Source organism: Deltaproteobacteria bacterium, from assembly GCA_021737785.1.
GTDB lineage: Bacteria > Desulfobacterota > DSM-4660 > Desulfatiglandales > Desulfatiglandaceae > AUK324.
The window spans coordinates 1-57671 of record JAIPDI010000034.1 but is presented as its reverse complement, the minus strand read 5'-3'; the positions used below and the strand labels follow the sequence as shown (position 1 = coordinate 57671).

Below are 57671 nucleotides of genomic sequence, written 5' to 3'. Positions count from 1 at the left end.
CACTTTGCCGGAAGACTTTCATCAATCATGGCCAGCTCTATATCATTGTCCCGGGCAATATTCTCGGCTTCTCTGCAGCTGGAGGCCACAAAAACCTGATGCCCATCCTCGAAAAGGACCTCACGATACAAGGAAGCCAGATGGGGGTAGCTCTCTACGATTAGTATTTTTGACATGAGGGCACCACCTTTCTCTCCCGCTCAACAAGGAGGCGTTAACGCAGTATTTAAAGAACAGCTGTCGGACTCAAGCAGAAATCTTGCCAAGCTTTTCCGGAATATTTCAAGTAACAAGTTCTGTATGTGTATCTCCTCGTCTCGGTTGTAAAATCAATATAATTTCGGGTTTGCTCCAACCAGTAACCCCTTTGATCCTCTTTATCTTAAAATAATCATCACGGGAGTATTGTCTATTATCATTTAGATGGCCACAGCGTGGCTTTGGACCTTCATGGTCCTGTCGATGAGGCCATCTATTTCGATATCGCAAGCCTAATCTTTACCATAGCCTTATTTCCATTGATGAGCGGTGAAAGGCCCTCTGGTTGCGTTGGAGCAGCGATTTCCCCAATCACACCGGCATAACCTACTGTCTCATAAGGTATATCCGACTGATATTCCATAATATTTACCTTACAAACGCTGATATGGCAGATATGTCACGTTTTGGGCGGTGCTGAATCTGTGAGTTATCCAGATGGTAACTCCTGGGGGTACACAATGTTTGACCCACCTTGCCATGACCCCAGCCAGGCGCTCATAGTAATCAAACAAAGTCCTCTGCCTGTCCCGACTCAAACGGTTTGCAGTTGCCTGCGGCCTATGGTAAATTATTTACAGAATCCAATCCATATCTGATTGGTGCCTTTATGATATATTGGTTCTGCAGGCTCGTCAGATGCAATAGTTTAAGCGCCGGTTTATCTTGGGAGTTCGGGACAGACCCTTCACTCATAACTGATGTCTGGGTCGGTATCTGATAGAGGACCTCTACGAATGCGCCAAAGAACACCCCATTTGACGTGATCATCATTGGCTCCGGGCCCGGGGGCCGCGTCGGCAACTCATGAACTGAGCAGATTCGGGAAACGAATCTTGATATTAGAGAGGGGATCTGGAGATAAGATCAAACGCACTCCTCTTCAAGGCGCATCATTAGAGATGATCTCTTGGCAGGGCCTCATGGGCGTTCTGACGGCCAGTGATGAACGCCAGGAAAGGCCTATGAGCGGCATCCAGGTGAAGTCCACCACGCGATTATGATGATATGACAGACAAAATTTCCATGAAATACTCTTTGGATAAGGACTTGGCATCATGTCGGATGTTGCCTTGGTAAGGGGTGATGATCGGCGGCGGAATATCCTCAGGGCTCTTGAGCTTATAGAGGGGCAGATCCGCTTAGGGGAACGCATTGTGGTCAAACCTAACATGGTTTCGGTGACCAAGCCCCTGTCTGGGACCCATCCCGAAGCCCTCGATGCGGTGTTGGAATTTATCCGCCAGCGTACGGACAGGGAGATTGTGGTGGCTGAAGGCTCTGCCCATGCCGATTCAATAAAAGGGTTTGAGGTTTATGGACTGGCCAAGGTGGCCAAGCGTTATGGGGCGCGGTTGGTGGAGCTTAACCGGGACCGTTGGGTTGAAGTCAAAGTTGTAAATAGGGACTTGCAGCCCATAACACTGCGCTTTGCCCAAACCGTAGCGGAAAGCGATTGTCGCATCTCCCTGACCCCGATGAAGACCCACGATGCGGTAATCGTCACTTTATCGTTAAAAAATCTGGTGATGGGCAGTCTGATAAGCCGGGGGATAGCAAATCTGGATAGGCTGTCGCACAGGCTGAGCCACTGGGTTCGGCCAAAGAATGCCGTATATCCCCGAGGCATGGGCTGGGTAGTAAAATATATTCTGCGAAGCGACAAGGTAACCATGCATCAAACCTACCCCACCTTGAATTACAATCTCTTTCTCATCGCCAGAAGTTTTCCCCCTCACCTGGCAATTCTGGACGGTTTCACGGCCATGGAAGGGCCGGGGCCAACACAGGGAAAACCAGTGGATCTCCGTCTCGCAGTGGCTTCAACTGATTTCATAGCCGCTGACAGCATTGGCACTCGCATTATGGGTTTCGACCCCCTGGAAGTAGGCTATCTCCACCACGCCATCGCGGGCGGCCTGGGTGAGGGTCCATTGGATCGAATAAAGATTCTGGGGGAGCTGCTGGAAGATTGCATTCGCCCATTCGAGCCTCATCCCAACTACCGACGCCAGCGGGACTGGAAACACCCCGGGGTGGAGGAACTGCGTACCTCACTGGTGACATAGGTTCGATTCAATAAATGGATTGATGTTGTCAAGAATAAGGAGAACGCCTGATGTCTTCGAACGACTGCGAAAAATGTAGCTTTAGGGCAAAATATGACAATAATTCCAAATCAATTTTAGGCCGGTTATGGAAATGGCACATTAGTTGGTGTCCCGGATGGAAAAGGTATATGGAATCTCTTCCTGATGATGAAAGGTCTGCATTGGCTGAAAAGTATGATTTAAAAAAATACAAATAGTCAGTACGTATCCTCGCTCGATCTTGCCTATCAGGGGCTGATGCAGGGCGATACTATCAGTGTGTTGAGGATAACTTTGAGGTGCTGGAGCAGGTCTATGGCGAGCGGTTCGCTACCCAGCACGGGTTTTTCCGGCCCTATGTGAAACAGGTGATCTACCGTTTCCTGGACTGCGGCATCAACCATAACGGCTTCGCGAGGGTCAAATGCGAAGACTGCGGGCACGAATATTTATTGGGGTTTTCATGCAAGCGCCGCCATTTCTGTCCATCCCGCCACCAGAAACGGGTGGCTAGGCTTTCCGCTGCCATAGCATCGGAGAGGAATTCATATTTGTTTGACGCCGATGCGCTAAAAGCGGAACTCACCCCGCAGCATGGCGGCAAAGATGGCGGTTTCATCATTGTTTCCCAAAGGATTCATGACATACTGGAGGTCCGGGGAGATGAAGAAGTGCTTGGAGAGCCGAATCCGATAATAGGTTTCCAGGTGTATCTCCGTTCCCTGATGGGGCGTGTCCGGGTTGGCCTTGAGACCTGATATGCCGAAACCGAAAATATCGGCTTCCCGTCCCGGCAGGAGGCCGGTGACGCGGGTCCCGGCCGACCAGAACCAGGGCGTTTCATAGACGTCCCGGTTCTGATATGCCAGGCGGGCGAACACACCGAAATCGGGGGCGACGTATTGGTCGACGCTCATGCCGATTCCCCATCCTTTTTCGTATCCTGGCGCGGCGAGTCTGGGGTGATCATAGGATTTGACCCAGCCATAGAGCCGATAGTGCCCGCCGAGGCCCTGTATGCCGGGGGTGAAGGCGGCCTGTCCTGCCACAAAGGGACCTTTCAGCATCTGCTCCCACACGCTTTTTGCGGCCACGTTATCATTCATGGGATGGGAAGACGACTGGCCGAGCAACAGCAGGTGGAGGTCCTTTGACGGGGTCCCGCCGACGGCGATGAACGGGGCATATTCATCTTCATCATCCAGAACAGGGTTGTCCACCAGCGGCTGACCGATGAACTGAGTCCTCGAATCATTGGCAAAGGCATTGAGGTCTAAAAAGGTTTCGCCATCTGTTTTCCCAAAGACGACAAATGCCTGGTCCCCATCAAATGTGTGGGAATAGTAAAGCTTCTGCAGTCGGAGGCGGCCATTGTCCTTATCGCCCACATTGGTTTCCAGAAGATTGGCCAGAACAATGCCTTCCTGAGCCAGATCCACCCGGTTGTTTGTGTACCGCAGCCTCACATGAAGGGTCCCCTGGGCGGTCGGCTTCCAGACGCCGATGAGCTGGGGAGAAATGCACGCGGTAAAATTTTCTTTGTGCCCCTGATTTTCTAATGTGGCATTGGCATACTGCTGATAATAGCCGACCACGCTGCCATGAAAGGTGACGGTTTCGCTGAGATATTGCTCCAGGCTTTGAGGAAAGCATACGTCCCATTTCTCAAAACCTCGATTCTCTTCCCCGGACTGTGCAAACGATAAGGAACCGGCTGTTAAATGCAGCAATATACCGCACAGCGCCATCATAAGAAGGCGGCGTATCCTGCTCAAGCGCCGGTTGCTTATGTATGAATGGCGGGATATCAGTTGGGCGTATTCGGTGCGGCTGGATGGGTTTTGCTCTAAGAATCGTCCGACTGAGAGATTGTTCATGATAAAAAAGGGCATGATTTGAAAAAGACATAGAGAAATAACTCCGCTGAGTCAAGGAAAAAGACATAATCAGAATTTTTGGCCGGCTTACCTTCCAGAATATGCCCGCCCGATTTGACTTTGCCGGTGTTTTCACATATGGTCCGTCAACCAATCAAAAACAGACGCCGTAAATACCTTAACCGGGAGGCTGCACATGACCACGATGGCCAAAAAGTATGGTCACGGATCCATTCTGGCATGGTTTATCTGGGCAATCGCGACGGGATATTTTTTCTGGGACTATCTGCAGCAGGTGGCGCCGGGCGCCATGGGTCCCTACTGGCTGAAGGCATTTCATATCGATAATGCCACGCTGGGCGTCATCGCCGGTTTCTATTTTTATTCTTACGGAATTATGCAGATCCCGGTGGGATTGATCGGGGACCATTTCGGTCCGCATCGCCCGCTCATCGCCGCCGCATGCGTGGCGGTTGCCGGCAACATTCTCCTCGCTCTGGCCAGCGACCCTCTGTCCGCTGAAATGGCCCGCCTGATGATCGGCGCAGGGACCGCATTCTCATTTGTATCCTGTCTCAAACTCATTTCCAACTGGTTTCCACATCGATATTTCGGCACACTGGTTGGATTGACCTCTCTCATCGGCATGATCGGCGGCATCAGCGGCGAGGCCCCCCTTTCCGCTGCAGTCGGCGCATTTGGGTGGCGCATGACCATCTGGATCCTGGCGGCTGTCGGGGTCGGACTGGCGCTGCTGATCGTTTTTGTGGTGCGGGACCACCCGGCCAATGCTACCCGGTGGGAAGACCATCCTGCCAAGAGCCGTGGCGGGCACAAGACTCTCTCCGACCTCAAGCACGTATTCCTGAGCGGACAAACCTGGATGTGCGGCGCCTATGTATCCGGGATGAATGCCATCTACTTTGTATTCGGGGCCCTCTGGGGGGCGGATTTTTTTGTGCAGTATTATGATATTACCAAGGTTCAGGCCGAGGGGGCCATGTCCATGCTTTTTGTGGGCGGCATTCCAGGCAGTTTCTTTTTTGGGTGGTTTTCAGACAAGATCGGACAGCGCAAGATGCCGATGCTGGGGGCGGGCATTATTGCGGTGGCGGTCCTCTCTTTTGTCATCTACGGACCCCGCATGCCCTTATCCGTGCTCTATGCGCTGCTGATCGTTCAGGGTTTCATGTGCAGCGCCTATGTCGTGGCCTTTGCACTGGGAAATGATGTGCGGCCTCCGGGGTCGGCAGGCATTTCCGTGGGGTTCATCAACACCTGCTCGGTGGCCAGCAGCGCCATTTTTCAGCCGGGAGTGGGGACGATTCTCGATTCATTAGGCGGGGAAACGTCCGCCACTGTGGGCGAATATCAAATTGCCCTGAGCACCATGGTCGGTTTGGTGGTGATGGCCCTGCTTGTGGCCGTTTTTTCGAAGGAGACCCATTGCCGACCCCTGTATGAGAATGGGGATACGAACAGCTCTGATGCGCAATGAGTCATTGCCTTATGCTATAGTCTTTCAGAATAATAATTTCCGCGTTGTTGGGTTACTCTGGATTGAGAGCAAAGGGAAGATTTCGTCTCTGCTTGGACCGTATGTCGCAGATCGAGAACTCAAGTCTCCTAAGCCGCTCCACCCAACCTACATCGCTAGGGAAAGGTTTTCATTATCGTCCGTCTGCATCATTCCTGAAACCCGAAACCTGAAATCTGAAACCTGGCCGTCAACGGCTACAAAGAAGGAGCGTCATGGAGAAAGCGGTCCCGATATCTGAAAAAGAAACGACGCAAGCAGCGCCATTGCGAACGCATAAACATCTGCTGTATGCGCTCATGGCAGGCGCTCTGGCACTTGGTTTCCTTTTCCAACCGGTCGTCCTGGCCGGGACAGGCGGCATCGTCGTCGTTGAGAGGATTTGTTCCAGTAAATCCGATGGCCTGAATCTGGCCATTGCCAATATTCACAATGTCGTTTCCAACACCCGGAAGGGCATCGAGGCCGGGGAAAGCATTGAAAAGAACAAGACCCGCATTCTCAACCTGGTGGACATGGCCAAAGCAAAAGGGGCCAACATGATCCTTTTCCCGGAGTTTTCCCTCACCGGGTACTTCTGGTCGGATCCCGACTGGAAAAAGGAAGAGAAGGCGGAGCGGGAACTGATGAAGGGTTTCAGACAGGCGGTGAGGAAACGGGACCCGCATCGAGAACTTTTTGAGGCCTACAATCCCAAAGGGTATGCCCCCTGCTGGGCCTATATGAACAAAGGAGCGCTCGACAATCACAAGGAATGGCTCAAGCAGTTGAAAGGGAAACTGGATGACACCCTGCAATATGTCATCTTCAATGCTCTCCGAAGGGACCCGGAGTCTCCGTCTCAGGTTGCCGGCCCTGACAACAAGCTGCTGAACTCGACCTATGTGGTGGACAAAAATTTCAATTGCGACGATCTATCCGAGAACGAGACCGCCCGCATTTATGACAAGACCTTTCTGCCCGGCATCGAGAATGTCTATGAAAAATCGGGGCGGGACGACGTCTTGGTGATTGACACCCCCTGGGGCCGTTTCGGATTCACCACGTGCTACGACATGTGCTTCAGTCAGCTTTATGAAACCTATGGGATGAAGAACCGGGTGGACGGCGTGATCGAGCTGGCCAGCTGGCGGGGGCCTGCGGTTCGGGCCTATCCCATGATGAACGTCCGAACGGATGAATACTACGGCTATCAGTGGAACCTCATGGCCGCGGCCCGTGCCGCCACCAATCAGATCTGGATGATTGCCTGCAATTCCGTGGGGCTGCAGCGCAACGGAAATTATGTTTTCTGGGGGAGTTCAGGTATTTGGGCGCCTTCAGGCATTCCTCTGTTTCAGGCCTCCAACTCCGAACAACAGTTGTGCATGCTGCATCAGGTGGATATCCGCTACGAAGTGGAAAGCGAGACCCATGCCTTTGACTTTTACAACAGCTTCAAGAAGATCTACCGGCCCATTTTAGGGATGCGCGCATTTACCCGGATGGAACCGAAGCCCGCTGTTGGCGAAGACAAGCAATGACGCGCCATTGCTCATGTTGTCCAGTCGTAAGCGTCAGACCAACCCATCCGGCGCTGGGTTGCAGGACAGGGTATGGGATAGAGGCTCGGAGAGATAGATCCTGGGCCTACGTTCCTTGACAATCGATTTTGAGGGGAGACTGACGATTACCGAGGTTGGACGATCAGCCCTTGCGCATCTTTTGGAACAGGCTGCCACTGATCCGGAAGAAGTTCCCGAAGTCGTTCAGGCCGTGAGTTGATCGGGAAATCGGCTGAGGTGCTCCAAGGGATTTCTGTTGAAAAACACGCGAAGTCATTCGATGTTTTCCACTCCGATGGGATTACTCCCGCTAACAATGAGGAACTACCTCTTACACGTGCGACCCAAAATGGTGAGGTGGTTAGAGAGGAAGAGTGGGTGCTCAGAAGACCCGACGGGACAAGGTTCCCTATACTTTGCACCGCTGCGCCGATTCGAGATTCGCAGGGGAATATCACAGGCGGAGTAATAGGGTGGCAGGACATCACCGAGCGCAAACGGGCGGAGGAAAACCTGCGGAAACTCAATGAAACCCTGGAACAGCAGGTGGTCGAGCGTACCGATCTGGCAGAGTCCCGGGCCAAGCAGTTGCAGGCGCTGGTATCGGAGCTCACAATTGCCGAACAGCGGGAGCGGCGGCGTTTAGCTGAAATTCTTCACGATCACCTTCAGCAGATTCTGGTAGGGGCCAAGGTCAATTGCGAAGTTTTATCCACCAATATCAATCCGGAAAATAAGCAGATCGCTGAAAATGTTATGAATCTCATCAACCAGTCTATTCAAACTTCCCGTACTTTGACTGCCGAACTGTCTCCACCGATCTTACAGCAAAACAGCCTTTCCGCCATACTGCAATGGCTTGCCCGCTGGATGAAAGAAACCCATGGCATGACCGTCGAAATGCAAACAGATCTTTCTTTAGATCCTCATAAGGAAGAGACCACCATACATTTATTTCAATCCGTCCGTGAACTGCTTTTCAATGCGGTCAAGCACGCCGGAGTCAAATCGGCACGGGTTAAAATGGCTTTAGATGACGAGAACCATCTCCGTGTTACAGTAAAAGATCATGGACTCGGATTCGATCCTGATACGATCTGGGAAAAGGCACGGGCCGGATCGGGATTCGGCCTTTTCAGTATCTACGAGAGACTGAAACTTATGGGCGGGAGTTTTGAAATCAAAAGCTCACCGGGGAACGGAACTGTTTTTTCGCTGATTGTTCCGGTGGATACAAGCCCGGAAAAAGATGACAACCGCATCCGGGAAATTACCACTCAGGTCAAAAAAGTAAAATCCGGAGACAAAATCCGGGTCCTCCTTGTCGATGACCACACGGTTGTCCGCCAGGGACTCGCCACCTTGCTTACGTTGCAATCCGATATCGAGATTGTCGGCGAAGCGGCAGATGGAATGGAGGCGGTTATAAAAGCGAGGGATCTTCAACCCGACGTGATAGTGCTGGACATCAGCATGCCGAAGATGGACGGAGTCGAGGCTACCCGGATTATACTTTCCGAGTTTCCACACATCCGCATCATCGGACTATCAATGCATGACAAACAGGACCAGGCCGATCAAATGATTGAAGCCGGGGCGTCCGCCTATTGCACCAAGGATGGTGATACCAATAAGCTATTATCTGAAGTTCGCGCAACGGGGGGGAGAGAAATAGACGCATGAAAATGATTTAATTTTAAGGAATTTCAGATATTGAATATCTGCTATGAATCTGGTAATATCCTGACTCAGGCATCTCCATCCAAGATTTTAGGCAGGGGGTTTCATCAACTTTTCTGTATTTGAGCGGGAACTCCATCTTCTTGCCGGAACGAACCCACAAAGCTAATATCCACTCACCTTCTCCGTCCGGCAGCATATCGCATTGCTGAATCGTCATATGAATGGCATAGGAAGAATCGGAGAAGTCCTCAAACAAAAGCTCGATGGCATCTGAAACGCCTCTCTGGACACATGGACCCCGGAAGAGGATCACATAGCTGACATCCTTTAACTCCTTCAGGGGCCCCTTCTGATTGCCGGGAATCAAAAGGCGGACGCAACCGGCATAGGTTGAAAGATAGTAATAGCCATTTTCGGCATATTCCGAATCAAAAAAGTTCGTTCTGAGTAGGTCGGGGCCGTTATTTATGATTTCGAGAATGGGGGTCATGTCAAATTGTCTCTCGCTCGATTCGCTTGGAGTTGGTGAACGGTTGAATGCCAATATTTCACATTTACTGAACTCATTTATAGGCCATCGGCCTCTAAAATGGCAATCTTACTTCCTTTCTGTGAAACGGAATAAGCCCTTCTGGGCGGTACGTCGTTATTCGGAAATAGCCTCTAGACAAAAAACTCTTTGTGTCTTAGTGGCTTTGGGTGAGATTTCCGGTTGCGGCTGTTGGGTTGCGGCAGGGATGGGATACCCCATAAACCGGATGTGGGAAAAGCCGGAAAATAGAATCAGTGAACCGGATTCGGGGTGACTCCCATTTGCTTTTCGGGAAAATTTTGTCGAATGGCAGTCAGGAGGGCTTCCAAGCGGTCGCTTTTGGTAATGAAAGCCACCGCTCCCGCATCCCGCATGGCCTTTGCTACCTCGTCATCTTCATACATGGAAAGTCCTATGATTTTGATGTGAGGTAACTCGGAATGGATTTTCCTTGTGGCCTCGAGGCCGTTCATCCCGGGCATTTTGACATCCATCAGGATTACGTGGGGGTTAAGCATGCGCGCCGTTTGAACGGCTTCGTTACCATCTCCGGCTTCACCTACCACTTCGATATCCGGGACCTTTTCGAGAAAGGAGGAGACCCCCTGCCGCACCGTCACATGATCGTCCACCAGCAAGACGCGGATTTTGTGATTTACAGCGATCGGGCCGGTCGCCGGCCCATCTGAAGGAACGGCAGGATTCTCCGGGGGTTTTTCGGGCGATCGGGTGATATCATAGGGGACGCTCAGGCTGATTTTCGAGCCGGCACCGGGCGAACTATCGATTTCCAGGCTCCCGCCAAGCAGATTCAGCCTCTCCCGAATGCTGAAAAGACCGAACCGGTTCTCTTCGCCTGCCGCATTCAGCATTTTCCCGGGATCGAATCCTACTCCACGGTCACTTATGGTGATCCTCAGCCGGTTGTTTTCATCCTTTTCCGTCGACAACCTGATGTGGGTCGAAGAGGTGCCGGCATGTTTGACCGTATTAAAAAGAAGTTCACGGGCCGCTTCAAACAGGAGAACCTTAAGATCCTCCCGCTCAACTTGAATGCCGGGATCGATATTGGTTTCTACTTTTATCTGAAATGATTCCTGAATCGTTCGGGCCAGCCATTCCAGCCCCGGGGCCAGACCGCGCTCATAAAGGATGTAAGGTGCCATCTGTGTGCTCAGGGAACGGGCGATTTTCAGGGATTCCATGATCAGATCGTGAATCTGTTCCAGGGCCTCACCGTGACTGTTTCCGGATTTGGTTTCCAGGATTTCCAAACGCATCTTGGCCCCTACAAGCAGTTGCTGGAGATGGTCGTGAATAATTACCGCAAGACGGCGGCGTTCCCGCTGCTCGGCCAGGGTCAGTTCGGATGACAACCGGGCAAGCTGTTCGGCCCTCTGTTTGAGTTCGGCCGTCCGTTCCTCCACCCGCTGCTCCAGTTCATCACGTGCCTGCTTAAGCCCTTCCTCCGCCTCTTTCTCCCGGGTGATATCCATCATTGCAATATGCCAGAACAAAGAGCCGTCACTGCTGTTCCGGTCCGCCTTCACCTCCATGCGGACATATATCAGAGTGTTATCTTCCCTTTTCAGGCGTAGCTCGCAGGAGGCATTTTCCCCGAATTCACTTACCTTTTTCAGGCAGGAATGATACACGACCTGATCTTCGGGGATTATTCGCGTGATGAAAGCCCTCCCCACCGGAGGGGTGCGGGGACCGCCGATCATATCGTATGCCCCCTGGTTAATCAGCGAGATCAATCCCTTGTGATTTATGATAACGTACCCGACCGGGGATGTATTAAAAAGCTGGGAATATTCGTTTCGAGACTGCTCCAGGTCCCTTTGCATCCGCCGGAGTTCTTCGTTCTGAAGCTCGAGTTCCACCTGGTGGACCTCCAGTTCGTGGATCAGACGGAGGAGATCGAGATCCGCGGTTTTCAGGGGCTCCCCGTCTCCCCGTTCCATCAGGATCTCTTCGGCCCGTTCTCTAAGCTCGTTAAACTTGGATTCTCTTCCCGTCATTTTGAGACACTCCCTGAAATCTTTTCTTCAATTTCCGCCTGGGCCTTCTTCTGTGCATCGATGTTGAAAAAGGTGGCCACGGCCCCGTCGATGACGTGTTCCCTGGTGCGATATACCATTATCCGCATCCGGTACCAGTGACCGTCCCTGGTCCGGACGTCGTCCTCCACGGGGGTGAGGGTTTCCAGCACCTGATGAATCTTTTCAGTGAACCGGTCGCACTCCAGATTGTGGGAGATGTGGTCGATGGGCCGGCCCACATCCGAGTCGATGAGGTTGATCAGTTTTGCGGCCTCATTGGTAAACCGCTTGACCCTGAGATCCCTGTCCAGAAAGAGGATGGCGATGTGCGTGCTGTCCAGAACAGCGGTGATGGTGCCGTAGGATTCGGCAAGTTCCTGGATCTTGCTGTGGAGTTCGCTGTTGACGGTGGAAAGCTCTTCATTGAGCGACTGGAGTTCCTCCCTCGATGATTCGAGTTCCTCGTTTGTGCTCTGAAGCTCTTCGTTGGAGGAGTGGAGTTCCTCATTCACCGATCTGAGTTCCTCGTTGGAACTCTCCAGCTCTTCCAGCGATCCTTGGTACTGCTCCTGGACCCTTGACAGCTCGCGTTCGAGTTCGATCACATGGCCGTTTCGGTCGCCCGTCCGATGTTTCCCCGCCGCTTCGATCTCCTTTTCAGACAGGCTTTCGCAATCTTCGAAGACGATCATGAAGGTGTTCTTCAGTGCAGGCGGTTGGGAAAGGGGCGTTACAATGAGATTCAGGTACTGAAAATCGCCGTTCGTCCTGACCCTCAGATTTTCCTGCCGTGCCTCCTCACCGGATGAGGCCGCCTTTCGCAGGGCGGAGGAGAGGGCAAAGCGGAGTCCTTCCCGGCTCATCTCCAGGATCCCGAGGCTCGGCTTTCCCTCGGGCTGCTCCAGGTATTTTCCGGTGCGGCCGTGGACATGGAGGATATTTCCGTCCCGGTCCACCACCACCGAGGCCGGGGTGTGTCTCTGGAGCAGCACCCTCTCGGCAGCCTGGGCGATTCCAATCCCCTGATCAGCCCTGGTGTCCCCCCCGATCCGGGCCGATTCCAGATGATACGTCCTGGTGGGGAATTCCACCATTGGACGAAAGCCGCTGTTGACGTCTTTTTTGCGGTAGAGGCTCTGCTTTTTGTTTATCGGTTCAAACAGGTCGCCGAAGCGGCCCACGCTCTCGGATGTCCCCAGAAAAAGAACCCCTCCGGACCTGAGAGTATAGTGGAAGAGGGGGATCAGCTTTTGCTGTGCCTCGGCCTCCAGGTAGATCAGAAGGTTTCTGCAGACCAGGAGATCGAGGTTTGAAAACGGAGGATCGCTCAACACATTCTGAACGGCAAATATGATGGACTCCCGGATATCTTTTCTGACCCGGTAAAGATGATCTTCTTTTACAAAGAACCGGCTCAGCCGCTCGGGGCTCACATCCGTTGCAATGTTTTCGACATAGACCCCTGCCCGGGCCTTTTCAATCGCCTTCTTGTCCAGGTCGGTGGCAAAGATCTGCATCCGCTGGCTTATATCCAGCTCCTCTATGGTCTCCTGTACGATCATGGCCACGGAATATGCCTCTTCCCCTGTGGAGCAGCCGGGGATCCAGATCCGCAGGGTCTGCCCTTTGCCGGCCCGGCCGACAAGGTCCGGCAGGACCTCTTCTCTCAGAAAGGCAAAGGCCTCCGGGTCCCGGAAAAAGTTGGTCACATTGATCAGCAAATCCTCGAAGAGGATCTCCACCTCCTGGGGGTTTCTATGAAGAAAACTCAGATACTCGGAACCGTTTTGGGACCGGGTGATGCTCATCCGCCGCTCTATCCGTCTGATCAGGGTGCTCTTCTTGTAAAGCGAAAAATCGTGCCTGGTGCGGTTGGCCAGAAAGGAGAGGATCTTCTGAAGCTCCTTTGGCGGCGCATCTTTGCCTTTACTCTCAGATTCGATCCTCCCCGGGTGTTCAAAATACCGGATCAGCTCTTTGGCTATTTCCTCCGGGGCCAGGACAAAATCCACCAGCCCGGTGTCGATCGCACTCCGGGGCATACCGGAATGACGGGCCGATTCGGGGTTCTGGGAGACCACCACCCCGGCCTTTTCCTTGATGATCCGGAGTCCCTGGGTGCCGTCGGTTCCGGTGCCGGACAGGATGATGCAGCCGGAACGCTCGCCCCGGTCTTCTGCAAGGGATCTCAGAAAGCGGTCGATCGGCATGTGAAGCGCGTCTCTTCTTTGCCGCGCCTCCAGGCAAAAAGCCCCGCTCTTGACAATCAGGTCTTTGTCGGAAGGCGGCACATAGGCCGTATCGGGCCGGATCTCCATCCCTTCTTCTATGGACAGGACCGGTATCTGTGATTTACGCCTCAGGATCTCCGGCAGCAGGCTGACCCTTGCGGGATCGGTGTGGGAGATGATCACAAAGGCCATGCCGCTCTTTTCCGGCACGTTGGACAAGAGCGTCTCCAGGGCCTCGAGCCCCCCGGCAGAGGCCCCGATGCCGATGACCGGGAACAGGTCATCCGTCTCTTCCCTGTGGGCGTCTTCCTTTTCCGGATCTTTCTCCACAGGGAGATCGGGGAGGCCGGTTGAAGGGGGAGCTTGATTCTCCTGCCGGGTCTGTTTTTCCTCGCGCTCGGCAGCCGCCTGGTCCGGATGCTTTTTCCCCTCCCCAGCGGCCTTTTTCTGCCGGTCTTTGCCGGTATCGCCGGTCTTTTTTCGGACCATTACGATCTCCTGTACTTGTGTTTCTCTCTTTAGACTCACACCCCGGTGAAACAAGACCAAAAAAGGGTTTCACAGGGCAGGCGGAGGCCACCCCGAGTGAAACGACACAGAAAAGGTTTCACGGGGCAAAGAACACAGAGAGAAGCGCATGTTTCAGTTTCTTTAGAAAATAATCCTTTGTGTGCTTTGTGTCTTTGTTTACCCCGTACCTTCGGAAAATGGTACTGGGGTGTGAGATATTTCTGTTGCGGTATCCCATTTAGTGACTTTGTGTGAGGATTTTCCTGGACTCCGATCCCCGCAAGTTCGGGAAAATCCAGCTCCCGTACTTGCGGGGATCGCGTCCGGCATGACAAAGATGTCGCTACTATTTCGAGACAGCAATATGAAACTGTGGACCCCGTCCCGCCATTCGGCGGGATTCAACGGGGTGCTTTTTATAAATGAATCGGATTTTAATGAAAATTTGAAATATTGTCAAAACTTAAGATGAAATTAATCGGAGGCAATCAAGACCGGATCAGTCCTTCCCCACTTATGTATGGGGGTGGCCCGTGCCGGGAAAATCGAGGAGTTTGTGTGCCGGCCTATACGGTATCGAATGCCGGTCCCTGTTTTGTTTCACCGTCTGCAAGGGAGGCGGCAAGCGCGCCAGATAGAATGAATTTTCGTAATGTGGTGGAGTGCTATTGTCAAGCACGCTGGAGTTAAATCGGCACGGGTTGAAATGGCGTCGGATGCCGAAAACCATCTCCGCATAACCGTAACAGATCATGGACTCGGATGCGATCCGGATGTGGTCCGGGAAAAGGCTAAGGCAGGCCAAGGATTTGGTCTATTCAGCATCCGCGAGCGGCTGGAAATGATGGACGGGAGATTTGAAATCAAAAGCTCACCTGGAAATGGGGCTGTTTTTTCGCTAACCGTTCCGGTGGATACAGGACCGGAAGAACGCGAAATCCGCGTCCGGGAAGTAATTGCCAATTTCAAGAGGGAAAAGACCGGTGACAGCATCCGGGTTCTTCTGGTTGACGGCCATACGGTTGTTCGTCAGGGACCCTCCACCATGCTCACCCTGCACTCCGATATCGATATCGTCGGCGAAGCGGCAGATAGAATGGAGGCAATTGAAAAAACCAGGGAGGTTGAACCCGATGTGATCCTGATGGACATCAGCATGCCCAAGATGGATGGCATCGAAGCAACGAAAATCATCCATTCGGAGCTGCCTTATATTCGAATTATCGGCCGATCAATGCATAAAAGAAAGCCTGCTTTGAAAACCAGACCGCTGCAAAAACCGTTACAATCGGCAATTTTGGTGAAAATGCGTTACAACAGGGAGGCATGTAAGTGATTGATATTCTTGATTGGTGCGAGAGGGGGGACTCGAACCCCCACGGGTTACCCCACTGGATCCTAAGTCCAGCGCGTCTACCAGTTCCGCCACTCTCGCCAAATAGGATTGTCGGTCCTTTTTAGGCAATTACGCTCCAGATGTCAACCATCTTGCAAGCCGATTTCCGACCGCGGTTCATGCGGCTTGACAAACAGATCCACTGCCTTGTATGCTCGACCCGCCCCCATGTGGAATATATTCGAAACCGGGTGAGGCATGACCGCGGGATGGAGAAAACTCACCAGCCACATCATGCGTTACGGTTATTTCCGTGGCTCCCATTTCGGGGATTCATCGGGGAAAGCATCTGTTTGGGAATGCGCTGATTTCTCGATCGAGGAGAAGACATTGAACACGCACACGCACGCCATCCGCCTATTGATCGGCGCAGGCATTGTTTTTCTTCATCTGCTCCTCCCGGGCGGGCTCTCGGCACAGTCCGTTCCCCACCCGTCGGGAATGGACCGGGGATCGCAGAATCCGTCCGGAACAGGTATTGACGTCTCGGAATTCACCCAGATGGATGCCCTCGGATTTCTCTCACCTGGAAAGCTGAAACCCTGGGGACGCCTCTTTTCAGATGAAACCGAAAGGATTCTTCTGGCCCGGGGGGATACGGTATATGTGACCTTTGAAAAAGGACATGCGATCAAACCGGGAGACCTCTATACGGTGTTCAACAGCTCGTCCCAGATCGACCATCCCCTTACCGGAAGAGACCTGGGATATGTCATCTCATTTCTGGGGAGGGTTGTTCTGAAAACAGAGGTCACCCCCTTATTATACAAGGCGGAAATTGTGGAATGCTACAAGCCGATGCAGATGGGGGATCCTGTAATCCCTTTTCAACCGGTATCTCCCTGCATCCAGCTCTCCAGCCTTGAACAGGAAGCGCCGGACAAATTAGAGGCCTCTAAAATAGCGGTGGTCGCCGCCAAGGATATGAGCCAGGTGATGGGTCAGCTATCCGTTCTCTACATGAATCATGGCCACAAACACGGCGTTCAGCGAGGCAATCTGTTTCAGATTGTGGGCCGCGGGCAACCTGATCAGCCCAAAGAGCCGTCCCTTCCGGATCAGGTGCTGGGATATCTCCTTGTCCTGGAGTCCAGACCGAGCACCTCCACAGGGCTGGTGATTACGGCAAAAAGAGAATTTTATCGCGGCACCCGGCTCAAGGGCATCGATTTAAAGCATGATCTCAGAGAGCTCTTGATTCATTATGGCCTGGATTATAATGACGCAGATCTTGAAAATCACCCGCTGCATGTTCTGAACCGGCTGACAGAGGAAATCGGTTCTCAAACCGATCTGCCCGAGGCATTCCTTATCTTGTCAAAAATGCCGAAATGCTCATTAGATAGATAGGTTGCTACAAAATTCAGAAAACCCTTGACGAATTCACGTACGCCTGTTTTATACTCCCGCCATCCCGACACCTTTGAGAACCATCGGGTTTGCCCGTTGACGCATCCGAAAAATGGACATGCATGTACACTCCGATGCCCCGGGGAGATTCTATGCATCAGCGCCGCCGCAGGTTCGTCTGGGGAGTTTGTTGAGGCTGTTTGTCCGGTTCGTTGATTCACTGGGGTCATGGTTCAAAGGGCGGGCATTCCCGCTGACGGGTTTTCAACCGGCAACACGGATCAGCGGCCGTTGAATACAGGCGGAAAGCGCACAATCACCTGCCGCATCCGAGTAACCGGCAACCGAGAGGACTGATTTCAGACCATGAGCACGTCGCAGGAAAACAGACTGGCGTGGCTGGCCCTCTACATGATTCCGGGCCTGGGCAATGCCGTGATAAAAAGGCTGATCGAGACATATGGCGATCCGGAAACGGTCTTCCAGGCAGATACCCCAGACCTGATGCGGATAGAAGGGATGCGCAGGGATATTGCCGCAAAAATCAAGCACCGGGCACTTGACACGAAGGCCGAAGGTGAAATAAGAAAGGCCGAAGAGGTCAATGCCAGGATTCTCGTCTACAGTGACCCGTCATATCCTGTATTCCTAAGAGAGATCTACAACCCTCCCATGGTATTGTACATCAGGGGTAAAGAGATCCCGCTGCAAAAGACGTTGATCAGCGTGGTGGGATCGAGGAACCCGACACACTACGGCCGGAAGGCGGCGGAAAAAATCGCCTCGGGCCTGGCCTTGAGGGGCGCAGGCGTGGTCAGCGGACTGGCCAAGGGGATCGATGCTGCCGCTCACAATGGGTGTCTCATGGGAAAGGGGTTTACCATAGGGGTTTTGGGGACGGGTATTGATGTGGTGTATCCGGAGTCCAACAGGGCGCTGTTCGAGCGAATAGAGGAAAATGGCGCCATTGTGTCGGAATTTCCCATAGGGACCCCGCCCGAGCCCAGGAATTTTCCCATCCGCAACCGGATTATCAGCGGACTGAGCAGGGGAACGGTGGTAGTGGAGGCCACCCGGAACAGCGGGTCCCTGATCACCGCATCCTCAGCCTTGGAACAGGGCCGGGAGGTATTCGCCGTGCCCGGCAGTATCGATTCTTTCAAGAGCACCGGCTCCCATTTTCTGATCAAGCAGGGGGCCAAGTTGATTGAAAACGCCGATGACATATTGGCCGAATTCGGATTTTTGGGAAGATCGGACGCGGAAAAACCCGTTCCTAAAAATCCTGATGGGACATTGCGGGAGATGACCGAATTCGAGAAAAAAATTTATGAGATCATCGGAGATTATCCCGTGCACATGGACGACATTGTAAGGATGGGGAACATGGATGCGGGGAAGGTGGCAGGCATCCTGATGAAAATGGAGTTGGAAGGGATCGTGAGACAGCTTCCCGGCAGGATGTTTGTGCGATGACAGATGGCGGGAGATAGGATCTCTTTCCTGCCCCTTGCGACCCGTGCCCTGCGTCTTTTTGTAACTCAAACAACTCAATAAACTCAGTGAACTCATAAACTGCAACGGATAACAAGGATGTCAAAAAAATTACTCATCATTGAATCGCCCGCCAAGGCCAGAACCATTAAGAAGTATCTGGGACCTGACTTCAAGATCATGGCCTCTGTCGGACATGTGAAAGATCTTCCCGTCAGCAAGTTGGGGGTGGATATTGAAAACGGCTTCACCCCCGAATACGCTACCATCAAAGGGAAAGGTAAGATCCTGAAAGAATTGAAGACTGCCGGAAACGATGCCGAAGCCATATACCTGGCCCCCGACCCTGACAGGGAAGGAGAGGCGATCGCCTGGCACATTGCCGATGAGCTGAAAAAGGGCACGGGCCACCGAGACAAGCGGATATTCCGGGTCCTTTTTAACGAACTCACCGCAAAGGCCATCCGAGAGGCCGTTGCTTCACCACAGGAACTTGACAGAAATAAGTTTGATTCTCAGCAGGCCAGGAGGATACTGGATCGTCTGGTGGGCTATCAGATATCCCCGCTTCTCTGGAAACGGGTGAAGGGGGGTCTGAGCGCCGGCCGGGTTCAGTCCGTGGCCGTCAAGATGATCTGCGACAGGGAGCGTGAGATCCAGGCCTTCGATCCCCAGGAATACTGGTCCCTCACGGCGCACCTGCAATCGAGCGAGCCCCCCCCTTTTGAGGCCAGATTCTTTAAGTACGGCGGAAAAAAGATGGATCTGCAAAAGGAGGAGGAGACGCTCAAGATTGTCTCGGAAGTAAAGGACCTTCCATTCAAGGTCTCACAGGTAACCAAGAAAAAAACCCGCAAGAATGCCCCCCCGCCTTTCACCACCAGTCTTCTTCAGCAGGAGGCCTTCCGTCGATTGCGTTTTTCTGCAAAAAGGACCATGTCCGTGGCACAGGCCCTTTATGAGGGGATGGATCTGGGAGCCCGGGGCCAGGTGGGGCTCATTACCTATATGCGAACAGATTCTTTCCGGCTTTCGGATGACGCTGTTTCAGAGGCCCGCACCTTGATTCAAAAAAACTTCGGCAAAGATTACCTCCCGGAAACGCCGAACCGGTTCAAGAGCCGTAAGGGGGCCCAGGAAGCCCATGAAGCCATCCGACCCACCTCTGCAGAGCTTGAGCCCGGAAGTGTGGCCACCTATCTATCGAAAGATCAGCTGGCCCTCTATACCCTTATCTGGAAGCGCTTTGTGGCCTGTCAGATGAACCCGGCCATCTTGGACAAGACCCAGGCCGAGATCCATGCAGGGAAGGCAGCCTTCAGGGCAAATGGATCAATAATGGTGTTTCCGGGGTTTACGACCCTTTATCAGGAGGGCATGGACAACGCCGGGGATGAAAAAAACGGAGAAGCGCAACTTCCTCCGTTGGAGAAAGATCAGATCCTTACCCTCATTAAACTGGATCCGGCCCAGCATTTTACTCAACCCCCGCCCCGGTTTACAGAAGCGACGCTCATCAGGGCGTTGGAGGAAAACGGGATCGGCAGGCCCTCCACCTATGCGGCCATTCTGGCCAATATCAGCGGGAGGGAGTACGTATCCATAGAAAAGGGGCGCTTCAGGCCGACGGAACTGGGACTTTTGGTAACGGATCTCCTGGTGGCGAGTTTCCCCGATGTCATGGATATGGCATTTACGGCCCAGATGGAGAACAATCTGGACAGGATAGAACAGGGTAAAACCCGATGGACCGACATCCTGGAGCGCTTTTACAGCTCCTTTGAAAAGGACCTGGAAAAGGCGCAAAATGAGATGAAGGGGGAGGTCATGACCGATATCATGTGCCGGAAATGCCATCGGCCCATGGCCATCAAATCAGGGCGAAACGGCATCTTCCTGGCCTGCACCGGATATCCTGAATGCAGAAACACCGCCAATTTTACCCGGGATGAAAAGGGCCGGATAATCCTCGAAACCCCTGCCGAGACAGGCAAGGAGGAAGGCGTCTGTGAAAAGTGCGGCAGGCCCATGGTGATGAAGAACGGGAAATACGGGTCGTTTGTGGCATGCTCCGGATATCCTGAATGTAAGAACATCTGGACCCCGGCGCCGGTGAACACGGGCGTGCCGTGCCCTGAAACGGACTGTCAGGGGATGCTGGTGGAAAAGACATCCAAGAAGGGAAAGAAATTTTATGCCTGCAACAGGTATCCGGACTGCACCTTTGCTACCTGGGATGAACCCTATAACGATACCTGTCCCACCTGCGGAACCCCGGTGTTGAGCATCAGGCACAAAAAAAGCGGCGAGTCGGTCCTGGTCTGCCGGAAAAAGGGGTGTGGGTATCAGAGACCGTTAGAAAAGGATTGAAGAATTCTGGAATTCAGGGATTGAGGCATTCTGGAATACTGGAATCGGTATCTGTGCAGATGCACCGGTCTTTGCCTGAATGATGGCCGTCAGGCCCGGGAGTGTTGATTGGGTCTCCCACGCCCTGCGTGGGAGACCGGGTCTGGAGAAGAAAAACGAGCGGGAAACGGGTTCGTCCCGCCTCTGCCTGGGGTGGGGTCGATCAATTCATAATAAAATACAAGAGATTGGAATAATCACTGCGTCCAGCGCTGTTGTACGCCTGGACAGCCACGTAGAAGGCGGCTCCCCTCCAGAGCTCGACTGAAAACCACGTCTGGGTCCCCATATCAAAGCTTCCGATTGTCTCAGGACCGGTATAGGGATACGGGGCGTAAGAGACGATATACCCGGCTGCCTCGGGCACGGAATTCCATAAACCCACAACCGTGGTTCCATAGACCGACAGCATCAATGCCGGCGCCGCAGGCGGAACCGGGGCAATCGGAGCCAGCCGGAGCACACTCACGCCGAAATGCGGCATGCCTAAATAGACGCCTCCCCAGGTCATTGCGTGGTCGCTGTAGTCCCATGTATCATGGAAGAAAACAGTCGATGTGACATCGTCATATCCATGTCCTAACACGGTGTGACCTTCAAGATGCAACATAACAGGCCGGCCGGCGTCAATTTCAGCCTTGTAATCAGCAAAGGCATACCCTTGGGTATTACCGTTATAGCCGTAAATATACTGGGAAAAATTCCCCGAGGCCTGTACGGCGTATCCCCTGGATTCGACAAAAAGCCGCAGACCGTGGCAGCCGTCCCGTTTGGCCGGTTCAGAGGCGGTATAATCATAGAGAGGGGCACCGTTGGGATAAAACCAGAATCTCGTGAATCCATCCTCGTTATCAAATGAAGACTGGTTGGTTCCCATAAAATCGGCTGTGCATTCGCCATGGGGATGCTCTGCCCAGTTACCGATAAACGGGTCCGGCCCCGGATCGCCCGTGTTTATCCAGTAATCATCCACATGTCCATTGACGGTTCGATTGTCAAGACCCAGGCGTGTGGCGCTGAGGGGACATAATGCCCGTGTCTCCCCGTTAATTGCCACGGTACCCCATACGGCGTTCGTCATTGGGAACACGCCCCCATTTGTGGGGCCTGCGTACATATTGGGATACCCCGCGTTGTCATAATGGCCGAACATCATGGCGGCGGACGTGGCAGAGCACCCGAAAACCCAGGTCAGCGCAGGCACATTGGCAATAATGTTCGTCCCAGCGGCGACATTTGATTCCAGAACCCATGCAACCTGATCATTGAAGCCTTCCGGGGGACTCGGCCGGCCCGGGACAATGACCTCATCGATAAGGTTTCCATCCTCGATAACCCTGTTCACAACATACGGGTTGGGTGAGCGGATGCCGTACGGATTTAAGGGTATTTTTCCCGTAGCAAAATCGTCTGCAAGCGCCGGAAAAATCAAGACACAACATGCCGGAATAAAAACGGTTAAACAAAAAAGAATATTTTTTAAGGTCTTAGCCATCATTCACTCCCTTTGTCTGGGCTTGAGTTGATTAACGCCCTGATTAACCCGATGAATTCGTCTTCTGATCCCACATGGGGCAATACATCGTCGGCGAATCTGAAATAAAGCGCCTTAATGCCGTCAGTCTCTATCAGAAATTCACACAGGTGTTTGTCATAGGTGCCGGAGCCGAGGGGCGTATATCCGCAGGTCCCTTTGATATCCTTCAGAAATACGATGATTCGGCCGCCTTGCGCATATCTTCCATGGTAACGACTCGGCCCCGCCCTCAGGCCGACAACAGCCTTTTCCGGTGCATTGTTATTTTTTGCCAACCGCTCAGGAGGAGGCTTAAGCAGCGAATCAGGAGCCGGGTAGGTTTCTTCGATCATGATAGGGCTGCCTGAAAGCACATCGCCTTTCAGCGGCATTTCCACGCTCAAGGCAGCCGATACGGTCTTTCTTCTTTCTCCCCCCTTTGTACATTCGGTTTCCATGAGCCCGGTAACCGTTCCCACGGCAATAAGATCGGCCTCTGAGATCAGGCATCTCAACTTGGGGATATTCAAAGGTTCCGGAGGAGGTTGCATAGGATACCCTGCTTCAGCAATAAAAATAAATAGAACGCCCCACAGCAACGCTGAGGCTGACCACCTTGCTTTTCTGCGTATACTGAATAACACCAATCGCATGCAACAATCCCAAGGCGGCCCAACGGCCGCAACTAAAAAGATATGGCGCAAAGCCCAAGAATGTTCTGGAGGCGCGCGGGGGTCTTAAGCCCTAAGATAAAACATCTCGGCATATTGTCCAGCAACGGGCGATTACAGACATGGCGTCCAACCGGATGTTCGACGTTCATTTTTTTGTCTGCTTCCGCATCCTTCTGGCCGCCTCCTTCCATCCTTTTTGCTTTTTTCCCTTTGTCTTCCGATAAAGATCTGGGTCCCTGGAGGAATCCAGGATAAAGGTCCCCGGGGTGGGAGACGGCGGTGCTTTGAAAGGCTTCTGGGTGGATTTGTCTTTCTCTTTTCGATCCTCCAGCACCTCTTTGGGCACCGGGGGACCGGCAATGAATCGGGCCGGAATATCCGGACTCAAAAAGAGGTCCCCGAACAAATAGAACAAAGTCCGCTTCTCCACTGCCGCCTCTGCCAGGATCTCCAGAACCACCGGGTCCGGATCTCGCCGGCGCCCGATCTTCACGGCCATATCCCTGTTGGGTGAAAGCACCAGAGGCCTGCCTTCGGGACCTTTCAGACCCTTTTCCACGGCCACGGAATGCGCCCTTCGCCGGATGGCCGTAAAGAGGATCCTGGGCGGGGACAAGTGCGGGTGATGGAGATCCAGCTCCCACCGGCATTCCATTGACCGGATGCGATCGCTCTCGGATTGAAAGTGCGTTCTGTCACTCCCCATGAGGATCTCGTTGATATGGGATCGGCGCACATACCGCCACTCCGCTTCATCGTGAAGGGCCTGGAGCAGTTCCTTTAGGGCGACAAATCCTTCCCTGTCAGGAACCAGGCCGAACTCATCCGGTCTGTGTCCCAGCACATAAACGAGAAAGCGACTCAGGCCCTCTGTTCGTATCTGTTGATGTCGTCTGCCCAGGGTACCCCCTCCCTTTTGATTTACTTCAACGCCTCTCTTATCCGCCTGTCACAATGCCCCTGCGCCTATTCTTCCGGCCCGCATCGGCCGACGATGAACCCCCTGACTGGTGCCTTTGTGAGGAGATATCATCCCTTATTGTTGTCTAAATTTATAAAAAGGATACCTCATCGCTTTGAGAAATTCAACGGCAATATGTCAGCCTTTGGTGAATGAAGGCAGCTCCTGAGAGGGGTCGGAAACAAGCAGCTCGACAGAGGCGTGGAGATCGTGTACTAATTGGAAAATGGTAATCAACATGACCAAAGGGACATCCGCCATGAAAAACGGAATCAAGGCCCTGGCCGCCGTCTCCCCCATGCGTGTCGGCCGTTGGGTGAGTCCCGGGTGGCCGGCAGGATCAGAGGACGTCTTGCTTTCCGATGGGCCTTGCGCGCTTCACCTTCGCCGAACCTCTCCAACAGGGTCGACACTGCGCATACATGGCCGAGAGTTTGCGATGCTTCAATGGGCCGGAGGTAACCGGGCGTTGCCCGTCATTTCCGGGCTGCATCCGGCCGTCGAAAAGCAGCTTTTCCGCCATTTTGTGTGGTCTATCCTGAACCATCGGAACTGGTGACAGAGACCATGGTCGTCATTGATACGGGACGCCTGAAACTGCAGTTGGAAATCATGCCGGTGGCATCCTTGCTGCTGCACGAAGAAGTGATCCCGGAAAAGGCCAATGACCTGGTTCTGGAGTCCAGGAACTGGGCAGACCTGCAGAACCCGATTATCGTGGACAAGAACGGTATGGTTCTGGATGGACACCATCGTGCGTTTGTCTTCAGAGAACTCGGATTCAACCATATTCTGGTATGCAGAATCGATTACTTTAATCCGGCCGTTCAGTTGCGTTACTGGTTCAGGCGACTGGGAAGGATGAGGAATGAAGACTCGCTGAAACGGCTTATCGCGGAGATGGGCGGAAGACTGGAACAGGTGGAAGATGCCGGCGCGTTGCGGAGCCTCCTGGGAAAAAACAGATTGCAGTGCGGCATTCAGCAGGGTCGTTATTTTGCAGCGGTCAGCTTCCAGAGACACATGGCCGAAGATGCGGTCAATGCATACCACCTTGTGGAAAGGATCCAAAAGCGGCTCATCCGGTCCGGGAAAACAGTGGACTATATTCCATGTCAGGCGGTAGAGGAAGAGAATTTCTGCCAAGGCCTGAGATCCGATGAAATGGTGATCTGGACGCCCCAGATCTCCAAGGAAATGGTAGTAGATGCAGTAAACCACAATAGGCGGTTCGCCCCCAAGGCAACCCGCCATCTGATCCCGGCACGGCCGATTAACGTGAATGTCCCCATTACCCTGTTCAGGGGACAGGCCTCTTTGGAAGAGATCAACGAACGATTGGCCGACTTCCTGAAAAGGAAAAGGCTCAGACGGTTCGGCCCGGGACAGGTCCTGAATGGGAGGTATTACCAGGAAGAGCTGTATGTTTTTTTCGATTAAAGAATAAAGGAATCACCCGACTCAAAGGGCTCAACAACCTGACAAACCCGATTTATGTGAGGGATGACATGAACCGTGCACAGAGGACCATCAGTCTTTCCGCTATCGGCCTGGACGCCCCCGGGCTGGTCTCAAGGATTACCGACAGGGTATTTGAGCTGGGAGGCAATATTATTGATGTGGAGGAAAGCTGCCGGAGGGGACTGTTTTCCATCTTTCTTATCATCGACTTTCCCGGTTCAACCGGCCTGACGTCCTCTGTCCTGGCCCGGCTGAAAACCATTGAAGACGAGACCGGGCTGAAGGTGGTGGTAGGGGCGTATGACCCGGAGGCACGTACCGCTTCATCTGAAAAAGAAAACCATCTGGTCACGGTCCTGGGATTGGATCGCCCCGGAATTATTGCGAGCATTTCACGCTTTTTTCTCAAGAAGAACATTAATATCGAAAGCTGCAGGATGATCGCCAGGGGCAAATTCTTCTCCATGGAAATGCTCATAGATGTGAGCACAATGATCGCCGGCGAATCGTCGGAAGGCCTTGAGGCCGAAGACACATGGAAAAGCGGGCTCAAAGACCTGTGTGCCCGTCTGAACCAAAGCGTGGTCGTCCAGAGCGAAGATGTCTTCAGCAAGATGAAAAAGCTCGTTGTATTCGACCTGGAATCCACCCTCCTTGACGATTTTTCCCTCCACGGTTTTATGGAAAAGATTCGGGAGAGCGTTTCATCAATAGATCGATCGATGCTGTCCCCGGATGGAGGAGACCGGCAGCCGACATCTTTTGCAGAAACCGCAAGGATGCTGAAAGGCATGCCTGCCAATGATTTCAAGAAGTTCAGTGAGATGCTCCGGTTGACCCCCGGATCGTTCGAGCTGATCCGGGTGTTGAAATCGATGGGGTTCAAGATCGCACTCGTATCCTCCGGATTCGATCTTCTTGTGAAAAAGGTGTATCAGCAGGCCGGGGTGGATTATGCATTTTCAAACACCCTCCAGGTGGATCCCTACGGGATCATCACCGGTGAATTGGAGGCGCCTGTTATTACCGCCGATACAAAGGAAGAAATCCTCGAGTTCATCATGCGAGTGGAAAAAATCAACAGGGACCAGGTGATTGCCATCGGGGACGGGTCCACCCGATCCCATTTTATCAAGAATGCCGGGCTTTCCATCGCCTTCAAACCCGGCAGGGGGAGCATCCAGACAGACGGGTTCCTCAGCAGTGATCGGATCATGAACCTTCTCTACTGCCTTGGGATTCCAGAGACCGAACTGAAGCGGTATTTTCAAGGGGTCGCCGCTACAGACAGTTGACACCCCTCTGATTCTTCCCTATACTCCCGTTGTTCTGAGGCCGCGTCTGAACCGTTCTCAGACACCGGTACCATTGCCTGCTTATTCATATTCAAGAGGAGGTCAGAATGAGTCTTAATGCGAATGATTTCAGAGATATTGATCCGGGCGAACGGGTCCTGATGGGTCCCGGCCCCAGCGATGTGCCCGCACGTGTCTTAAACGCCATGTCCGCCCCCTGCATCGGCCACTTAGATCCGGTCTTTCTCTCCATCATGGATGAAACCCAGCGACTGCTCCGTTTTCTCTTTCAGACAGAGAATGCGTTGACCATCCCGGTTTCAGGGACCGGGAGTGCCGGCATGGAGACCTGCTTTGTCAACCTGATGGAACCGGGAGATGAGGTGGTTGTCTGTGTGAACGGCGTCTTCGGGACCCGTATGGCCGACATTGTCAATCGCCTGGGTGGAAAACTCATCCGGGTGGACGCGGAATGGGGCAAGGCCATCGATCCCGAGATGGTCCGGCAGGCCGTGCAGGGGAGGCAGCCCAAGATCCTTGCCGTGGTCCATGCCGAGACCTCCACCGGCGTGTGCCAGCCCCTGGAAGACCTCCAATCCATTGCCAAGGCGTCCGGGGCCCTGTTTTTGGTGGATATGGTGACCTCCCTCGGCGGCATGGAGGTAGCCCTGGACCGGATGGGCATTGACGCGGCCTACAGCGGGACCCAGAAGTGCATCTCCTGCCCCCCCGGCCTCTCCCCCGTCTCGTTCAGCCCTGCGGCCTTGAAGGTTCTCCAGGAACGGAAAAGCCCGGTGACAAGCTGGTATCTGGACATGAGTATGGTGAGCAGTTACTGGGGAGCGGACAGGAAGTATCACCATACGGCTCCCATCAACATGATCTACGCCCTGAGGGAGGCCCTCCGCATCATTGCGGAAGAGGGGCTTGAGACCCGGTTTGCCCGTCATCTGTTGAATCATCGGGCCCTGGTGGCCGGCGTCGAGGCCATGGGACTCTCCATGCTGGTGGCAGAAGGGGAACGACTCCCGATGCTCAACGCCGTCCGCATTCCGGACGGCGCGGATGACCTGAAGGTCCGCAAGGCCCTGTTGAATGACTTCAGTATGGAGATCGGCGGGGGCCTGGGCGCCCTGGCAGGACAGGTATGGCGGGTGGGCCTGATGGGGCATGCCTCCCGCCGCAGGAATGTCTTCCTCTTCCTCTCGGCCCTGGAAACCATCCTCAAGGCCCAGGGCGTCAGCGTAGGAACCGGGGCGCTGGACGCCGCGGCATCCGTCTACGCGTCTGCACATTGAGGCACTGCTGGAAATGGTGGTGGGATGGCGCTGCACATCGGTCGGCGCTCCTGACAACAGGATTAGAGGTTCTTAACGAACATGTCCTGACGCCCCAGGACTTTGACCCGATCCCGGTACTTGGACTCGCAGTTCACCATCCCACCTGTTTAGAAAATATCATATCCTCAGAAATCTCGCAACTTATTTATTTGAGTAAACATATTAATTCCGGAAAGGAAAACCGATGGGTCTGATGCACGGGTCCGCAGGCTTTACGAGATATATGGCAGAGAAGACGCTTCCGCAGAATTTCAAGGAAACGCTTTCTGAAAATGTCGCTCGATATGCCTTCAGGGACCTGGACGAAAAATCGATAGATGAACGTTCAACGGGCTGGGTGAACATAATGGATATGTTCGACAACCGTTTTGCGGGGATCGAGTTTCTCAAAGAACCCTATATTGCCGTGTCCCTCAGAATCGACGAAAGAAAGATCCCCCCCACGGCCCTGAAACAATACTGCAGGGAGGCCGAAGAAAAGATCAAGAAAGAGGAAAATCTTGAGTTCCTGCCGAAAAGCCGTCGCGCGGATATCAAGGAGGCCGTAAGACTCCGCCTCCTGAAGCGGGCGATCCCTGTTGCCAGGATCTATGACATGGTCTGGAACTACACCACCGGTCTTGTCGTATTCGGATGCACCGGCACCCGGGTCTGCGACGAATTTGCGGAGCGGTTTCTTAACACGTTTAATCTTCAGCTCCAGGCGATCTGCCCCTATACCCTTGGAGATTTGTATCTTGTAACAGAGGGCGCTCCCCGCAATCTCTTGGATGGGTTGAGCCCTTCCCGTTTTCTGGAGGACCGATAGCCATGCAGCTCCTGGATAGAGTGAGAAAGACAGAATTTCTGGGAAGGGAATTCCTCCTTTGGCTCTGGTTCAAGTCAGAGACAGAGGATGGTATATTCGATCTGGGCGATAAGGGAACGGCCGAACTCTGGTTGGATGGAAAGATCACCCTCCAGTCGGAAACCGAGCGGGGGGTGGAGACCATCACCTGTACGGGAGAGGCCTTGAGCATGAAAGAGGCCCGTCTTGCATTGGCCGAAGAAAAGGAGATCCGTCACGCCACCGTCAAGATGGCCATGGGCGACAACCAGTGGTCCTTTACCCTGGATTCCACCTGGATGAACTTCCGATCTTTTAAGACCCCCAAGGTCATGAATGACAGCAAGGAGGACCCGGACGGTCTTTTTTATGAAAAGGCATTTCTGATGGAGGAGGCCATATCTGCAATGGATCTGATCTATTTCTCCTTTATCAAAAGCCGTCTTTCTCCTGAATGGGAAACCGAAGAGAGGATGGCGATTGCCCAATGGATGCGCCGGGGTGCGACAGGAGAAGCGGCGCAACCCTCGTCAACTGCTGGGGAGACGGTTTAAAAAAGTTCTTCTTTATACTGAAATGGTATTCTCTACAGGCCTCCCCTGTTTCAGCCTTACAATATTTCCTGCAACCGCATGGCCCAGGGCGCTGAAAGACTGTTCCGTAACCCCGGCCGTATGGGGGGTCACCACGATACGCTCGTGATTGAGGAGCGGGTGCCCGGGAGCGGGCGGTTCGCTGTTCAGGACGTCCAGACCTGCCCCTGAGATGGTTCCCTCAGTAACCGCGGCATACAGGTCTTCTTCGTTTACGATGGGGCCGCGACTGATATTGATGACATAGGCAGTCGGTTTCATCCGGGCGAACACCGAACAATTGATCATGCCCCGTGTCTCCGGGGTGAGGGTAACGGCCGAGACAAGGAAGTCCGTCTCGGCAAGGAGAGAATCGAGGCGCTCCGGCCCTGCCACCTGCACCAGGCCCAGTTCTTCCGCCAACCCCCGGGGCGGGGAAAGCTCAATCCCTGTCACCTTCATCCCCAGGGCCACCAGACGCCGGGCAAGGGCCCGGCCTACCGCGCCCAGGCCGATGATCAGAGCCTTCCGCTCGATGAGGGCCTGGCCCGTAGGTCTTCCCCACTCCCCCCGACCCATGGCCTGCTGGCCGGACTTGAAGCGCCGGGAACAGGCCATCATCAAAAAGACACCCCCTTCGGCGGTGCATTCAGCGTGGACCGGGGCCTGGCTCCCTGGAACATTGGCCACAAGGATTCCCCTTGCCGTGGCCGAACGGATGTCTACGCCCTCCAGGCCGACCCCGAATTGCTGGATGAGTTTCAGATCCGGTGCAGTCCCGATGATATCGGATGTGATCCGCGTCATGGAAGGGATGAGAATCTCGGCCCATCCCACCGCTTGGGGGACCTGTTCCTGCGGACAACAGCGGATCTCGTCCTCCGGAAGAAGGCGGGTGAGGATTTCCAGCATGGCCGGAAATATGTCATCGCAGATTAGAATGCGCATCTCCTCAGGCCGCCCTCCTTGTTTCGGCCATGAAGGCCAACTGTTCAAAGCCGGTCGCCGGGGGCGTGCGACGCTCACCCTCCGGTTTGAGCACCAGCTGCAATGCCTCTTCAGGGCATGCAACCACACACAGACCGCACCCGATGCACCGATCCCGGTTGATCTCTGCCGTCCCTTCCTCATTCATCCGAATGGCGTCCATCTGACAGCGCTCCAGACAGGTCTCGCAACCGACGCACAGATCCGGATCGATCTCGGCAAAATAGTTGGAGAAGACCATTTGAGCAGGTCTGGGATGCCGTTTCAGAGAGGTGAGGACCCCGCAGCAGTCGCCGCAGCAGTTGCACATCCCTCCCGGATTCTGGGCCGTGGCCGGCTGGGTCACCAGTCCGGCCTCCTGGGCGCTCGTGAGTATCCGGATCGCCTCGTCCGCGCTGACTTCGCGCCCCATACCCCGATCCACATAGTATTGGCCCATGGAGCCGAACATGAAGCAGGCCTCCAAAGGCCGGTCGCACCCCTGCCCTACCAATCGCTTCTGCTTTCTGCAGATGCAATCGGTAACCACCACCCTGCCCGCATTCCTGAGGATCTCGGCCGCGTCTTCGTAAGGGGCCACATGATTCAGGACCTGTATGGTGCGTTGCACCGGGACCGTCCGCAAAAAGGCGGCCGCCCCCCTGGTGATGGCGCCGTGGAACCCCTCCTCCATATACTTTTCAACCAGCCCGGCCAGGCGAGGGTTGAGTGTGGCTACCTGGAATTCGAACAGTCCGTGGACAAACGGAATGGCCCCGTACTTGACGACATCCCCTTTGCGCGATCGAAACAGAAGCCCCTGCTCGGCCATCCGGTCCAACTGGACCGCCATCGCTTCAACCGGCCGGTCCAGACGCCGGGCGATGGCCTCAGGGGTCTCCAGCCTCTGGGTGAGATGGAGAAACACCTCGGCATCTTCCTCGCTGAACAACTCTTTCAGGATCTCCATCTCGATCCCGGATTCGGTAGCCGGGAACCCCATTGAATACTGGTCAAGTCGCTGCTGCAACCGTCTGAAAAGGTCTTCCGTCATATGATCCTCCAAAATTCTGAGAGGTTAACAAAATGTCGCTTATCGGCTAGCGCCGGATAAAGAGACCCCTTTACATCGAAAGGGATAATTAAGGCTTTTTTCTGAGAGAATACAGCAGAATGATGTGGATATCAATGAAATATCCCGCTGAGGCGGATAACCGCAACCAAAACGGCTTGTGTGGTGTCCCGTCATTCCGGCATGCCCTTAGCCGGAATCCAGTCCCCCGCATTTCTGGATTCCGGCCGGAATCGTGCCGGAATGGCGGAAGGGTAAGTGTGAAGTGGAAGGATGGCAATTTTTCTTGTTTTTGATGACAGAAAGCTTGGCAATGGGGACTAAAGCATTGCCACACATTTCAGAAGGATCATCTCTTCGCCGCCGGAAGATCACACCAAGGATGAGGCCACAAAACCCATAAATTAGATCGACATCGTATCAGATTTGATTATAATTGATCGTTCATCGGCAGCGCCCAAGAGCTCGTCATACTCAAGCCCGGCATGGAAAAGTCCGGCCCTGCGATCCCTGTGGGCTCACGTGTAGCGGACGATAGGCATCGACACGTCTTGGAACAGGAGACCCATGATCATCCAAATATACGAAATCCAGACGCCCCAGGAGGCTGACAGGTGCATTGAACTGGGGGTAACCCATATCGGAAGCGTGATCCTGAGCCAGGATGAGTGGCGAGTCCCTCTGCTCCGGGAAACGGTCCGGTTGTCCAGGAGTTCAGATGCCAGGAGCAGTCTGATCCCTCTCTTCCATGACAGGGATACGGTTTACCGGGCCATCGATTACTACCAACCGGACTTCATCCATTTCTGCGACAGCCTTACGGATTCGGCGGGTACGCCCAAAAATCTGGATGCATTCATCCGATTTCAGACAGCGTTAAAAGACAGATTCCCGGAAGTCAAGATTGTCCGGTCCATCCCGGTGCCCAAAAAGGGTGATGCCCCGGGCTTTCCCTCCCTTGAGATAGCCAAGGCCCTCCACACCACATCGGATCTCTTCCTGACAGATACCTGGCTGGGCAAAGCGCCTGTGGAGGGATATATCGGGATAACCGGCCAAACCGCGGATATGGAATTGGCGGGCGCACTGGTGCGTCAAAGCGATATCCCGGTTATCCTGGCCGGAGGTCTGTCTCCTGGAAATGTCTGTGACGCGATCCTGGCCGTCCGGCCTGCGGGGGCTGACAGCTGCACCCAGACAAACCAGCTGGCCGAAGAATCAAACCCGATCCGGTTTAAAAAGGATTTCGACAAGGTAAGAGGCTTTGTTGAACAGGTAAGGAGGGCGGAGATGGAACTTAGAGAGGAAAAGGAAGAGCTGATGCAAAGGCTTCGGAAACTCCGGGAAGATCTCAAAGACCGGGAAGCGGCCCTCCCGGCCCATTCGGTCAGGCCTCATCAGGTCCTGGCCATAGAGGCCCTTGAAGATGAGATAGAAGCAGTTGAAAGGGCGCTGGAAGGCTACAAAACCGTCTGAATTCCATAATGATCATCCATGCTGTGGGTCATCATGAGCGCTGCCCCATGAAAAGATGTTTTTGAAGCGACCATTTTTTGCTTCATGAAAAGAGACAGATTGTCGCAACGAAAGCTTGCAAAATGCCTTCAGATGTCCTATAAGTCAAGGGCGAGGTAAGAGATCAGACAGCCTTGCGGAGAGATGGCCGAGTCGGCTGAAGGCGCTCGCCTGCTAAGCGAGTGTGCGGGGAAACCTGCACCGAGGGTTCGAATCCCTCTCTCTCCGCCATTTTAATGACATACACCCCCTGCCGGCAGACAGCCTTCTGTCGTTGATCCAACTGCGACGCATTCAGCTTTTCCGGGTTTTTCACGTCCCCCTCCCAAGCAAAAAAATCAGTATATCAAAAATGCCGGGGCATCCTTGACAATTGGCCACAAATACTTAACTTTGTAGGGTCTTATATTAATTATTTTAATGATTTCAAATGGTTATTTTGCAAACCGAAGGTTTGCAGAATGTTGCGATAACCAATGACGGGAGCGTCGGAAGACTTTTCCCCATTTTTTTAAGAATCTGGAAAAGGAGGGTGTCATTCATGAAGATCAGGCCGTTGAACGACAGGGTATTGGTACTCAGAATCGATGAGGGTGAAAAGACTAAGGGAGGGATTATCATTCCCGATACGGCGAAGGAAAAGCCGCAGGAGGGAAAGGTGATTGCCGTCGGTCCGGGAAAGGTCAACGAGAAGGGCGATCGTATTCCCATGGCTGTAAAAAAGAACAACAGAATCCTATTTGGCAAGTATGCGGGCAATGAGATCAAAATCGACGGGGTAGAACATCTTATCATGCGGGAAGACGATATCCTGGGTATCGTGGAATAGCTCTGGAGGAGGGTATTGAAACATGAGTGCAAAAGAGATCAAATATAGTGGGGTGGCAAGAGAAAAGATGATGAAGGGCGTGGATACCCTGGCCAACGCCGTAAAGCTGACACTGGGTCCAAAGGGACGAAACGTGCTCATCGAGAAGTCGTGGGGGTCTCCCAAATCCACAAAAGACGGGGTAACGGTGGCCAAGGAGATCGACCTGGAAGACAAGTTTGAAAACATGGGGGCCCAGATGGTGAAGGAAGTCGCCTCCAAGACATCGGATGTCGCCGGGGACGGCACCACCACAGCGACCATCCTGGCCCAGGCCATTTACAGGGAGGGTTCCAAGCTGGTGGCCGCGGGTACGAATCCGATGGCCATCAAACGCGGCATTGACCAGGCCGTAGCGTTAGTGGTTGAGGAACTGAAGAAGATCTCCAACCCCACCAAAGACAAAAAGGAGATCTCCCAGGTCGGCACCATTTCAGCCAACAATGACAAGGCCATCGGCGAGGTCATCGCGGAGGCCATGGAAAAGGTAGGGAAAGAGGGCGTTATCACGGTTGAAGAGGCCAAGAGCATGGAAACGTCTCTCGATATCGTGGAAGGGATGCAGTTTGACCGCGGATATTTGTCTCCATACTTTGTCACCAACGCGGAAAAGATGGAGGCCCACCTGGAAGATCCATACATCCTGCTCAACGAAAAGAAGATCAGCAACATGAAGGATCTGGTCCCCATCCTCGAACAGATCGCCAAGATGGGAAAACCCCTCCTCATTATCGCAGAGGATGTTGAGGGGGAGGCCCTGGCCACCCTGGTGGTCAACCGGCTTCGCGGGACCCTTCAGTGCGTAGCGGTCAAGGCGCCTGGTTTCGGCGACCGGCGAAAGGCCATGTTGGAGGATATGGCGGTCCTGACCGGCGGGCAGGTGATCAGTGAAGATCTGGGGATAAAGCTTGAGAACATCACCCTCAACGATCTGGGGGGCGCCAAGCGCATCACCGTGGACAAGGACAACACCACCATTGTAGACGGGAAAGGCACCCGCGCCGAACTGGAGGGTCGTGTTAAGCAGATCCGGGCCCAGATCGAAGAGACCACCAGTGACTATGATCGTGAAAAGCTCCAGGAGCGCCTGGCCAAACTCATCGGCGGCGTGGCGGTCATCAATGTGGGGGCAGCCACTGAAATGGAGATGAAGGAAAAGAAGGACCGGGTGGAGGATGCATTGAATGCCACCCGCGCGGCCGTGGAAGAGGGAATTGTCGCAGGGGGCGGTGTGGCCTATCTTCGTTGCCTCAAGGCCCTGGAAAAAATCCAACTCCCCGGCGAGGCCCAGATGGGCATCAACCTCATCAAACGGGCCCTTGAAGAGCCTGTCCGGCAGATTGCCAACAATGCCGGATTTGAGGGGTCCGTGGTGGTACAGAAGGTAAAAGACGGCAAAGGCAATTTCGGTTTCAATGCGGAGACCGGTGAATACGAGGACCTCATGAAGGCGGGGATCATGGATCCCACCAAGGTGACCCGGTTCGCCCTCCAGAATGCGGCCTCTGTGGCCAGCCTTCTCATGACCACCGAGGCCATGGTCGCTGAAAAGCCGAAAAAGAAATCTCCTCAGCCGGCCATGCCGCCCGAGGATATGTACTAAGAAAAGTTCCTCTCTCCGAGTCCCTGAAACAGGGGCTCGGGGGAGGCATCCTTTGAATCAGATCGGCCAGGTCGGAAGTCAGACGACAAAGTTCAGAAAAGAACACCCTCCCAGCATCTCCCAACCGGTAATCCCGCATTCTGCGGGATCTGGGCTCCGCTTTGACGGGTCTCCGCTGTCGAGCATCCAGAGTATCCCGTCCTACGGTTCCATCGGTCGCACATTCCATATGTCCGCCGCATACTCCCGGATGGTACGGCCACGCGACGTCTGTGGTCGGATCGAGGGGATCACAGACTGGATCAAGGGATCACCACATCGGAGAAACCCTTCGCATCTCTGCATGGAGAGGGCTTTTCATCGCCACTCATTCATCATCATCATAAAAGGAATGTCGTTTGCGCCTCAGCACTCGTCTTTTTCTGTCATCCTTGTCCCATTTTTCGCCGTCCTCGATTCTTTTTGCTTTCTTTTTCCTGCATTCCGGGCAACGTCTCGGGCTGGCAAAATCCAAGGCGAGGAACCGCGCCTGTTCCGCCGCACTAAAGACAAACGAATTTCCACACTGGATACATACAAGGGTCATATCATTCATGGCAAACAACAGTAGGCTGGTGTTGGGTGTAAACCGCAGGAGGTGTAAAAGGCCCGGGCGCGCTAACGGCGGCTTCGCCCGTTTCCGCTTTTTTCCGGTACATGGTGTCCTGAATGGGGCTGCATCCCCTTAACAGTGATGATCTGCCTGCCTTCCGCCTCTCTTACAAAGCCGACGACCTCCACCTCTTTTCGCATGAAGGCCTCCAGGGCCGCCCCGTTTTGGTCCCTTTCAACCAGGTATTCATCCTCGTCATACGTAGACACCGCCATGGCCGCGACATTCCCTTTCCGGTCCCAATCAATAGGAAGAACAATCCCTCTGATGGTGATCAGATGGGGCCGCAGGTTTTCTGCGTCAGCAGGATATTCGGCAGGATGCCTATCGTCCGAATCAGATAACATGACGTTCAGTGAAGCAATGGTCATGCCAAAATTGAAAGTATCGGTTTTCCCGTAGTAATCAGGATCTCATGCCCTCGAACAATCGGAATTGGCAATTCTGATTCAGGCCAAAAGGTCCGGATAGCATCTTCCCAAAAAAGAAAGAAAGAAATTTAATTAATTGAAATAGTAGAAATTTTTTGAACAAAGACATTAGGGTTCCGATATTCCAATCAAATCGGAACGTCTGATTCCGGCCCACAGACTCCCAACAGGAATCCGTGGGATCTTGAACATCGCTCTATCCCTTGAACTCTTCTTTTCGAAGCTTGTATTTTTTCATCAATTTGTGGAGGTGTCGGGTCGTAATCCCCGCTGCGAGGGCAGTTTCGTTGATCCTCCCTTTATTGTTACCCAACAGTTCCTTCAGATATTTCTCCTCTACATAATCAACCGCCCGCTGCCTTACTTCTGACAGATTGAGCCCCGCATCGAACGATAGGTTGGGGGATCGGGATTCCGGTTCAAATAGCTCGGTAGGAAAGCCTCCCGGAGTGAGCACCGAAGAGGATTCCAGAATGTAGGCCCGTTCCATCAGATTTTCAAATTCTCTGATATTCCCCGGCCACTCGTAAGCCCGGAAGGCATCCATGACCTTGGGATGGATATGGTGGATCCCTTTCTGGAGGAATTTGTTGAGTTTTTTCAAAGAGGCTTCCGCAAAAGAGGGGATGTCGTCTATCCGTTCCCGCAGGGGCGGCAACTCGATGGGAAACACATTCAAGCGATAATATAGATCTCTTCTGAACTGACCATCATCGCACATTTTTTTCAGATCCATATTGGTCGCCGATATGACCCGCACATTGCTCTTGGTGGTATCATCGCATCCTACGCGCTGAAACGTGCCGTCCTGGAGCACCTGGAGCAGCTTGATCTGTGCCGAGGGCGTAATCGTGCCGATCTCATCGAGAAAAATCGTTCCTCCCCGCGCAATTTCAAATTTGCCCAGCTTTCTCCGAACAGCTCCGGTAAAAGCGCCCTTTTCATGCCCGAACAGCTCGCTTTCCAACAGGGTATCTGGAATGGCGCCGCAGTGTACGCTGATAAACTGCTCGTCTTTTCGATTGCTGAGTCTGTGGACAAGTCTCGCCATGACCCCCTTCCCGGTGCCGGTTTCGCCGACAAAGAGCACCGTGCTCCTGGTGGGTGCAACCGATTTTATTTTATCGAATACCGCTTCCATTCGAGGATATTCCGTGTGCAGGACCTCGAATGAGTCCGATTGCCAAAATCGATCCCGCAGATAGTCGAGTTCCGACTGGACAATGATGTATTCGTGAATATCCTCTGTGACATATTTTACCTGTTCAGCATTCACCGGATAGGTCAAATAATTGCTGGCGCCGGCCTTTACCGCCATGACAGCCTCCCGGATCATCTCCTGGGAAGACATCACAATAATTTCGATGGTGGGATGAAGTTGCAGGAACGGTCGCAGCCATTCCTTGTATCCGTTCCTGTTTCCTCCCCCCCGCAAGAGGATCAGATCAACAAAAATCAGATCAAAAGGTTTTTCACCCAGCACCTCCAGGCCGATCTTCTTTGTCTCGGCATACTGAATTCTGTATTCCGAATGCAGGCAGGAATGGATCGCGTCAAAAACCGTTTGTTCGCTTGAAATAACAAGGATGGATTTCATATTTTACTCCACTTACCGGATGCTGGATGCTGGATACTGCGTATTGGATGATTTCGATATCCGAATGCCGGGGCCCCTGACTTTTCTGACCATGAGGCGTCCGGCCCGTGACCTCTGATCTTTAACAGCGGCGACTGAATTCAGGTATTCTAAGCCGATTTGGCTCCATTGAGCACATGCCTTGCTGGATACGATTCTGGATACTCCTTGTGCCTGGTACCCATGCCTTGTGACTCCACCATGATCGCTTAACTGCCCATGTTTTTTCACAATTATCACCGGTGGCAGGCAATCAACGCTTCCTTCAACACTTAAGTAGAACTTCGAGTTCCGCAGAGCAGAATATCGGAACCCAAACTTCTTATCCTGCCGAATCCATTTTCTTTCAACACGTTAAGTCCGATCGGATCTTCTCCTTTACGAGGCACCTTATACTACCGGTTTGATATCGGAATTTCAAGTTCCGATTTAGACCTGTTTCATATTATCCCGGCGGGTTTCACCTCCCGGAAAAATACGGGCAAATCTAAATGACCGGTTTTATAAGTCCTTGGAAAAACGTTCCAAAAACGAATTTTCACCCAAGTCGTCCCTGTTCGCGCGAACCCGGGCTGAGTAGACGGCATGTCTCTTGCTTTATTGCGGGAGTTGATCGTTTTCCCCCTTATTATGATTCAGGCAAATCAAGGGGAGGTATCGTTCTCCGGCCTTCCCTGCAGGCGGTGAACATCAAGAAAACCGTTGTGGACGCCACCCTGTAAACATGTAAAAATTAATAATTTAAAAGGAGGATTTATGCAAGATGAACCAGACAATAAACGGATACGGCCCCCACTTAATGCTGGATCTGGGTGAGTGCAACCCTGACATCCTGAATGATCTCGATGCCTGTTTTAATCTTTTGAACGACCTGCCGGAAAAGATTGGCATGACAAAGATAACCCAGCCATATGTCTTCAGGTACAACGCGCGCATACCGGAAGATGCGGGAATCACCGGCGTAACCATCATCGCAGAAAGTCACATTTCCCTTCATACGTATCCTCAAAAGAATTTTGTATTTGTGGATCTGTTCTCGTGCAAGCCATTTGACGTGGACAACGCCAAAGACTATATTATACAATTTTTCCAATCAAAATCGCCTTCCGTGCATACATACGAACGGGGCGAAGAGTTTCCAGCAACATATCAACAGGCAGCCTGATTGCTTCCTATGACATCCGTTATGACCACCGGCGCCTTTGGAGCGCTGGACGACGATTTTTGCCGTTATGAAACCGCAAAGGTGGCAATACTGCCCATTCCCTACGACGGCACCTCCACCTGGATGAAGGGCGCTGACCTCGGCCCCCAGGCCATGATAGCGGCCTCCGCCCACATGGAGTTATACGATATCGAGACAGACGCAGAGGTCTTCAGACGCGGGATTGTGACCATGGCGCCTGTCGATTGTCCGGACAGCCCGGAGCAGATGACAGCGGCTGTTTATGAACGTGCCGGAAGGCTTCTGGAAGATCGTAAATTCGTAGTGGGCGTCGGTGGGGAGCATTCGGTGTCAGTGGGCCTGGTTCGCGCGGCAGCGGAGAGATTCCCCGACCTTTCGGTCCTGCAATTCGACGCCCACTCCGATACGCGGGAGTCGTATGAAGGAAGCCGGTACAATCACGCATGCGTTATGGCCAGGATCGGAGAATTATGCCCCTATGTTCAGGCCGGGATTCGAAGCATGGATATCTCCGAATGCGCCGGCCTGAAACGGGAACGGATTTTTTTTGCCCATGACATCATGGCCGGCGTTGATATTGTTCCGAATCTGCTGAATGCCCTGACAGGGAATGTGTATATCACCATCGATCTGGATGTCTTCGATCCCTCCATCATGCCCTCTACCGGGACCCCGGAGCCCGGCGGGCTCGACTGGTACACCCTCCTCAACCTGCTGATGTGGGTGATAAAGGAAAAAAACGTGGTGGGGATGGATGTGGTGGAGCTCCTGCCGCACCCCGATAACAAGGCCCCTGATTTACTGGCCGCAAAGCTGATATATCGTACGCTGAGCATGATTTTTGAAATGACGTAATAATAATTGCAGTAGCCGGCCCCCTGCTCTGTCTGTTATTTCATCTTTCAACATTGTGTTCATCGGATGTTCTTTAATGCCATTTCAGCCGGATCCATTATCCCCGTCGAGCAAAGCCTCTGATTTTTCATCCCTAAGTTCAATGCCTTTTAAATTTTTTTCCTTGTGATATTCGCCTATCTGCGGCATACCTATACGAAGCTGGCCTGACAGCCGCAACCAAACAGGTTTCACCCAAGTCCCAGAGGACGCAAGGGCCTAATAACGCAGTGCAATGATCTCGTGGGGGCGCCCCCATCGGACCCGAATATGTACTTGGTACGGGAGCAGACACCATGAAAGGCTTTTACAACCAAATCCTGAAACTCGACCTTAGCGGTCACGGCCAACAGATCGAGCCCATATCCGAAGATATCCTTGAAAAATTCTTGGGGGGAAAGGGCCTCGCCACCCATCTCCTTCTGGAGAACAACCCCACAGGGGTGGACCCGATGAGCCCGGAAAATCATCTGATTCTGGCCACCGGCCCTGTATCCGGAACACCCGTTTGGGGGTCCTGCCGTTACGGGATTTACACCAAATCTCCCCAGACGGGATTTTACTCGGAATCCTATTCAGGGGGAACCGTGGGCGATTACATATCCAAGACCGGATTTGATGCGGTCATGCTCCACGGCGCATCCCAAGACCCCTGCTGGTTGGAGGTCTCGGATCACGGCACATTTTTTCATGATGCCCGGGACCTCTGGGGACTCGATACCTTTGAAACCGAAGATAAGATCAAGGCGTGGATCCGGAAAAATCGAAAGAATGCACAGAGATGCGGGGTCGTTTGTATAGGACCGGCGGGAGAGAACGGCGTGCTCTTTTCAGTGATTGAAAACGATTACTGGCGTAGCGCCGGCCGCACCGGAGTGGGCGCGGTTCTCGGATCCAAAAAGATTAAAGGCATCGCTTTTTGGGGAAATCAGAAGAAAGAAACGGCAGATCCGGAACGTGTCCGGCAATATGCAAAGGATCTCGGCCGGAAGGCGAAGGATGATCCGGGAGTCCTGGCCTACAAGACTAAGGGGACGCCCATGATGGTGGATACCATGAGCCGTGTGGGCAGCTTTCCGACCCGTTACTGGCACAAAGGAGAAGCCGCCCACAGGGAGAGTATCAACGCCGATGCCTTTCACAAACGCCTTCATGTGACGCCTAACGCATGCCTCAAATGCTTTATTGCCTGCGGGAGGCTCTCGGTGGTCAGAGAGGGCCGCCACCAGGGTCTCAAAATCGAAGGTCCGGAATATGAAACCATCTATGCCTTCGGCGGTCTCTGCGAAGTCGACAGCATCGAGGAAATCGCCCATCTCAATGATATCTGCGACCGGCTGGGCATGGATACCATCAGTGCAGGCAACCTGGCGGCCTTTGCCATAGAGGCGGCACGGCAGGGTCGGATCGACTATGACATCGACTACAATGAACCGGATAAGATCGCCCGACTCCTGAAGGATATGGCCTATCGACGAGGAATCGGTGACCTCCTTTCACGAGGGATCAAGACCGCGGCAAGGGAATGGGGGATGGAGGATCAGGCGATCCACATCAAGGGGATGGAACCTCCGGGATACGACCCCCGGGTCCTCAAAGGGATGGGGCTTGCCTACGGCAGTTCCCCCCGGGGGGCGTGCCATCTGCGGGCCACTTTTTACAAACCGGAACTCTCTGGAATTATCGACCCGGATGAGATCGATGGCAAGGCCGCGCTCTTTGCCGAATGGGAAGACCGGCTGATCATTATGGACACCCTGATCGTCTGCCGGTTCTATCGCGATCTCTATCCCTGGGAAGAATTGTCCTTCCTCATCCGGGCGGTCACAGGCCGTGCATTGAATGTGGAAGAGATGAGAGGTATCGCCCAAAACATCAGCAGCGCAACCCGGCGCTTCAATATCCGGGAGGGACTTACGGCCGAAGGAGACAGGCTTCCCAGGCGGTTTTGCACGGAGGTCCTCCCCGAAACGCAGAAGATCATCACCGAGGAGGAGATGGACCGCCTCCTGACGGATTACTACAGGGAGAGAGGGTGGAATGAGGACGGGGTCCCCCCTGGAACGACGGATCGTCCCTGAGGGGCTGTTTATCGGATCGTTTTTCTGATAAAGACGGATCTACTTAGCGGGCACGGGCCTTGATGATCATTCTCTCTACCCAATCCCGTGCATCTTCAAGGTCGGCCTCGTCCGGGTGACCCGTAGCGCTTTGGGCCTCCTGGGCCCAGGCCCGGTGCTCAAGCTTTTCCATGAGGGCATCGATGATCTGCTGTTTAACCTTTCCCCGGCAGCCGAACGTTCCCAAAATTACCGCATTCTTCGCCAGGTTTAAGGCGTGATAAAAAGCGGTAACCGCCAGCTCTCCTCCCCTCAGGGATCCGTGCGTGGCAAAATAGGCTACCTTCTGTCCCTCGGGGAGCTTTTTCACCAAGGCTTCAACCTTGCCGGGCACATTGTGGGAATGGACCGGAAACCCGATGAAAATGACGTCATAACCGTCAATTCCGGTCACCTCTTGAACGGGCAGGATCTCCTTTTTAGACGACTCGACCGCCTCGAAAACGGCCTTTGCCAGCTTTTCAGTATTCCCTGTTTCGGAAAAATACGTGACCAATACCTTCATAGGGTCCCCTCCAGGATTGAGAATCAAAAGATATAACCATCCACCTGCTATGACAAAGAAAGCGCCTGTAACCGAAACAGGCGTTGACCGGAGTTCATCCGGCCGGTCTATCTCTCTTTTATCGGCTCAACACTTCTTGGGGACGAAGTGATCGTTTACGCCGGCTGCAGGGCATGGGGCCGAAAGTCCTTTTTCAGGCAGGGACTATAGGGAAATAAGGCCTGCGAGTCAAGGAAAAAGGATTCGGGTTAGGGGAAAAGAAAATCCGCAGATTCCTGAAAACTTTTTTAGGGAGGACGTTCGACCTCCTGCGATCCTATTTGTATGTTAACCCTGCTCCGGGTGAGACAAATAATAGAAAAATCGTTTGGCCGGAATCCGGCGGATTATCAATTTGAGGAGAGCGATGCAGCGCTGTTGTCTTCCCGGCGCAGGGTAAATTCGGAACTGTCAATTCCGCATACTGGAGCGTGGGGAGGCACTCTCTCCCCACGCTTGCCATTTCTTGATCTGTTTGCTCTCTCCTCATCGAAAAATACCATATCCTTGAAGTCCTTACCGGATTCCAGGCATCAAGTATTTCTCCATTCAGCATCACATGAATGGCCTGTATCAAAATCCCTGCCAAAGCGGAACAGGGAATTCCTGTTACACAGGAATCGGATTTGGGAATTCCTGCTTTCTCCTCCGTTTTCGCCACTCTTTGGCCCTTGAATAGGAGCGAATCCCTTTCTTTCCACTTCTTTCTCAATCAGACCGAGCGCACCTCCGCACTTTCATAAGAAAACCTCTCTGGCATGCTTATGGCATTAAGGCCAGAGCCCTGGAAAGGGGCACCACCGTCTTTCAGTCTGGAAGCGATAAACAATTTAGATCATGTATCTATGAGGAACGCTGATGAATACCTTCTATAAGTTCAACGCCGATGCATATTATCCCTGGCTGCTGGCCTGCGCGCTTGCGTCGGTGGTCGGGATTGCGGGCTGGCAGCTAAACCTGTCGGCTGATTTAAAGTACTTAAGCGCGTTACAGATCCTGTCTTCCAAAAATCCCCTGGCCATAGTATTGTCTTTAACGGCGCTTTTCACACTGGGTTGTCGCATCGTCTTTGCCTGCTGTTATCATCCCTATTTGCCGGTAAACGACAGAGATATCCCTTTCATTACGGTGATCATCCCGGCCTTTAACGAAGGGGTGCAAGTTCTCCATACGGTCCGTTCCATCATGGCCAGCCGCTATCCCAGGAATAAGATGGAGGTCATTTGCGTGGATGACGGATCCCAGGACGATACGTGGTCATGGATGACCCGGGCGAATCATGAGTTCGGAGGACGCATTCAGTTGATTCGGAATCCCGTGAACCGGGGTAAACGGCATGCGCTCCTGACCGCCTTCGTGCAGGCCGAAGGAGATTTTCTTGTAACGATCGATTCGGATTCCGAGGTATTGCCCGATACCCTCAGCCATCTGGTCAGCCCTCTGGTCAGGGATCAACGGGTGGGTGCAGTGGCCGGTAACGTCCGGGTACTTAATCTGGCAGATGGGGCCATCCCCAAAATGATGGACGTCTCCTTCACCACTTCCTTTGATTTTATCCGTCGCGGTCAGAGCGTCTATGGCGGGGTGTTCTGTACACCCGGCGCCCTTTCTGCCTATCGGGCGGCGGTCATTGAGCCGCATCTGTTCGACTGGGCCAATCAAACCTTCATGGGGGCACGGGCCAATATCGGCGAAGACCGCGCCCTTACCAACCTGATTCTGGGCTGCGGATACCGCGTAGTATATCAGCGGAACGCGGTGGTGTTGACGAAAATTCCGGTCACCTACGGAGGACTTCGACGAATGCTGGTCCGGTGGGCGCGGAGCAATGTACGTGAAAACCTGGCAATGATTTCTTTTTTGGTAAAACGCTTCCGTGTCGGTCATGGCGGGAGTGGGTGGGTTCGGCTGTTCAGTGCTGCCCAGATCCTTCGTATGGCACTGGGAGAAGCCTTTAAGGCCGGCCTCATGGTCCAGATGGTCCTGTCCCCGTTCATGACGTTCATCGCCATCGGTGTCGGCTGTTTCACGGCCGCCATATTGCCGGCGGTGGTCCATCAGCTCCGTTATGGCGGATGGTTCGGGTGGCGGTGGGCCATCCCGTTTTCGTTTTTCTGGCTGTTCGGTCTTTCCTGGATTTCTTTCTGGGGGCTGGTTACTGCGCCCAGATCGGGTTGGCTGACCCGGGGACTGCCGGAGATTGCCAGGCCCACCCCCCCGCCGACGCTTATCCCCCCGGCCAGTCAGGCCTAAGGACCTGCGACATGGATGGCGGGGGATCTGATGGCCGGATCCGGGCGAACCCCCTTTTCGCCGTGCAGACGCTCGATTTCAAAGTAGTGTCGGCAATCGCGTTGGAAAGATGTGCGGTGGTACGTTCAGTTTAACTGGTGAGCCGGGAAAGGGGGCGCCCAACAGTCCGGAAGGACGTTCAGGGTTAAGCCTTTGAAATTAATAAGAAATCTATTTATTGCGACGGTTCCTAAACCATCTCCCGCCCTCTCCACCCATGAATATTGATCTATCTATTTACAATTAAAGGAAAATTTGCATTTCTTTAATTCATGGGGAACAGGTTCAAACTGGGTATTGCTGAAAAATAGTGGTATAAGCGTTTCATTCGTGGTATCAAACAGAAAAAGATCCCCTTCTGCTTTTTCCAACCGGGAGTCACAAGGGTATTCACGGATGTATCGACCTTACACTATCGCTTATCCGTTTTTCAGGGACACCACCGAGATATGAATGATAAAGTAGCCCTTCCTTCTACATCCGACATCAGAAAGGTCCTCACCTTTGACAGGAAGGAACTGCCCAGTTTTCCCCAGGTAGCGGCAAAACTGCTTGAAATGTCCAGGGATGAAACCACTTTGATCGAGGATATTTCAAGGGTGGTTGAATCCGATCCCGGTTGTGCGGCCAGGGTATTGGAGGTTGTAAATTCAGCCATTTACGGTCTTCAAAGAAAGATAACGGCGCTGCCTGAAGCAGTTGTCCTTCTGGGGTTTGATGAGATCAGAAAACTCTCTATCGGAATGACTGTTTTTCAGGGATTGTTTGCATCAGGCAGATCAAGAGAGTTTGACAGGATCCATTTCTGGCGTCATTCCCTTTCCGTGGCGGTGCTCGCCATGGAAATCGCAAAGAAAATTGAATACTCACGCCCTGAAGAAGCCTATATCGTGGGGCTTCTGCATGACGTGGGAAAGATATTTCTGGATCTTCAGGGCCAACGGAATTACGGAGAATTTCTTCACGGGATTGCAGGTTCTCAGGACAACATCGTTGAACAGGAACGAAAAATCCTTGGGCTTGGACATGACGATGTAGGCGCCTTTTTCTGTTCCCTCTGGAAATTGCCTGAACCCATTGTGCTGGCGGTAAAATACCATCATCAACGCTTTCAACCGGAGGATCTTTCCAAAGAAGAGGCGGTGTTGATATCCATTGCTTCCCTGTCGAATTTCGTCTGCTGGACTCAGGGCATCGGATCCTTTGACATGGTCTGCCCCCCGATTCTGGCCCCTGAGGTCGAGGATTTCATCGATTTTGAACAGATTGATATCATTAACTGCATCAGCGCCATGAACAGGGAAGTGGAACGTATTTCCGAGTTTTACCAGTTTGTTTTTCCAACCCCTAACCAAATCCACGAAAATCTGCTCTGGACGAATTTTAAACTTTCCAGGGCAAATACCAGATATTTTTATAATGCCCCCCCGGTAGGAATGGACGGGATTCTTCAGACAACTGAAAATGTCACTCCCTCCGATCTTGGCTTGGAACTGGGCAAACCCCTTGCAAAAGCAAAAACCATCAAGGAGGTGCTGGATATTGTCATGTTCCAGATCGGGTGCATTTTTGAGCCTGTGCACTGGTCCCTGTTACTGAAAGACCCGAAAAGCGGGGACATGATTTTTACTGTTGCGGCGGGGGCAAACAAAGAGAAACTGGAGGGCGTGAGACTTCCCAGAGGAGAAGGGATTGTGGGCTATATCATGGAAACAGGAAGCCCATTAATCGTGGAAGACGTTTCAAGAGACATCCGCCTGAGCAATCGCATGGCCCCCTATGACGGTTTGGAAATCCGGTCTTACATGGCAACGCAGCTCAAGAGCGAAAATAAAATATTCGGGGTCATTGAATTAATCGATAAAATAGACGGAAAGGCGTTCACGCCCGAAGAGTTGAATATGCTGGCGTCGATTTCAGAGTATGCGGCCATAGCCATTGAGAGGGCCTATTTTAACCAGGCACTCCAGAAGATGGCGACACTGGACGCCCTAACCGGCCTTAAAAACAGATACAGTCTGGAGCGCGCACTGGGCAACAGGGAAAAAATGTTGAAACAATACGGCCCTGATGCCTCCATAATGATCATTGATATAGATAAATTCAAACGAATTAATGAAATCAAAGGGCGTCAGGCTGCTGATGGAGTTCTGAAACATCTTGCCGACATTCTAAGAAAAACCTTCCGGCGCACGGACGATATATTTCGATACGAGGGAGATAAATTCATTGTCCTCCTGTCAGGGACGGACAGAGAAGCCGCCGCGCAGGCCAAATGGAGAATACTCAAGACCTTCGATACGCTCAAAGGTGATATTGAAGTATCCATCAGCATCTTTGTTCATTCCGTGAAAACAGATCACGCCAGGGGGCTGATTCATTTTCTTGAAGAAAAACTCGCCAGAGACAAGGCGGTCTCCAGAGACGAACCCGTTGAAAATTTGGAACAGAACCTGCAACCTCTTCTTGAGCAGGAGATGAAGAAACAAGCGCCGGAAAGGGCGAAACCCTATCATAAAAAGGTATCGCTGGACGGCGAATTCGTATTACTCAGTTCAAAATCACATGGTCGGATGAGGGTCGAAGGGATTTCCCTGCTCGAGATCGGTTTTACAATAACATCGGGGCATCAAATTCGAATCGGTGAGTTTATTGACCTGTCGTTCCGGCTGGATGATCCGAAAAGGTCCCTGGTGAAACGTCGGGTCGTGGTCAGAAAGGTGGAGAACAAACAAATTGATGCCGAAGTTTACAACCCCCCTCCTTATGCAAAGAACCTCGGTTTTTACCTCATGAGTTGACACTCAGCAAACCAAAAAATCTTCGCGCCCTGAGACCCTGCAAGAAAAAAGATAGCCTGATTATACCAATATTTCCAAGTCCTCCAGCGGGTAGGAAACGCACGCATGGACATAGCGGAACTGCCGGTCTGATTTTCGAACCGGCACGCCTGCCGGCTGAAAGACCTTGCCGGAGAGGATCTTGATGCGGCACATGCTGCATTCACCGGATCGGCAGAGAGCGGGGACCCTTAACCCGGCATTTTCCAGAGCCGTCAGAAGGGGTTCTCCGGCCCGGGCATGGATTGCGTCTGCCCCGGACACCCTGACACGGAAGTGATCATCGGCCTGAATCTCCCGGGGCCATGCCGGGTCCTCCCATATGCGGGCCGGGGGGCCGTAGACCTCCTTTCTGATTTTCCGCAGGGGGATGTCGAGGACTTCCAGTTCGGGCACGCAGAAATCATACATTCCCTGAGGGCCGCAGAGATAGAATGTTTTTTCCCGGGGATCGCCGAGAGTCTTCCGTATGAGGGTCCCGGTCATCAGCCCTTTTGCGCCTTCATATCCTTCGGGTGGATGTTCAATCACCGGCACATAGAAGATATTCTCGAACCGCTTGGAAACGGCGCACAACTCATCATAAAAAATGGCCTCATCGAGGGTCTTGCTTCCATGAAAAAGATAGAGGGTTCTGTCCAAACCGCATTCAACCACCTCACGGATCATGCTCATGAACGGGGTGATGCCGCTTCCGCCGGCAAGACAGACCATGGTCCTGTCGTGAAACACGGGATTGAAATAGAAATGACCCGCAGGGCCTGAACTCTCCAAAGCGTCCCCCCGGCCGACCTCGTCCAGGAGATAGGTGGACACCCGGCCGGCTTCCACACGCCGGACCGTTATATCGTAATAGCCGGTCTGGTTGGGCGGGGAGGATATGGAATAGGGCCGGCTGGTGCGCACCCCTTTTGCATCCAGAAAGAGGGCGATATACTGCCCGGCCAGGAAGGGAGGCAGGTACCCGTCCTGAGACACCAACCTGAGTGTCTTTGTGGACGGCGTCTCATCAATGATGTCCGAGACGCGAAGGGTCATGCGGCTGGGATGCAGCAGATTAATCTGCTGATTCACCGAATCCCGGTAGATGGTATAGTCTGTCCCATGCTTCCTGCTGAATGTGATCTCATCCGCAATCCCCTGATAGCCGTCAAATTCCTCGAAGATCGCCTTGCTCATGGTTTCTCCTTATGCTGCATTCAATTTTCGGATGATGGATTTGGCCGCCGACAACCCCGCGTTCAGAGTGGGCTGGAACCCGCAATCCCCGATCCAGCCGCTGGCAAAATAGAGGCCTTCAATGGGCCCATAACGTCCCGGCTGAAAGAACATGGAATCCTTGGTGTACTGTTCGAACCCGTAGATGGCGCCCTCGGGGTGTCCCAGGTAGCGCATGTGGGTCAGGGGCGTGGCCGTCTCCAGCTCCTCAACATGGGCCCGTACACCCGGGAAAACAGCCTCCACCCGGCGGAGCATGGCCTCGGCGCATCGGAATTTGATATCGTGATACTGAGTGGGCGGGATGCGCATCCACGGCTCGCCGTATTTCAGGGTGACGATATTGGCCTGGCAGGTCCCGGGCGGTGAGAAATCAGGATCGGACACATCGTAACAACTCAGGACCATGGTCTCGTCCGTGATGTTCACGCTCCGCATCCGGTTGAAGATCCTGTCGTCAAACTCAAACGCTTCCACCAGGAAGTTGGTGGATGCGGTGATTCCCAATTCTTCGGGCTCGCAGTCAAAACCGACGAACATGGTAAACGCCGATGGACTGAGACTCCGCCCCCCCATCTCCCTGAACACGGAACCCGGGATGTCTGTGGCATCCATGAGCTGGGCATAGGTAGTGACCTGCGACGCATTGGAGACCACGGTTTTTGTCTGAATGCGATCGCCCTCGTCGGTTAAAACGCCCTGAACTGCGCCGTTTTCAACAAGGATGCGCCTTGCCCCGCAGTTGAACCGGGCCGTGCCGCCGTTGGAAATGAATTGATCGGCGATGGCATTGGAAAGTGCCTGGGAACCGCCCTTGATGTGAAACGGCTTGAACTCGATGTAGACAAAAAAGAGCATGGCAAGATAGGCAAAGGAGAGGTGGTTGGGGGGCAGCCCCAGGTATCCCCAATAGACAGACAGTATCCCTTTCAACAGGGGGTCGGTAAAAATCTCGTCCAGGACCTCATTGGCCGGTTTGAACGCATGGCTGTAGAGAACCGGGTATTTGTCACGGGACGGGGCCGGGTCCTTGAAAAAGAAGGCGGCCAGCATGTTATTGGCATAGGCGTAGACCAGATCGAAGAATTGGTGAATGGCCGTCTTCTCATGGGGGAATCTCTGCTCCAGTTGGGAGATCACCTCTTCCTTGTCCGCCTTGAGCGTCAACCGGAAGCCGTCCGGCATGGACACGCTGAAAAGGTCTTTCATCTCCACAAAGGTCAGATCGTCCAGGACCCCCAGACCCGCTAACGCCATCCGGAGCGGCCCCGGTCTTTCCGGGGTCCCCATCCCGCTGAGCTGATGCAGGGCCACCTCGAACTCGAACCGGCCCCTGCAGAAACTGGTGGCGCATCCCCCGGGGATATTGTGCCGTTCCAGCAGGAGGACCTTGAGGCCCTTCTTCGCCAGCCGCGCGGCCGCTGTCAGGCCGCCGTTGCCGGCCCCGATCACCACTGTATCATATGTTTCCATCACCCCTCCCGGCCCGCATTTTCCTTCGCCTTTTGAATCTCCATTTCCCTCAATTCCCTCCGCAGCACCTTGCCCACCGTGCTCTTGGGGAGGTCATCCATGAATTCCACCAGTTTCGGAACCTTGTATGCGGCAAGCTTCTCCTTGCAGAAGGCGAGCACCTCCGCCTCTGTCAGGGTCTCCCCTGCCCTGGGCACGATAAAGACCTTTACGGTCTCCCCCCGATAGCGATCGGGAATCCCCACGGCGCAGGCCTCCTGGATCTTGGGATGCTCGTAAAGGACCTCGTCGATGTCCCTCGGATAGATGTTGTAACCGCCGGCGATGATCATGTCTTTTTTCCGGTCCACGATGAACAGGTAGCCTTCATCATCCATATAGCCGATATCCCCGGTGTAGAGCCACCCGTCCCGGATCGCATGCTGCGTCTCCTCCGGGTTCTTGTAGTATCCCTGCGTCACCTGGGGACCCTTGAGGAGGACCTCGCCGGACTCGCCCATCGGCATGTCCCTGGCGCCGGTCTCAACATCCACGATCCGGCAATCCGTGTCCGGGACCGGGACTCCCACGCTCCCTGTCTTGGTCTTTCCCCGCCAAGGGTTGGCGTGGGAGAGAACAGAGGTCTCTGTCAAGCCGTAGCACTCCACAATTCCCGCACCCACGGCGTTTTCCCACTGATGGACGGTCTCAACGGCCAGCGGTGCGGCGCCGGAGACGCATCCCTTTACAAAAGAGAAGTCGGTCTTGGGAAAATCCGGATGATTGAGCACGCCCACAAAAATGGTCGGGACGCAGGGGAACCAGTCAGGCCGGAACTTGCGCGTCATTTCAAGGACTGCAGCCGGTTCGGGCCGGGGGATCAGGATGAGGGTCAGGCCCCTGTAGATGGCGGTGTTCATGCCGGTGGTAAATCCGGCCGAGTGAAAAATAGGGAAGGTCCCCAGCATGCTGTCCTCCCCCTCCTCCGCATCAAAGATCCATGCCCTCAACTGCTGAACACAGATACTGCAGTTGCGGTGGGTCAGCATCACGCCCTTGGACACGCCGGTGGTCCCGCCGGTATAAAGGAGGGCGGCAAGGTCATCAAAGTCAACGGACGCCTGCGGGGGCGTGGGGGGATACTTTTTCACAAGATCCAGAAAATCAAGAACCCCTTCGCCGGGGTCGGTATTCCGGTGCATCTTCTTCTTGACAAGGGGAAAGAGCTGCTTCTTGGGGAATGGGAGGTAGTCGCGGATATGGCAGGAAATGATGCTTTTAATCCCGGTCTTCTCTTTGAGCTTGAGCATCCTCGGCACGAGGAGATCGAGACATATGGCCATGGTGGAATCCGAGTCATTCAGCTGGTGCGCCAGTTCGTTCTCGGTGTAAAGCGGGTTGTTCATGACCACCACCCCGCCGAGCCGGAATACCGCATAGGAGGCAATCACCACCTGAGGCATGTTGGGCAGCAGGAGGGCCACCTTGTCCCCTTTCCGTATGCCGAGATCCGCCAGGGCCCCGGCAAAACGGTTTACCAGGTCGTTCAATTCCCGGTAGGTGATCTTTTTCCCCATCATGATCAGGGCAAACGTATGGGGAAACCGCCTGGCTGTCCTCTCCAGCGCATCATGAAGGGTGAGCGCTTCATAATCCAGGCTGGGCGGGACCCCCTGGGCATAGGCCTTGTGCCAAATCCTCTCTTCCATGGCTTCCTCCTTCTGAAGTGACTAAAGTGCCTAAAATGCCTAAAGTGAACTAAACTTATTGAATTTACTTAATACATAAGGCTTTAGCGTTTCAAAGAAAATTGACAGGACCAGAAGGACCAATTTGGTTATTGAAGAATCGTTTTCAGTTCCCGGGTATCTCTGAATGATGACCTCCCTCTTCTAAACGGGTTATGCAAATAGATTTGACCGGTCAATCTCTCAATGCCCAACCACAACTTAAGATCAAGGCCCTTTACGCTCCACACTATAAATTTTGGTTACTTGAGGCTTTTTCATAAATCCTTCAATGTCATTCCGGCGAAAGCCGGAATCCAGGTTTTTCAACTGCTTCTGGACCCAGGCTTTCGCCGGGGTGACGGTTCCGTTGGTGTTGCAAGAGGCTCTCTTTACGCACTTTAGGCACTTTAGCTCACTTTAGACACTTTAGCTCACTTTAGGCATTTCCTTTCCGCATCAGCTCTCCCATAATGATCAGCTTCTGAATCTGATTGGTGCCGGCCCCGAACTCTATCCCTTTCACGTCGCGGTACATCCGCTCGATGGGGAATTCCCGGATGAACCCATATCCGCCGAAGATCTGCACGGCCTTGCCCACGGCCTCCACCCCCACCTCTGCGCAGAAGAGCTTGGCATAGGATGCCTCCAGCCGGACCCGTTTTCCCGAATCGGCCATGGTTGCGGCCCAGTAGGCCAGAAGCCTTCCGGCCTGAATCTTGGCGGCCATGTCGGCCAGCATGTCCTGAATCATTTGAAAGCTGACAATGGGCGCCCCGAACTGAACCCGCTCCGAGGCATACCGGAAGGCCAGGTCAAATGCCCCCTGGGCCACCCCTATGGGGGCGATGGAATAGATGATCCGCTCCCGGTCCAGCCCGCTCATGAGGACTCGGATCCCGTTGTTTTCTTCGCCTAAGAGGTTTTCAACCGGGACCTCGCAGTCTTCAAAGATCAGCTCTCCTGTCGGCGACCCCCGCACCCCCATCTTATGGAGGGTCTTTCCCGTGGAAAACCCGGGGAATCCCTTTTCCACGATAAAGGCGGATATTCCTTTCTGCCCGGCATCCGGGTCGGTCTTGGCATAGACCACCACCACGTCGGCCAGGGGGCCGTTGGTGATGAACATCTTGGTTCCGTTGAGGATGTACCGGTCCCCCTTCCTGACGGCCCGGGTCTTGAGGGAGAGGGCATCCGACCCGGCCTCCGGCTCGGTAATGGCCAGGGCGCCCACCTTTTTTCCCGCGATCAGGTCGGGGAGATATTTGCGCCGCTGGGCCTCGTTGCCGTTTCTATAGATGTTCTCGGTGCAGAGGATGGCGTGCGCACCATAGGTGTTCCCGGTGGAAACGCATCCCCGCATGATTTCCTCCATGACCAGGACACACGAGAGAAAGTCCGTCGCGCTGCCGCCGTATGCCTCGGGGATGGTCATGCCGAATAGACCCATGTCCCCCATGGCCTTGAAGTTCTCCTCGGGAAACCGCTCGGCCTCATCGATCGCCGGGGCCAGGGGAATGATCTGCTGGTCCACAAACCTGGCCACGGTCTGTTTCAACATCTTCTGTTCTTCGGTCAGTTCAAAGTCCATAAAGCCCCTCGATACTTGATTCTGGATTCTGGATGCCGGTTTCAGGTTGTGCCTAACCCTCTTACCCTCTCATCTTCTAAACTTCTGCCGGATATACTGGATACTGGATGCTGGATGCTGGATGCTCGTCGCGCGTTATGATCGCTCGCGGCTCCTGGCTGATGGCTCATGGGTGATAGATGCCACCACTAAAACCATACCCCCCTGCTCCCTGCTCCCTGCCCCCTGCTGCCTACTGCGACCCCTGGTGCCTCACTCACTAATCGTCTTCGTCATCCTCCTCATCCGGCACAAAGCGCTTGATGAAACCGGTATCAAAATCACCCCGCTGGAAGGACGGATCATCCATGATCCTGAGGTAAAGGGGGATGGTGGTCTTGATGGGCGCGATCCCGAACTCTTTTAGTGCCCGCCGCATGATACGGATGGCGCCTTCCCTTGTCAGGTCATAGGAGATCAGCTTGGCGATGAGTGAGTCGTAAAACACGGGAAGTTCATACCCCTGGTAGAGGTGCGTATCCAGTCTTACCCCGAAGCCCCCCGGGGGCCGGTACAGCTCGAGCTTTCCCGGCGACGGCATGAAATTGCGCTCCGGATCCTCCGCATTGATCCGGCACTCCATGGCCCAGCCTCTCTGTTGGATATCATTGAACCCGTAGTCGAGTTCCCCGCCGGATGCCAGTCGGATCTGCTCCTTGACCAGATCGATCCCTGTGGTCAATTCGGTGACCGGATGCTCCACCTGTATCCGCGCATTGATCTCCATAAAATAGAAATTGCCGTCTCCATCCACTAAGAACTCAACAGTGCCCGCGTTGAAGTAGCGGACCGCCTCGGCGACAGCCACGGCCGCCTGTCCCATGCGCTCCCTCAGTTCCGGCGTTACCGCCGGAGAGGGCGACTCCTCGATCAGCTTCTGGTATCGCCGCTGGATGGTGCATTCCCGCTCGCCCAGGTGGATCACGCGGCCATGCCGGTCGCCCAGGATCTGAAATTCGATGTGCCGGGGATGGGCAATGCATTTCTCGATATAGACCTCGTCATTCCCGAAGCCTGCACGGGCCTCCATCCGCGCAACGGGGAATTCTTCCACAAGCATTTCCCGGTCTTCACATGTCCGGATGCCCCGGCCCCCGCCGCCGCCCGATGCCTTGATCATCACCGGGTAACCCATGTCTCCGGCGATTTTTTCCGCCTCCGCAACGCTATTGACGCCGGCCGGGCTGCTGGGGATGACCGGGACCCCTTTTTCCTGAACGATCTTTTTGGCGGTCAGCTTGTCCCCTGCCAGGTGGAGATTATCCGGCGTGGGACCGATAAACGCAACGCCTGCCTCCTCGCACGCCCTGGCGAAGCTTCCATTTTCCGCCAGATACCCATAGCCGGGGTGGATGGCGTCAACACCGGCGGCCCGGGCGGCATCGATGATGCTTTCCATGTTGAGATAACTCTTGGCGCTGACCGCCGGGCCGATGCATACCTGCTCGTCCGCCAGGGTGAGATGGAGCGAATCCCTGTCCGCCTCCGAATAGACGGCAACACTCGGTATTCCCAGTTCACGGCATGCCCGAATAATGCGGTGCGCAATTTCCCCCCGGTTGGCCACCAATATTTTGGAGAACATGGATTATCCCTTCTCCAGCACAAATACGAGGTCATTGTCCTTCAGGGCCGTCTCGTTTTCCGGCACAATCTCCATGATCGTCCCGTTGGAGGGAGACTTGATCTTCTGAAACACCTTCATGGTCTCTAAAAGACCCAGGACCTGCTTTTTCTTCACCACATCCCCCACCTCTGCATAAGGGGGTTGATCCGGGGCAGGACTGCGATAAAACACCCCTGACATGGGCGCCCTCACCTCGATACGCCCGGCACTCTCTTCACTTCCGCTCATTCTCTACACGTCTCCTTTTCTCTTGTGAAACTCGGCTAAGTCTGCTCGCCTGGTTGAAGCGTAGCGTAGATCCCGCAGGATGCGGGATTACTGGTTTCTGGTTGCTGGATACTTGATACTGGATACTGGTTTCAGGTTGTGTCTAACCCTCTTACCCTCTCATCTTCTAAACTTCTGCTGGATATACTGGATTCTGGTTGCTGGATGCTCGTCGCTTTGACCTTTCAGCTTTGAGCTTTGACCTTTCAGCTCGTTGCCGTTTTTCAACTTTAGGCACTTTAGGCACCTTAGCGCACTTTAGGCACTTCTCCTGCTATGCCGGCCTCAGCCCCAGTATCTCCCTGGCCTCGGACGGGCTGGCAATATCCCGCCCCACCTCCCGGACAATCCCGGCCAGGGCCTCCACCAGTACCCCATTGCTTCCGGCCTTGGTGCCGTCGGGGAGGTAAAAGGTGTCCTCCAGGCCGGTCCGGACGTTTCCGCCCAGTTCAACACACTTGCGGTGAAGCGGCCATATCTCCTCCCTCCCCACGGCGATGACCTGATAATGAGTCCCTTCGATCATCTCATTGACCAGGAGGGGAAGCCATTCCGGCTTTGCCGGCATGCCGCTGGCCACCCCCATGACGCACGAAATATGGGGGTCTCCCTCAAACATGCCGTTTTGCTTGAAAAGCATGACGCTCCGGACAATTCCCGTATCAAAGCACTCAAACTCAGGCACCACCTGGTTGGCCGTCATCACGTCCAGAAACTGCTGGATCTTTTCCACCGGATTGTCAAATAGGGTCGGCGGCCAGGCCCAGGAGCCGTCGCTCCTCAGCTTCAGATAGTTGAGAGATCCGGCATTGCAGGCTGCCATTTCGGGCTTGAATTTTTCCAGGCAGGCGACAGGGCCGGATATGTCCGGACCTACCACCCCTGTGCTCATGCAGATGATAATTTCCGGCACCCTGGCCTTGATGGCACCCAGGATGGCGCCCACGGTATCCAGTGTCCACGTGGGGAGATGCCCCAGTCCCTTTTCCTGGTTCCTGAAGTGGCAATGAACAATCGAGGCCCCTGCATTGTAGGCCTGCTCGGTGTGATCCGCCATCTCTTCCGGGGTCACCGGCACATGATGAACGGCCGGATCGGTAAGGAGCCCGGTAAGGGCGCAGGTAATGACCGTCTTTGAACCCATCTCGTCCCCCCTTTGGATTGATTATTTATGATTGGCGATTGTTGATTTACAGTTATCGATTGAAAAACTGACAACCCTACGATTGACAGTCAGGATATACGTTCGTCCGAAACTCGAAAAGCTGATGATCAACGACAAATACCTCAACACGTCAGAGGCGCAATCGCCAATCGCCAATCATCAATCCCTAAGGCGGCCTGACTGCCGCAACCAAACAGGTTTCACCTATGGACGCCCGTGGGGGTCACTGCCCAAGAGCTGCAATAAAATGCGGTCGTATCGGTCGGCGGCCGCCCCCGGGCTCCGAATAATGTTTACGGAAAGGCAGCAAGGACATACCGTCCCATGAAAGACTGTTCTTGGGGCTGGAACAGACTGTATTGTAA

44 protein-coding genes, 2 tRNA genes and 1 pseudogene (1 of these 47 running past the window's edge) are annotated in these 57671 nt (G+C 53.7%); 24 read left to right on the top strand and 23 right to left on the bottom strand.

Going from position 1 to position 57671, the window contains the following annotated elements:
• Positions 1-176, bottom strand: the start of a protein-coding gene (locus tag K9N21_16435; protein MCF8145503.1) for a hypothetical protein. Its footprint begins 220 nt before the window's first position; 176 of the gene's 396 nt are visible here — the first part of the coding sequence; the start codon lies at positions 174-176; its stop codon lies off the left edge, out of view.
• 1140 nt (positions 177-1316) lie between these two features.
• On the opposite strand from K9N21_16435, the gene K9N21_16430 reads away from it, so the two are divergent.
• The 3 genes and pseudogenes from K9N21_16430 to K9N21_16420 all read left to right on the top strand — a co-directional run bounded on the left by K9N21_16430 (position 1317) and on the right by K9N21_16420 (position 2857).
• Entirely contained in the window at positions 1317-2327 is a 1011-nt protein-coding gene (locus tag K9N21_16430) for a DUF362 domain-containing protein (protein MCF8145502.1), read from the top strand.
• A gap of 50 nt (positions 2328-2377) precedes the next feature.
• On the top strand, positions 2378-2566 hold the full coding sequence (locus K9N21_16425) for a hypothetical protein (protein ID MCF8145501.1): 189 nt from the start codon (positions 2378-2380) through the stop codon (positions 2564-2566).
• A gap of 141 nt (positions 2567-2707) precedes the next feature.
• Positions 2708-2857 (top strand): annotated as a pseudogene (locus tag K9N21_16420) (transposase zinc-binding domain-containing protein).
• Between the two features lie 60 nt (positions 2858-2917).
• Here the strand turns inward: K9N21_16420 and K9N21_16415 are convergent.
• Positions 2918-4099, bottom strand: a complete 1182-nt coding sequence (locus K9N21_16415) for a carbohydrate porin (GenBank protein MCF8145500.1) — start codon at positions 4097-4099, stop codon at positions 2918-2920.
• Between the two features lie 322 nt (positions 4100-4421).
• Here K9N21_16415 and K9N21_16410 point away from each other — a divergent pair, with 322 nt between their 5' ends.
• From K9N21_16410 to K9N21_16400, 3 genes are all read left to right on the top strand, one after another.
• On the top strand, positions 4422-5723 hold the full coding sequence (locus K9N21_16410; GenBank protein ID MCF8145499.1) for an MFS transporter: 1302 nt from the start codon (positions 4422-4424) through the stop codon (positions 5721-5723).
• Positions 5724-5977: 254 nt separating this feature from the next.
• The gene (locus tag K9N21_16405; GenBank protein MCF8145498.1) at positions 5978-7285 is read left to right on the top strand and encodes a carbon-nitrogen hydrolase family protein; all 1308 of its coding nucleotides are present in this window, start codon (positions 5978-5980) and stop codon (positions 7283-7285) included.
• 258 nt (positions 7286-7543) lie between these two features.
• Positions 7544-8989, top strand: a complete 1446-nt coding sequence (locus tag K9N21_16400) for a response regulator (GenBank protein MCF8145497.1) — start codon at positions 7544-7546, stop codon at positions 8987-8989.
• A 13-nt stretch (positions 8990-9002) separates the two neighbouring features.
• Here the strand turns inward: K9N21_16400 and K9N21_16395 are convergent, their stop codons facing one another.
• The 3 genes from K9N21_16395 to K9N21_16385 form a co-directional block, all read right to left on the bottom strand.
• Complete coding sequence (locus tag K9N21_16395) at positions 9003-9533, bottom strand: hypothetical protein (protein ID MCF8145496.1); 531 nt, start codon at positions 9531-9533, stop codon at positions 9003-9005.
• Between the two features lie 239 nt (positions 9534-9772).
• The gene (locus K9N21_16390; protein ID MCF8145495.1) at positions 9773-11545 is read right to left on the bottom strand and encodes a response regulator; all 1773 of its coding nucleotides are present in this window, start codon (positions 11543-11545) and stop codon (positions 9773-9775) included.
• A complete protein-coding gene (locus tag K9N21_16385) occupies positions 11542-14286 on the bottom strand; it encodes a PAS domain-containing protein (protein MCF8145494.1) in 2745 nt (914 codons plus the stop codon). The genes K9N21_16390 and K9N21_16385 overlap by 4 nt, the downstream gene beginning before the upstream one ends.
• 727 nt (positions 14287-15013) lie before the next feature.
• On the opposite strand from K9N21_16385, the gene K9N21_16380 reads away from it, so the two are divergent.
• Positions 15014-15643: a response regulator gene (locus K9N21_16380; protein ID MCF8145493.1), complete on the top strand. Its 630-nt coding sequence runs from the start codon at positions 15014-15016 to the stop codon at positions 15641-15643.
• A 14-nt stretch (positions 15644-15657) separates the two neighbouring features.
• On the opposite strand, the gene K9N21_16375 is transcribed toward K9N21_16380, so the two are convergent.
• Positions 15658-15742: transfer RNA gene (locus tag K9N21_16375), tRNA-Leu, on the bottom strand.
• Between the two features lie 291 nt (positions 15743-16033).
• On the opposite strand from K9N21_16375, the gene K9N21_16370 reads away from it, so the two are divergent.
• The 3 genes from K9N21_16370 (at position 16034) to topA (ending at position 20917) form a co-directional block, all read left to right on the top strand.
• Positions 16034-17053 (top strand): hypothetical protein, encoded by a 1020-nt coding sequence (locus K9N21_16370; protein ID MCF8145492.1) that lies wholly within the window; start codon positions 16034-16036, stop codon positions 17051-17053.
• Between the two features lie 366 nt (positions 17054-17419).
• The gene (dprA, locus tag K9N21_16365) at positions 17420-18529 is read left to right on the top strand and encodes a DNA-processing protein DprA (protein MCF8145491.1); all 1110 of its coding nucleotides are present in this window, start codon (positions 17420-17422) and stop codon (positions 18527-18529) included.
• A 117-nt stretch (positions 18530-18646) separates the two neighbouring features.
• A complete protein-coding gene (gene topA / locus K9N21_16360; GenBank protein ID MCF8145490.1) occupies positions 18647-20917 on the top strand; it encodes a type I DNA topoisomerase in 2271 nt (756 codons plus the stop codon).
• A 202-nt stretch (positions 20918-21119) separates the two neighbouring features.
• On the opposite strand, the gene K9N21_16355 is transcribed toward topA, so the two are convergent.
• The 3 genes from K9N21_16355 to K9N21_16345 form a co-directional block, all read right to left on the bottom strand.
• Positions 21120-22388: a C39 family peptidase gene (locus K9N21_16355; protein MCF8145489.1), complete on the bottom strand. Its 1269-nt coding sequence runs from the start codon at positions 22386-22388 to the stop codon at positions 21120-21122.
• Positions 22389-22450: 62 nt separating this feature from the next.
• A complete protein-coding gene (locus K9N21_16350) occupies positions 22451-23023 on the bottom strand; it encodes a hypothetical protein (GenBank protein ID MCF8145488.1) in 573 nt (190 codons plus the stop codon).
• 268 nt (positions 23024-23291) lie between these two features.
• Complete coding sequence (locus K9N21_16345; GenBank protein MCF8145487.1) at positions 23292-23990, bottom strand: hypothetical protein; 699 nt, start codon at positions 23988-23990, stop codon at positions 23292-23294.
• Between the two features lie 684 nt (positions 23991-24674).
• Here K9N21_16345 and K9N21_16340 point away from each other — a divergent pair.
• From K9N21_16340 to K9N21_16320, 5 genes are all read left to right on the top strand, one after another.
• Complete coding sequence (locus tag K9N21_16340) at positions 24675-25547, top strand: hypothetical protein (protein MCF8145486.1); 873 nt, start codon at positions 24675-24677, stop codon at positions 25545-25547.
• 68 nt (positions 25548-25615) lie between these two features.
• The gene (locus K9N21_16335; protein ID MCF8145485.1) at positions 25616-26863 is read left to right on the top strand and encodes an HAD-IB family phosphatase; all 1248 of its coding nucleotides are present in this window, start codon (positions 25616-25618) and stop codon (positions 26861-26863) included.
• Between the two features lie 161 nt (positions 26864-27024).
• Positions 27025-28161 (top strand): alanine--glyoxylate aminotransferase family protein, encoded by a 1137-nt coding sequence (locus K9N21_16330; protein ID MCF8145484.1) that lies wholly within the window; start codon positions 27025-27027, stop codon positions 28159-28161.
• A gap of 226 nt (positions 28162-28387) precedes the next feature.
• Positions 28388-29011 (top strand): recombination-associated protein RdgC, encoded by a 624-nt coding sequence (gene rdgC / locus K9N21_16325; protein MCF8145483.1) that lies wholly within the window; start codon positions 28388-28390, stop codon positions 29009-29011.
• A gap of 2 nt (positions 29012-29013) precedes the next feature.
• Positions 29014-29583 carry a hypothetical protein gene (locus K9N21_16320; protein ID MCF8145482.1) on the top strand — a complete coding sequence of 190 codons (570 nt, stop codon included), beginning with the start codon at positions 29014-29016 and terminating at the stop codon, positions 29581-29583.
• A gap of 12 nt (positions 29584-29595) precedes the next feature.
• On the opposite strand, the gene K9N21_16315 is transcribed toward K9N21_16320, so the two are convergent.
• The gene (locus K9N21_16315) at positions 29596-30549 is read right to left on the bottom strand and encodes a 2-hydroxyacid dehydrogenase (GenBank protein MCF8145481.1); all 954 of its coding nucleotides are present in this window, start codon (positions 30547-30549) and stop codon (positions 29596-29598) included.
• Between the two features lie 4 nt (positions 30550-30553).
• Complete coding sequence (locus tag K9N21_16310; protein MCF8145480.1) at positions 30554-31621, bottom strand: 4Fe-4S binding protein; 1068 nt, start codon at positions 31619-31621, stop codon at positions 30554-30556.
• A gap of 585 nt (positions 31622-32206) precedes the next feature.
• Between K9N21_16310 and K9N21_16305 the strand changes: the two genes are divergently transcribed.
• From K9N21_16305 to groL, 4 genes are all read left to right on the top strand, one after another.
• On the top strand, positions 32207-33115 hold the full coding sequence (locus K9N21_16305) for a hypothetical protein (protein ID MCF8145479.1): 909 nt from the start codon (positions 32207-32209) through the stop codon (positions 33113-33115).
• A gap of 177 nt (positions 33116-33292) precedes the next feature.
• Positions 33293-33385, top strand: a tRNA-Ser gene (locus tag K9N21_16300).
• A gap of 310 nt (positions 33386-33695) precedes the next feature.
• Positions 33696-33983, top strand: a complete 288-nt coding sequence (groES, locus tag K9N21_16295) for a co-chaperone GroES (protein ID MCF8145478.1) — start codon at positions 33696-33698, stop codon at positions 33981-33983.
• Between the two features lie 22 nt (positions 33984-34005).
• Positions 34006-35625 (top strand): chaperonin GroEL, encoded by a 1620-nt coding sequence (gene groL, locus K9N21_16290; protein ID MCF8145477.1) that lies wholly within the window; start codon positions 34006-34008, stop codon positions 35623-35625.
• A 367-nt stretch (positions 35626-35992) separates the two neighbouring features.
• On the opposite strand, the gene K9N21_16285 is transcribed toward groL, so the two are convergent.
• From K9N21_16285 to K9N21_16275, 3 genes are all read right to left on the bottom strand, one after another.
• Positions 35993-36220: a zinc-ribbon domain-containing protein gene (locus K9N21_16285; protein ID MCF8145476.1), complete on the bottom strand. Its 228-nt coding sequence runs from the start codon at positions 36218-36220 to the stop codon at positions 35993-35995.
• Positions 36221-36282: 62 nt separating this feature from the next.
• Positions 36283-36648: a hypothetical protein gene (locus K9N21_16280; protein ID MCF8145475.1), complete on the bottom strand. Its 366-nt coding sequence runs from the start codon at positions 36646-36648 to the stop codon at positions 36283-36285.
• Between the two features lie 256 nt (positions 36649-36904).
• Complete coding sequence (locus tag K9N21_16275; protein ID MCF8145474.1) at positions 36905-38305, bottom strand: sigma-54 dependent transcriptional regulator; 1401 nt, start codon at positions 38303-38305, stop codon at positions 36905-36907.
• A gap of 802 nt (positions 38306-39107) precedes the next feature.
• Here K9N21_16275 and speD point away from each other — a divergent pair.
• From speD to K9N21_16260, 3 genes are all read left to right on the top strand, one after another.
• Entirely contained in the window at positions 39108-39509 is a 402-nt protein-coding gene (speD, locus tag K9N21_16270; GenBank protein ID MCF8145473.1) for an adenosylmethionine decarboxylase, read from the top strand.
• Between the two features lie 21 nt (positions 39510-39530).
• Positions 39531-40385 (top strand): agmatinase, encoded by an 855-nt coding sequence (speB, locus tag K9N21_16265; GenBank protein ID MCF8145472.1) that lies wholly within the window; start codon positions 39531-39533, stop codon positions 40383-40385.
• Between the two features lie 335 nt (positions 40386-40720).
• Entirely contained in the window at positions 40721-42505 is a 1785-nt protein-coding gene (locus K9N21_16260) for an aldehyde ferredoxin oxidoreductase family protein (protein ID MCF8145471.1), read from the top strand.
• A 43-nt stretch (positions 42506-42548) separates the two neighbouring features.
• Here K9N21_16260 and K9N21_16255 read toward each other — a convergent pair whose 3' ends face one another.
• Both K9N21_16255 and K9N21_16250 read right to left on the bottom strand, forming a co-directional pair.
• A complete protein-coding gene (locus K9N21_16255; GenBank protein ID MCF8145470.1) occupies positions 42549-43049 on the bottom strand; it encodes a flavodoxin family protein in 501 nt (166 codons plus the stop codon).
• A gap of 316 nt (positions 43050-43365) precedes the next feature.
• Positions 43366-43800, bottom strand: coding sequence for a hypothetical protein (locus K9N21_16250; protein MCF8145469.1), 435 nt, complete (start codon positions 43798-43800; stop codon positions 43366-43368).
• 146 nt (positions 43801-43946) lie between these two features.
• Between K9N21_16250 and K9N21_16245 the strand changes: the two genes are divergently transcribed.
• Together K9N21_16245 and K9N21_16240 are read left to right on the top strand one after the other, a co-directional pair.
• Positions 43947-45341 carry a glycosyltransferase gene (locus K9N21_16245; protein MCF8145468.1) on the top strand — a complete coding sequence of 465 codons (1395 nt, stop codon included), beginning with the start codon at positions 43947-43949 and terminating at the stop codon, positions 45339-45341.
• A 488-nt stretch (positions 45342-45829) separates the two neighbouring features.
• A complete protein-coding gene (locus tag K9N21_16240) occupies positions 45830-48181 on the top strand; it encodes an HDOD domain-containing protein (GenBank protein ID MCF8145467.1) in 2352 nt (783 codons plus the stop codon).
• Positions 48182-48241: 60 nt separating this feature from the next.
• On the opposite strand, the gene K9N21_16235 is transcribed toward K9N21_16240, so the two are convergent.
• The 7 genes from K9N21_16235 to K9N21_16205 form a co-directional block, all read right to left on the bottom strand.
• Positions 48242-49399: a 2Fe-2S iron-sulfur cluster binding domain-containing protein gene (locus K9N21_16235; protein MCF8145466.1), complete on the bottom strand. Its 1158-nt coding sequence runs from the start codon at positions 49397-49399 to the stop codon at positions 48242-48244.
• A 9-nt stretch (positions 49400-49408) separates the two neighbouring features.
• Positions 49409-50911 (bottom strand): NAD(P)/FAD-dependent oxidoreductase, encoded by a 1503-nt coding sequence (locus tag K9N21_16230; GenBank protein MCF8145465.1) that lies wholly within the window; start codon positions 50909-50911, stop codon positions 49409-49411.
• Positions 50911-52599 (bottom strand): long-chain fatty acid--CoA ligase, encoded by a 1689-nt coding sequence (locus K9N21_16225; protein MCF8145464.1) that lies wholly within the window; start codon positions 52597-52599, stop codon positions 50911-50913. The genes K9N21_16230 and K9N21_16225 overlap by 1 nt, the downstream gene beginning before the upstream one ends.
• A gap of 457 nt (positions 52600-53056) precedes the next feature.
• Positions 53057-54208 carry an acyl-CoA dehydrogenase family protein gene (locus K9N21_16220; protein ID MCF8145463.1) on the bottom strand — a complete coding sequence of 384 codons (1152 nt, stop codon included), beginning with the start codon at positions 54206-54208 and terminating at the stop codon, positions 53057-53059.
• A 259-nt stretch (positions 54209-54467) separates the two neighbouring features.
• A complete protein-coding gene (gene accC / locus K9N21_16215) occupies positions 54468-55832 on the bottom strand; it encodes an acetyl-CoA carboxylase biotin carboxylase subunit (protein ID MCF8145462.1) in 1365 nt (454 codons plus the stop codon).
• Between the two features lie 3 nt (positions 55833-55835).
• Positions 55836-56102 (bottom strand): acetyl-CoA carboxylase biotin carboxyl carrier protein subunit, encoded by a 267-nt coding sequence (locus K9N21_16210; GenBank protein ID MCF8145461.1) that lies wholly within the window; start codon positions 56100-56102, stop codon positions 55836-55838.
• Between the two features lie 313 nt (positions 56103-56415).
• Positions 56416-57285 carry a 3-keto-5-aminohexanoate cleavage protein gene (locus K9N21_16205; GenBank protein ID MCF8145460.1) on the bottom strand — a complete coding sequence of 290 codons (870 nt, stop codon included), beginning with the start codon at positions 57283-57285 and terminating at the stop codon, positions 56416-56418.
• Positions 57286-57671: the final 386 nt, after the last annotated feature.

Excerpts from the sequence above, each read along its gene's own strand:
- K9N21_16225 (MCF8145464.1), bottom strand. The coding sequence starts at position 52,599 with ATGGAAGAGAGGATTTGGCACAAGGCCTATGCCCAGGGGGTCCCGCCC.
- K9N21_16335 (MCF8145485.1), top strand. The coding sequence starts at position 25,616 with ATGAACCGTGCACAGAGGACCATCAGTCTTTCCGCTATCGGCCTGGAC.
- accC (MCF8145462.1), bottom strand. The coding sequence starts at position 55,832 with ATGTTCTCCAAAATATTGGTGGCCAACCGGGGGGAAATTGCGCACCGC.
- K9N21_16385 (MCF8145494.1), bottom strand. The coding sequence starts at position 14,286 with ATGGTCCGAAAAAAGACCGGCGATACCGGCAAAGACCGGCAGAAAAAG.
- K9N21_16315 (MCF8145481.1), bottom strand. The coding sequence starts at position 30,549 with ATGCGCATTCTAATCTGCGATGACATATTTCCGGCCATGCTGGAAATC.
- K9N21_16380 (MCF8145493.1), top strand. The coding sequence starts at position 15,014 with ATGGCGTCGGATGCCGAAAACCATCTCCGCATAACCGTAACAGATCAT.
- K9N21_16220 (MCF8145463.1), bottom strand. The coding sequence starts at position 54,208 with ATGGACTTTGAACTGACCGAAGAACAGAAGATGTTGAAACAGACCGTG.
- K9N21_16425 (MCF8145501.1), top strand. The coding sequence starts at position 2,378 with ATGTCTTCGAACGACTGCGAAAAATGTAGCTTTAGGGCAAAATATGAC.
- K9N21_16260 (MCF8145471.1), top strand. The coding sequence starts at position 40,721 with ATGAAAGGCTTTTACAACCAAATCCTGAAACTCGACCTTAGCGGTCAC.
- K9N21_16230 (MCF8145465.1), bottom strand. The coding sequence starts at position 50,911 with ATGGAAACATATGATACAGTGGTGATCGGGGCCGGCAACGGCGGCCTG.
- K9N21_16210 (MCF8145461.1), bottom strand. The coding sequence starts at position 56,102 with ATGAGCGGAAGTGAAGAGAGTGCCGGGCGTATCGAGGTGAGGGCGCCC.
- K9N21_16320 (MCF8145482.1), top strand. The coding sequence starts at position 29,014 with ATGCAGCTCCTGGATAGAGTGAGAAAGACAGAATTTCTGGGAAGGGAA.
- K9N21_16255 (MCF8145470.1), bottom strand. The coding sequence starts at position 43,049 with ATGAAGGTATTGGTCACGTATTTTTCCGAAACAGGGAATACTGAAAAG.
- K9N21_16415 (MCF8145500.1), bottom strand. The coding sequence starts at position 4,099 with ATGATGGCGCTGTGCGGTATATTGCTGCATTTAACAGCCGGTTCCTTA.
- K9N21_16350 (MCF8145488.1), bottom strand. The coding sequence starts at position 23,023 with ATGCAACCTCCTCCGGAACCTTTGAATATCCCCAAGTTGAGATGCCTG.
- speD (MCF8145473.1), top strand. The coding sequence starts at position 39,108 with ATGAACCAGACAATAAACGGATACGGCCCCCACTTAATGCTGGATCTG.
- dprA (MCF8145491.1), top strand. The coding sequence starts at position 17,420 with ATGAGCACGTCGCAGGAAAACAGACTGGCGTGGCTGGCCCTCTACATG.
- K9N21_16245 (MCF8145468.1), top strand. The coding sequence starts at position 43,947 with ATGAATACCTTCTATAAGTTCAACGCCGATGCATATTATCCCTGGCTG.
- K9N21_16205 (MCF8145460.1), bottom strand. The coding sequence starts at position 57,285 with ATGGGTTCAAAGACGGTCATTACCTGCGCCCTTACCGGGCTCCTTACC.
- K9N21_16280 (MCF8145475.1), bottom strand. The coding sequence starts at position 36,648 with ATGACCATTGCTTCACTGAACGTCATGTTATCTGATTCGGACGATAGG.
- rdgC (MCF8145483.1), top strand. The coding sequence starts at position 28,388 with ATGGGTCTGATGCACGGGTCCGCAGGCTTTACGAGATATATGGCAGAG.
- K9N21_16390 (MCF8145495.1), bottom strand. The coding sequence starts at position 11,545 with ATGACGGGAAGAGAATCCAAGTTTAACGAGCTTAGAGAACGGGCCGAA.
- K9N21_16285 (MCF8145476.1), bottom strand. The coding sequence starts at position 36,220 with ATGAATGATATGACCCTTGTATGTATCCAGTGTGGAAATTCGTTTGTC.
- K9N21_16310 (MCF8145480.1), bottom strand. The coding sequence starts at position 31,621 with ATGACGGAAGACCTTTTCAGACGGTTGCAGCAGCGACTTGACCAGTAT.
- K9N21_16235 (MCF8145466.1), bottom strand. The coding sequence starts at position 49,399 with ATGAGCAAGGCGATCTTCGAGGAATTTGACGGCTATCAGGGGATTGCG.
- K9N21_16340 (MCF8145486.1), top strand. The coding sequence starts at position 24,675 with ATGGTCGTCATTGATACGGGACGCCTGAAACTGCAGTTGGAAATCATG.
- K9N21_16405 (MCF8145498.1), top strand. The coding sequence starts at position 5,978 with ATGGAGAAAGCGGTCCCGATATCTGAAAAAGAAACGACGCAAGCAGCG.
- topA (MCF8145490.1), top strand. The coding sequence starts at position 18,647 with ATGTCAAAAAAATTACTCATCATTGAATCGCCCGCCAAGGCCAGAACC.
- groL (MCF8145477.1), top strand. The coding sequence starts at position 34,006 with ATGAGTGCAAAAGAGATCAAATATAGTGGGGTGGCAAGAGAAAAGATG.
- K9N21_16430 (MCF8145502.1), top strand. The coding sequence starts at position 1,317 with ATGTCGGATGTTGCCTTGGTAAGGGGTGATGATCGGCGGCGGAATATC.
- speB (MCF8145472.1), top strand. The coding sequence starts at position 39,531 with ATGACCACCGGCGCCTTTGGAGCGCTGGACGACGATTTTTGCCGTTAT.
- K9N21_16330 (MCF8145484.1), top strand. The coding sequence starts at position 27,025 with ATGGGTCCCGGCCCCAGCGATGTGCCCGCACGTGTCTTAAACGCCATG.
- K9N21_16410 (MCF8145499.1), top strand. The coding sequence starts at position 4,422 with ATGACCACGATGGCCAAAAAGTATGGTCACGGATCCATTCTGGCATGG.
- K9N21_16305 (MCF8145479.1), top strand. The coding sequence starts at position 32,207 with ATGATCATCCAAATATACGAAATCCAGACGCCCCAGGAGGCTGACAGG.
- K9N21_16240 (MCF8145467.1), top strand. The coding sequence starts at position 45,830 with ATGAATGATAAAGTAGCCCTTCCTTCTACATCCGACATCAGAAAGGTC.
- groES (MCF8145478.1), top strand. The coding sequence starts at position 33,696 with ATGAAGATCAGGCCGTTGAACGACAGGGTATTGGTACTCAGAATCGAT.
- K9N21_16275 (MCF8145474.1), bottom strand. The coding sequence starts at position 38,305 with ATGAAATCCATCCTTGTTATTTCAAGCGAACAAACGGTTTTTGACGCG.